51 protein-coding genes (1 of these 51 only partly in view) are annotated in these 55686 nt (G+C 69.3%); 25 read left to right on the forward strand and 26 right to left on the reverse strand.

Annotation, left to right across the window (positions count from 1 at the left end; translation table 11 throughout):
* Positions 1–15 precede the first annotated feature (15 nt).
* Together AHIS1636_RS11925 and AHIS1636_RS11930 are read left to right on the forward strand one after the other, a co-directional pair.
* The gene (locus AHIS1636_RS11925; protein ID WP_264796109.1) at positions 16–1293 is read left to right on the forward strand and encodes an HNH endonuclease signature motif containing protein; all 1278 of its coding nucleotides are present in this window, start codon (positions 16–18) and stop codon (positions 1291–1293) included.
* Positions 1294–1315: 22 nt separating this feature from the next.
* Positions 1316–3010 (forward strand): ribonuclease J, encoded by a 1695-nt coding sequence (locus AHIS1636_RS11930; protein ID WP_264796053.1) that lies wholly within the window; start codon positions 1316–1318, stop codon positions 3008–3010.
* Here AHIS1636_RS11930 and AHIS1636_RS11935 read toward each other — a convergent pair.
* From AHIS1636_RS11935 to AHIS1636_RS11945, 3 genes are all read right to left on the reverse strand, one after another.
* Positions 2994–3440, reverse strand: coding sequence for a pyridoxamine 5'-phosphate oxidase family protein (locus AHIS1636_RS11935; RefSeq protein ID WP_264796054.1), 447 nt, complete (start codon positions 3438–3440; stop codon positions 2994–2996). The genes AHIS1636_RS11930 and AHIS1636_RS11935 overlap by 17 nt on opposite strands.
* 165 nt (positions 3441–3605) lie before the next feature.
* Positions 3606–4805 carry an MFS transporter gene (locus tag AHIS1636_RS11940; RefSeq protein ID WP_264796110.1) on the reverse strand — a complete coding sequence of 400 codons (1200 nt, stop codon included), beginning with the start codon at positions 4803–4805 and terminating at the stop codon, positions 3606–3608.
* Positions 4806–5006: 201 nt separating this feature from the next.
* Complete coding sequence (locus tag AHIS1636_RS11945) at positions 5007–6194, reverse strand: M14 family zinc carboxypeptidase (RefSeq protein WP_309298610.1); 1188 nt, start codon at positions 6192–6194, stop codon at positions 5007–5009.
* 399 nt (positions 6195–6593) lie between these two features.
* Here AHIS1636_RS11945 and AHIS1636_RS11950 point away from each other — a divergent pair, with 399 nt between their 5' ends.
* Positions 6594–8519: an FAD-binding monooxygenase gene (locus AHIS1636_RS11950; RefSeq protein ID WP_264796055.1), complete on the forward strand. Its 1926-nt coding sequence runs from the start codon at positions 6594–6596 to the stop codon at positions 8517–8519.
* 48 nt (positions 8520–8567) lie between these two features.
* Positions 8568–9089, forward strand: a complete 522-nt coding sequence (locus AHIS1636_RS11955) for a DNA alkylation repair protein (RefSeq protein ID WP_264796056.1) — start codon at positions 8568–8570, stop codon at positions 9087–9089.
* Here the strand turns inward: AHIS1636_RS11955 and AHIS1636_RS11960 are convergent.
* Both AHIS1636_RS11960 and AHIS1636_RS11965 read right to left on the reverse strand, forming a co-directional pair.
* The gene (locus tag AHIS1636_RS11960; RefSeq protein WP_264796112.1) at positions 9077–9532 is read right to left on the reverse strand and encodes a dihydrofolate reductase family protein; all 456 of its coding nucleotides are present in this window, start codon (positions 9530–9532) and stop codon (positions 9077–9079) included. The two genes, AHIS1636_RS11955 and AHIS1636_RS11960, sit on opposite strands and share 13 nt — an antisense overlap.
* A 143-nt stretch (positions 9533–9675) precedes the next feature.
* Positions 9676–10281: a TetR/AcrR family transcriptional regulator gene (locus AHIS1636_RS11965; RefSeq protein ID WP_264796057.1), complete on the reverse strand. Its 606-nt coding sequence runs from the start codon at positions 10279–10281 to the stop codon at positions 9676–9678.
* A gap of 133 nt (positions 10282–10414) precedes the next feature.
* Between AHIS1636_RS11965 and AHIS1636_RS11970 the strand changes: the two genes are divergently transcribed.
* The 8 genes from AHIS1636_RS11970 (at position 10415) to AHIS1636_RS12005 (ending at position 20421) form a co-directional block, all read left to right on the forward strand.
* The gene (locus AHIS1636_RS11970; protein WP_264796058.1) at positions 10415–12898 is read left to right on the forward strand and encodes a GcvT family protein; all 2484 of its coding nucleotides are present in this window, start codon (positions 10415–10417) and stop codon (positions 12896–12898) included.
* Between the two features lie 102 nt (positions 12899–13000).
* The gene (locus tag AHIS1636_RS11975) at positions 13001–13594 is read left to right on the forward strand and encodes a helix-turn-helix domain-containing protein (protein WP_264796059.1); all 594 of its coding nucleotides are present in this window, start codon (positions 13001–13003) and stop codon (positions 13592–13594) included.
* A 50-nt stretch (positions 13595–13644) separates the two neighbouring features.
* Positions 13645–14754: an ABC transporter substrate-binding protein gene (locus tag AHIS1636_RS11980; protein WP_264796060.1), complete on the forward strand. Its 1110-nt coding sequence runs from the start codon at positions 13645–13647 to the stop codon at positions 14752–14754.
* A complete protein-coding gene (locus tag AHIS1636_RS11985) occupies positions 14751–15671 on the forward strand; it encodes an ABC transporter permease (protein ID WP_264796061.1) in 921 nt (306 codons plus the stop codon). The genes AHIS1636_RS11980 and AHIS1636_RS11985 overlap by 4 nt, the downstream gene beginning before the upstream one ends.
* The gene (locus tag AHIS1636_RS11990) at positions 15668–16462 is read left to right on the forward strand and encodes an ABC transporter permease (RefSeq protein ID WP_264796062.1); all 795 of its coding nucleotides are present in this window, start codon (positions 15668–15670) and stop codon (positions 16460–16462) included. Before AHIS1636_RS11985 ends, AHIS1636_RS11990 begins: the two co-directional genes overlap by 4 nt.
* Positions 16455–17570: an ABC transporter ATP-binding protein gene (locus tag AHIS1636_RS11995; RefSeq protein WP_264796063.1), complete on the forward strand. Its 1116-nt coding sequence runs from the start codon at positions 16455–16457 to the stop codon at positions 17568–17570. Before AHIS1636_RS11990 ends, AHIS1636_RS11995 begins: the two co-directional genes overlap by 8 nt.
* 72 nt (positions 17571–17642) lie before the next feature.
* A complete protein-coding gene (locus AHIS1636_RS12000) occupies positions 17643–19019 on the forward strand; it encodes an NAD(P)/FAD-dependent oxidoreductase (protein ID WP_264796064.1) in 1377 nt (458 codons plus the stop codon).
* A gap of 196 nt (positions 19020–19215) precedes the next feature.
* Entirely contained in the window at positions 19216–20421 is a 1206-nt protein-coding gene (locus AHIS1636_RS12005) for a cytochrome P450 (protein ID WP_264796065.1), read from the forward strand.
* A gap of 142 nt (positions 20422–20563) precedes the next feature.
* On the opposite strand, the gene AHIS1636_RS12010 is transcribed toward AHIS1636_RS12005, so the two are convergent.
* From AHIS1636_RS12010 to AHIS1636_RS12025, 4 genes are all read right to left on the reverse strand, one after another.
* Complete coding sequence (locus AHIS1636_RS12010) at positions 20564–21979, reverse strand: alkaline phosphatase PhoX (protein ID WP_264796066.1); 1416 nt, start codon at positions 21977–21979, stop codon at positions 20564–20566.
* Positions 21980–22079: 100 nt separating this feature from the next.
* Entirely contained in the window at positions 22080–22928 is an 849-nt protein-coding gene (locus AHIS1636_RS12015; RefSeq protein WP_264796067.1) for an SDR family NAD(P)-dependent oxidoreductase, read from the reverse strand.
* 200 nt (positions 22929–23128) lie between these two features.
* The gene (locus AHIS1636_RS12020; RefSeq protein ID WP_264796068.1) at positions 23129–24292 is read right to left on the reverse strand and encodes an NAD(P)/FAD-dependent oxidoreductase; all 1164 of its coding nucleotides are present in this window, start codon (positions 24290–24292) and stop codon (positions 23129–23131) included.
* A 2-nt stretch (positions 24293–24294) separates the two neighbouring features.
* Complete coding sequence (locus AHIS1636_RS12025) at positions 24295–24480, reverse strand: ferredoxin (protein ID WP_264796069.1); 186 nt, start codon at positions 24478–24480, stop codon at positions 24295–24297.
* A 184-nt stretch (positions 24481–24664) separates the two neighbouring features.
* Between AHIS1636_RS12025 and AHIS1636_RS12030 the strand changes: the two genes are divergently transcribed.
* The 3 genes from AHIS1636_RS12030 (at position 24665) to AHIS1636_RS12040 (ending at position 27461) form a co-directional block, all read left to right on the forward strand.
* Complete coding sequence (locus AHIS1636_RS12030) at positions 24665–25162, forward strand: HtaA domain-containing protein (RefSeq protein ID WP_264796070.1); 498 nt, start codon at positions 24665–24667, stop codon at positions 25160–25162.
* Entirely contained in the window at positions 25149–26105 is a 957-nt protein-coding gene (locus AHIS1636_RS12035; RefSeq protein ID WP_264796071.1) for a LysR family transcriptional regulator, read from the forward strand. Before AHIS1636_RS12030 ends, AHIS1636_RS12035 begins: the two co-directional genes overlap by 14 nt.
* 177 nt (positions 26106–26282) lie before the next feature.
* Positions 26283–27461: a cytochrome P450 gene (locus AHIS1636_RS12040; protein WP_264796072.1), complete on the forward strand. Its 1179-nt coding sequence runs from the start codon at positions 26283–26285 to the stop codon at positions 27459–27461.
* A 188-nt stretch (positions 27462–27649) separates the two neighbouring features.
* On the opposite strand, the gene AHIS1636_RS12045 is transcribed toward AHIS1636_RS12040, so the two are convergent.
* The 3 genes from AHIS1636_RS12045 to AHIS1636_RS12055 form a co-directional block, all read right to left on the reverse strand.
* Complete coding sequence (locus tag AHIS1636_RS12045; RefSeq protein ID WP_264796073.1) at positions 27650–28159, reverse strand: metallophosphoesterase family protein; 510 nt, start codon at positions 28157–28159, stop codon at positions 27650–27652.
* Positions 28160–28194: 35 nt separating this feature from the next.
* Positions 28195–28458, reverse strand: coding sequence for an antibiotic biosynthesis monooxygenase family protein (locus tag AHIS1636_RS12050; RefSeq protein WP_264796074.1), 264 nt, complete (start codon positions 28456–28458; stop codon positions 28195–28197).
* A 109-nt stretch (positions 28459–28567) separates the two neighbouring features.
* Positions 28568–29242 carry a DUF2306 domain-containing protein gene (locus AHIS1636_RS12055; protein WP_309298611.1) on the reverse strand — a complete coding sequence of 225 codons (675 nt, stop codon included), beginning with the start codon at positions 29240–29242 and terminating at the stop codon, positions 28568–28570.
* Between the two features lie 114 nt (positions 29243–29356).
* On the opposite strand from AHIS1636_RS12055, the gene AHIS1636_RS12060 reads away from it, so the two are divergent.
* The 3 genes from AHIS1636_RS12060 (at position 29357) to AHIS1636_RS12070 (ending at position 31776) form a co-directional block, all read left to right on the forward strand.
* Positions 29357–30070 (forward strand): TetR/AcrR family transcriptional regulator, encoded by a 714-nt coding sequence (locus AHIS1636_RS12060; protein WP_264796075.1) that lies wholly within the window; start codon positions 29357–29359, stop codon positions 30068–30070.
* Between the two features lie 82 nt (positions 30071–30152).
* Positions 30153–31034, forward strand: coding sequence for a DNA-formamidopyrimidine glycosylase family protein (locus tag AHIS1636_RS12065; protein ID WP_264796076.1), 882 nt, complete (start codon positions 30153–30155; stop codon positions 31032–31034).
* 73 nt (positions 31035–31107) lie between these two features.
* Positions 31108–31776 carry a DNA alkylation repair protein gene (locus AHIS1636_RS12070; RefSeq protein ID WP_264796077.1) on the forward strand — a complete coding sequence of 223 codons (669 nt, stop codon included), beginning with the start codon at positions 31108–31110 and terminating at the stop codon, positions 31774–31776.
* A gap of 65 nt (positions 31777–31841) precedes the next feature.
* Here AHIS1636_RS12070 and AHIS1636_RS12075 read toward each other — a convergent pair whose 3' ends face one another.
* From AHIS1636_RS12075 to AHIS1636_RS12100, 6 genes are all read right to left on the reverse strand, one after another.
* On the reverse strand, positions 31842–33740 hold the full coding sequence (locus AHIS1636_RS12075) for an FAD-binding monooxygenase (protein WP_264796078.1): 1899 nt from the start codon (positions 33738–33740) through the stop codon (positions 31842–31844).
* A 379-nt stretch (positions 33741–34119) separates the two neighbouring features.
* Positions 34120–35160: a hypothetical protein gene (locus AHIS1636_RS12080; protein WP_264796079.1), complete on the reverse strand. Its 1041-nt coding sequence runs from the start codon at positions 35158–35160 to the stop codon at positions 34120–34122.
* 140 nt (positions 35161–35300) lie between these two features.
* Positions 35301–35786, reverse strand: a complete 486-nt coding sequence (locus AHIS1636_RS12085) for a ribose-5-phosphate isomerase (RefSeq protein ID WP_264796080.1) — start codon at positions 35784–35786, stop codon at positions 35301–35303.
* 9 nt (positions 35787–35795) lie between these two features.
* Positions 35796–37550, reverse strand: a complete 1755-nt coding sequence (locus AHIS1636_RS12090) for a dihydroxyacetone kinase family protein (protein WP_264796081.1) — start codon at positions 37548–37550, stop codon at positions 35796–35798.
* A gap of 33 nt (positions 37551–37583) precedes the next feature.
* Positions 37584–38357 (reverse strand): SDR family NAD(P)-dependent oxidoreductase, encoded by a 774-nt coding sequence (locus AHIS1636_RS12095; protein WP_264796082.1) that lies wholly within the window; start codon positions 38355–38357, stop codon positions 37584–37586.
* A gap of 25 nt (positions 38358–38382) precedes the next feature.
* Positions 38383–39210, reverse strand: a complete 828-nt coding sequence (locus AHIS1636_RS12100) for a sugar phosphate isomerase/epimerase family protein (protein ID WP_264796083.1) — start codon at positions 39208–39210, stop codon at positions 38383–38385.
* A 215-nt stretch (positions 39211–39425) separates the two neighbouring features.
* Between AHIS1636_RS12100 and AHIS1636_RS12105 the strand changes: the two genes are divergently transcribed.
* From AHIS1636_RS12105 to AHIS1636_RS12120, 4 genes are all read left to right on the forward strand, one after another.
* Complete coding sequence (locus AHIS1636_RS12105; protein ID WP_264796084.1) at positions 39426–40766, forward strand: MFS transporter; 1341 nt, start codon at positions 39426–39428, stop codon at positions 40764–40766.
* A 224-nt stretch (positions 40767–40990) separates the two neighbouring features.
* The gene (locus AHIS1636_RS12110) at positions 40991–41815 is read left to right on the forward strand and encodes a transketolase (protein ID WP_264796114.1); all 825 of its coding nucleotides are present in this window, start codon (positions 40991–40993) and stop codon (positions 41813–41815) included.
* Positions 41816–41880: 65 nt separating this feature from the next.
* Positions 41881–42831 (forward strand): transketolase family protein, encoded by a 951-nt coding sequence (locus tag AHIS1636_RS12115; protein ID WP_264796115.1) that lies wholly within the window; start codon positions 41881–41883, stop codon positions 42829–42831.
* Between the two features lie 99 nt (positions 42832–42930).
* On the forward strand, positions 42931–43590 hold the full coding sequence (locus AHIS1636_RS12120) for a GntR family transcriptional regulator (RefSeq protein ID WP_264796085.1): 660 nt from the start codon (positions 42931–42933) through the stop codon (positions 43588–43590).
* Positions 43591–43645: 55 nt separating this feature from the next.
* On the opposite strand, the gene AHIS1636_RS12125 is transcribed toward AHIS1636_RS12120, so the two are convergent.
* The 4 genes from AHIS1636_RS12125 to AHIS1636_RS12140 all read right to left on the reverse strand — a co-directional run bounded on the left by AHIS1636_RS12125 (position 43646) and on the right by AHIS1636_RS12140 (position 48732).
* Positions 43646–44332 carry a GntR family transcriptional regulator gene (locus tag AHIS1636_RS12125; RefSeq protein ID WP_264796086.1) on the reverse strand — a complete coding sequence of 229 codons (687 nt, stop codon included), beginning with the start codon at positions 44330–44332 and terminating at the stop codon, positions 43646–43648.
* A gap of 127 nt (positions 44333–44459) precedes the next feature.
* Positions 44460–46193 carry an acetyl/propionyl/methylcrotonyl-CoA carboxylase subunit alpha gene (locus tag AHIS1636_RS12130; protein ID WP_264796087.1) on the reverse strand — a complete coding sequence of 578 codons (1734 nt, stop codon included), beginning with the start codon at positions 46191–46193 and terminating at the stop codon, positions 44460–44462.
* Positions 46190–47977, reverse strand: a complete 1788-nt coding sequence (locus AHIS1636_RS12135; protein ID WP_264796088.1) for a 5-oxoprolinase subunit B/C family protein — start codon at positions 47975–47977, stop codon at positions 46190–46192. Before AHIS1636_RS12135 ends, AHIS1636_RS12130 begins: the two co-directional genes overlap by 4 nt.
* Positions 47974–48732: a LamB/YcsF family protein gene (locus AHIS1636_RS12140; RefSeq protein ID WP_264796089.1), complete on the reverse strand. Its 759-nt coding sequence runs from the start codon at positions 48730–48732 to the stop codon at positions 47974–47976. Before AHIS1636_RS12140 ends, AHIS1636_RS12135 begins: the two co-directional genes overlap by 4 nt.
* Positions 48733–48927: 195 nt before the next feature.
* Between AHIS1636_RS12140 and AHIS1636_RS12145 the strand changes: the two genes are divergently transcribed.
* Both AHIS1636_RS12145 and AHIS1636_RS12150 read left to right on the forward strand, forming a co-directional pair.
* A complete protein-coding gene (locus tag AHIS1636_RS12145; protein WP_264796090.1) occupies positions 48928–50142 on the forward strand; it encodes an NRAMP family divalent metal transporter in 1215 nt (404 codons plus the stop codon).
* Between the two features lie 3 nt (positions 50143–50145).
* Positions 50146–50967 (forward strand): putative hydro-lyase, encoded by an 822-nt coding sequence (locus AHIS1636_RS12150; protein ID WP_264796091.1) that lies wholly within the window; start codon positions 50146–50148, stop codon positions 50965–50967.
* Positions 50968–50988: 21 nt separating this feature from the next.
* On the opposite strand, the gene AHIS1636_RS12155 is transcribed toward AHIS1636_RS12150, so the two are convergent.
* The 4 genes from AHIS1636_RS12155 to AHIS1636_RS12170 all read right to left on the reverse strand — a co-directional run bounded on the left by AHIS1636_RS12155 (position 50989) and on the right by AHIS1636_RS12170 (position 54889).
* Entirely contained in the window at positions 50989–51642 is a 654-nt protein-coding gene (locus tag AHIS1636_RS12155; protein ID WP_264796092.1) for an HNH endonuclease family protein, read from the reverse strand.
* A 200-nt stretch (positions 51643–51842) separates the two neighbouring features.
* Entirely contained in the window at positions 51843–52625 is a 783-nt protein-coding gene (locus tag AHIS1636_RS12160; RefSeq protein ID WP_264796093.1) for a carbon-nitrogen hydrolase family protein, read from the reverse strand.
* A gap of 26 nt (positions 52626–52651) precedes the next feature.
* Positions 52652–54001, reverse strand: coding sequence for an APC family permease (locus AHIS1636_RS12165; protein WP_264796094.1), 1350 nt, complete (start codon positions 53999–54001; stop codon positions 52652–52654).
* Complete coding sequence (locus AHIS1636_RS12170) at positions 54002–54889, reverse strand: carbon-nitrogen hydrolase family protein (RefSeq protein ID WP_264796095.1); 888 nt, start codon at positions 54887–54889, stop codon at positions 54002–54004.
* A gap of 96 nt (positions 54890–54985) precedes the next feature.
* On the opposite strand from AHIS1636_RS12170, the gene AHIS1636_RS12175 reads away from it, so the two are divergent.
* Positions 54986–55686, forward strand: the 5' portion of a protein-coding gene (locus tag AHIS1636_RS12175) for a FadR/GntR family transcriptional regulator (RefSeq protein ID WP_264796096.1). It continues 76 nt past the right edge of the window; only the first 701 of its 777 coding nucleotides appear in the window; the start codon lies at positions 54986–54988; the stop codon falls past the right edge of the window.

Raw genomic sequence — 55686 nt, forward strand, 5'->3', positions numbered from 1 at the left:
CACCCGGGCTGGCCGATGCCCACCCGGCCGCAGCAGCTGCTCGAAGGCCTGGTCGGCTCCTGCCGCATCGCGCTCTCCACCGACAAGCTGCCCGCCAGCGGGGGCCACCGGCCCCAGGTCATGGTCACCATCGACTACCAAGACCTCGTCCAACAGATCGGCACCGAGACCGGCACCGAGACCGGCACGTCCGGGCAGGCCGTGTTCGGCGGACTCATCACCCCGGCCACGGTCCGCAAAATGGCGTGCGACGCCGACCTGATCCCCATCGTGTTCGGCGGCAAAGGCGAAGTCCTCGACGTCGGACGCGCCCAACGCCTCTTCACCCCCGCCCAGCTCCGCGCCCTCGTCGCCCGCGACAAAGGCTGCGCCTTCCCCGGCTGCACCATGCCCGCGCACTGGACCGAAGCCCACCACATCCGCTACTGGAAAAAACACAAAGGCCGCACCTCCGTCGCCAACGGCGTCCTCCTGTGCTCCTTCCACCACCACCTCATCCACGCCGGCGACTGGACCATCGAAACCATAGACGGCATTCCCTGGTTCATCCCGCCCGCCTACACCGACCCCTCCCAAGTTCCACGACGCAACCACTACCGGCACCCGCCCAACCTCAAACGCGCCCAACAGCCCACCACACCCGCCCCATGGACGGACGGCCGCAGTGGAAACCTTGCAGGCCCGCCCCTGCGGACGGACGCCCGACGCCCAAGTCCCGCTGCATCGCCGCCCGCGGGCACCCCCGCGGATTCCCCCGCACTGGCACGGGCCGCAGGGGCGCCGACCACATCAACCCACGGCTGGAACCGGCCCTCGGTGATGGTCCGCTGCAACCGGACACGCCTCCCTGGTAGGGACCGGCGTTCACTCCGCTGGAATCCTTGCCGGTTCACTCGCCAGATCGCCGGCCGCCACACCACAGCCCGCGAGGGCGGACTTCGTCCTCGCAATGTGCCCTACCCCCTCCCCAACCCACCATCGCGGCCGCAACTTGCTCCCGCGCCTTGCCTCAAAGCAGGTTTGGAGGCGCTTAGGCAGGTAAGGCGCCGCCCGCTTGCCTTGACCGGGACCGAATTCCGCCGGGAGGGAACCCGGGCGCCGCCGTCGTTAGCTGTTCTGCCCGATTGCCGCCGCCGGCCGTGCCGCGGCCCTGCTGCGGTGATAGAGTCGAAGGCGAATTATGCTGTCCCGCTGTCGACGCGCGGGCAGCCGCCGATCCGTCGCAGGGCGTCTCGGCCCCAGGACATTCAGCCGGCCAGCCGGCACAACGGGCCTTGCTGCCCGACCTTGTAAATCGCCATAGAGATCGGATCCCATGACCAGGACTTCACGCCATTCCACCCCCGTTGCGCGGCAGACCCCGCCCCGGCTCGCGAAGGGGGCCATGCGGATCGTCTCGCTTGGCGGCCTCGGCGAGATCGGCCGGAACATGACGGTGTTCGAATACGGCGGCAAGCTGCTGATCGTGGACTGCGGCGTGCTGTTCCCGGAGGAGCACCACCCCGGCGTGGACCTGATCCTGCCGGACTTCTCCTCGCTGCGCGACCGGCTGGACGACATCGTCGGCGTGGTGCTGACGCACGGCCACGAGGACCACATCGGCGGGATCCCGTACCTGCTGAAGGAACGCAGCGACATCCCGCTGATCTCGGCGAAGCTGACGCTGGCCTTCATCAAGACCAAGCTGCAGGAACACCGGATCACCGCCAAGACCGTGCAGGTCAAGGAGGGCGACCGGAAGAAGTTCGGCCCGTTCGACCTGGAGTTCCTGGCCGTCAACCACTCCATTCCGGACGGCCTGGCCGTGGCGATCCGCACCCCCGCGGGCTTGGTGCTGGCCACCGGCGACTTCAAGATGGACCAGTTCCCGCTGGACGGCCGGATCACCGACCTGGCCGGTTTCGCACGGCTCGGCGAGGAGGGCGTGGACCTGTTCCTGCCGGACTCCACCAACGCCGACGTTCCCGGATTCCAGATCTCCGAGCAGGACCTGGCGCCGGCGATCGACGAGGTGTTCCGCACCGCGCCGCGGCGGATCATTGTCTCCAGCTTCGCCAGCCACATCCACCGGATCCAGCAGGTGATCGACGCCGCCGCCCTGTACGGACGCAAGGTCGCCTTCGTGGGGCGGTCCATGGTGCGCAACATGAAGACCGCGGGCGACCTCGGCTACCTGAACATCCCCAAGGGGATGCTGGTGGACTTCAAGGAACTCGAGAAGATGGCCCCGACCAAGGCCGTGCTGATCTGCACCGGTTCGCAGGGCGAGCCGATGGCGGCGCTGGCCCGCATGGCGAACAAGGACCACGTCATCGACCTGACCGAGGGCGACACGGTCCTGCTGGCGAGCTCGCTCATCCCGGGCAACGAGACCTCGATCTACCGCCTCATCAACGACATGACCAAGCTCGGCGCCAACGTGGTGCACAAGGGCAATGCGAAGGTGCACGTTTCCGGGCACGCATCCGCTGGCGAGCTGGTCTACTGCTACAACCTGGTCCGGCCGCGCAACGTCATGCCGGTCCACGGCGAGCACCGGCACCTGAAGGCCAACGCCGAACTCGCCGTCCGCACCGGCGTGGACCCGAAGAGGGCCCTGGTGCTTGAGGACGGCGTCACCGTCGACCTCAAGGGCGGCGTGGCCAGCGTGTCCGGCAGGGTCGCGGCGGACTACGTCTACGTGGAGAACATGGTGGCCGGAGCCGCCACCGAAGAGTCGCTGCAGGACCGGCTCCGGCTGGCCGAGGACGGCGCGGTCACCGTGCTGGCGATCGTCAACCCGGACACCGGGAAGCTCGAGGAAGACCCCGAGTTCTTCCCCGTGGGCTTCGCGCCCAAGGACGGCGAGCTCAACAAGGCGACGTCGATCGTGGAGAAGACGCTGGCCAACTTCAAGGGCGACAAGCTCGGCCCCGACGCCGAACAGGCGATCGCCCGCGACCTGGTGCGCTGGTCCGACCGTCAGCTGCGGCGCAAGCCGGTGGTCACCGTCATCATCGTCGAGGCGTAGCCGCGCCGCCGGCCTGCACCCGGAACCGGCGGCCGGTCACCTCGTCCGGCACGATCCTGACGTAGCGGCTCTTGATGCCGCCTTGCCAGGGGAAGATGGGCAGCTCCAGCGTCTCGACGATGTCCCGGGTGCTTTCCGGCATCCCGGCCTCGCCCTTGACCACGGCGCTCCATGCGCGCTTGGACTCCGGGTCGAGGCCGTCCACTTCGAACACCACCGGGTTGCCGGAGAGGGCGCCGTCCAGCTTGGTGCCCTCACCGGTGCGGAAGACCACGGTCTCGCCGTCCACGGTGTAGTTCACCGGGAAGATCTCCGGGCGCCCGTCGATGATCACGCCGAGCCTGCCCACTTCGGCGCTCCGGATGGCGTCCCAGCATTCGGCCGGAGTGAGGTGCTTGATTCCGTACAGGGCATCGTCCTGGTCAGTCATGGCCCCAGTCTAGGCACGGGCGCGCAAGAGGGGGAGAGCGACGGCGGCATCTTGGGTTCCGCGGGCCACGGAACGCAGGTGCCAGCATCGTTGCTCCCCGTCTGCCGCCGCATCAGCTGCGCAGCCGATGCGGTTGGCTGGGTGCAGCCCGGCAGGCGACCCGGCTTAGTGCCGTTCGGACTGCCGCGCGGCCAGCAGCCCGCCGACGTTGAAGGCCAAGGTCAGCCCGAGGACCATCAGTAGCGGCGCAGACCAGCCGCCGGTGGCACTGTTGAGCCAGCCGGCCAGGGGCGGAGTGCAGGTGGCCGCCAGGTATCCGCCGGCCTGCACGCGCGCCGAGGCCGAAGCCGCCTCCGAGTCGCTCCGGGCCACGCGCGGAATGATGGAGAATATCGCCGTGAAACCGCCGCCCTGCGCGATGCCGCCGATGATGGACCAGAAAACGTAGGCCTCCGGGGCAAGGAGCAGGCCGATCGGCAGGGTGACCCAGAAGAGCCCGATGACCGCCACCGGGACCCATGTGCGGGTTCTCGCGGCCAGCAGCGGCACGCCGAAGGCGCCGACGATGGCGGCGATCTGGAACAGTGAGGCGGTGGCACCCGACGCGGCCGGGGCGAGCCCTCGCATGTCGGCAAGGAGCAGCGGCAGCCAGGCTGTGGTGGCGTAATAGGCACCGGATTGTCCGCAGAACGCGAGGATGAGCAGGGCGACGATCCGCCGGTTCCGGCTCGTCGCTGCCGCCGCCCCGGGGCCGTCAGCGGCGGCCGGATCCGGCCTCGTTTCCCGCACCCGCGCTGCGCCGGCTGCGCCGTCCGCCGGGCCGAACCGCGGGCGCCCCCAGATCAGCCAGTAGGCCAGGCCCGCCGCGGTCACCACCGTCCAGGCCGCGATCGCCCACCGCCAGCCGACCAGCGCGGCGAGCGGCGCGGTTCCGAGCAGGACCGCCATGGAGCCGACATTCATCGTGGCCGAGTAGGCTCCCGTGACCGCCGAGACCTTCCGCCACGGCACGTCGCGGCGGATGATCACCGGCACAACGATGTTGCCCAGCGTCAGCGAGACGCCAATAATCGCAGTCCCGGCCAGCACGACGGCCGCGGGGCCGATCGAACGGATCACGGTGCCCGCCAGCACCCCGGCCAGGCACAGGATGACGGTGGCCTCCGGCCCGAAGCGGCGGATCGTCCGCGTTGCCAGCGGTGTGGCCAGGGCGAAGAGCAGTACCGGCAGCCCGGTGAGCAGGCCGGCGCCCGCGGCAGTGAGGCCGGTGTCCGCCTGGATGTCGCCGATCACCGCCGTTGGCGCGATGATCGGGGCGCGCAGGCTCAGCGCCAGCACGACGATTCCGGCGATGACCCAGGGCAGCGCCTGGCGGGGGCTTGATGGTCCGTGCGTGGGAGGCTCCTTGGAGTAGGCGTCACGGGCACGTTGCCCGGGTCCCTTAGCACCATATGCCACTCGGGCCGTCCGCGCCGTGCGCGCGCAACAGGGGGACAACGACGCCGGCGCCCAAGTCCCGCAACTGCGGAACCCGGGCGCCGGCGTCGTTAGCAGCGAACGCAGCCGCTACGGGAGAGGGATGGTTCCGGCGTAGTCGGTGCTGTAACCGTTGACCGGCTGGTGCGGGATGTCCTCCCAGCGGTCGGCGTCCTCCTTCTGCACTTCGCCGGTGGCGAGGCCGAGCAGCAGTTCCTTCATAGCGAGGATGTTCTGCCGGATGCTCTTGCCGCGGGCCTTCTGGCCGAGACTGCCGTCCGAGGTGTTGCCGGAGGTTTCGAAGAAGACCACGGGATTGGAGTGGCCCTCCGGGTTGAGGCCCTGGTAGTCCAGGCCCAGCATCATGGCGGAGACGACGCCGCCTTTGATGTCGATTTCCAGACCGTTGCCCACCTGGTAGCGGTCCATGTTGATGGACCCGTACTTGGAGAGCTCGTCATACACATGCACGTGCATCTGGCGGGTCAGCTCATCGTAGGCGCCGCCCTTGATGCCCGGCAGGGTCGGACCGCCCGGAGCAAGCGAGATGCCCAGCGACAGGGTGACGTCGTCGCCGGTGCCCCATTCCTTCTTCAGGCCCTGGTGGTGGATGTCGATGCCGTAGGCGGGTTTCACCTTGGTCCAGTACTCGTAGAAGGCCAGCGACTCGTTCGCCGTGAAGCCCTCCGGCGTCCAGTCCCGGTTCAGGTCGACCCGCTGTTCACGTCCGTTGGAGCCAAGCTCCGGCAGGTCGGTGGCCTTGTCCCAGAGGATGGTGTGGCGGATATTGGCCTCGGAGCCGTCCGGGTTGTACATCGGGATGAAGTGGAAGGTGAATTTCTCCCGCAGCAGTTGGTAATCGGCCGAGCCGTTGGTTCCAAGGTCCTTCAGCAGGGACAGGATCGAATCGGTGCCATACGGCTCGTTGCCGTGGATGCGGCCTTGGATCCACACGTGCTCGGCGCCGGTGCCAACCGTGGCCACCCAGAGATCACGGCCCTGTTCCGACTTGTTGACCTGTGTCCCCGCTTCCTCAAGGGTGAAGGCGTCGACGCCGAACCGTCCGTTCTCTTCGAGTCTCTGCAGTTCCTGCACCAGGTCGTCGTAGGTCAGGATGCTGGCGATGCTCGTGTTCCCCTCCGGGGAGGGGAAGTTGGCGTCGGCGAGGACCGGTGCGGCGGCACTAAACGGAATAACGACGGCGAGGGCCGCCGCCGCTGCCAGGCTGCGGTAACGTGCGGGCCGTTGGCCGGTGCTGCTCTTGGGCTGGTGCTTCACTACATGTCCTCCACAGGTTGAGCGATTAATCCCCCGGCGCGGCGAATAGGGGCGGCTGCGGGCCCGGGAGCCGGCAGGGCGAGTGGACTGCCGGTAGGCGTGACGCTAGCCGCGGCCGACGGCTTCCACCAGAGGTCCCGGCCGAAACCAGACGGTCTGCCCGTGGTTTTGCCGCTGCCGGACACATTGTCTGTGCAGTCAGGCCCTGCCGCCGTCGTCGCGACATCTTTCTGTTCTGCAGAATTAGGCGCCCGCCAGCGGAAGGGGCCCTGTGTAATAAAGGGTTCTGATTCTGGCAGGCAGAACTCTTTTGTCCGCGCGTAACCGTGCTCACTACGCTGTGAGGCAAAGCTCCCACGCCGACGGCGCACGGGGCCCCTCACATTTCCAGGAGCATCCTTGCAGTTCTATCTTGACGGCTACCGTCCCGGCGACCCCGAAGACCGTCCCGCAGCCCCGGGCCACGAAGAAGGCCACGGCGGCCGGCTGCCCGAAGAGGTGGACGTGCTGGTGGTCGGCACCGGCCCCGCGGGAGTGGTGCTGGCGGCACAGTTGGCCGAGTTCCCCGGCATCCGGACCATGGTGGCCGAAAGGCGCGAGGGACCGCTGGAACTCGGCCAGGCGGACGGCGTGGCCTGCCGGACGGTGGAGATGTTCAACGCGTTCGGGCTGGCGGAGAAGCTGGTCCGCGAGGCGTACTGGGTCAACGAGACCGTGTTCTGGCGGCCGGACGAGCAGGACCACTCGAAGATCGTCCGCAGCGGCCGCGTGCAGGATGTTGCCGACGGCCTTTCCGAATACCCGCACGTGATCGTCAACCAGGCGCGCATGCAGGCCTACCTGCTCGAGCACATGCGGAAGTCGCCCAGCCGACTGGAACCGGACTACGGGCTGGAGGCGACCGCCGTCGTCGTCCACCCTGACGGTGAGTACCCCGTTGAGGCGACCCTGCGCCGGACCACCGGGCCCGGCGGCAGCGAGGACGTCACCGTGCGCGCCAAGTACGTGGTCGGCTGCGACGGGGCGCGCTCGGCCGTGCGGAAATCGATGGGCGTGGAACTGCGCGGCGACGCACGCAACCATGCGTGGGGGGTCATGGACGTCCTGGCCGTGACCCACTTTCCCGACGTCCGCTTCAAGGCAGCCATCCAGTCCGCCGGCGGCAACATCCTGCTCATCCCGCGCGAGGGCGGCTACCTGGTCCGCTTCTACGTGGACCTGGGTGATTTGGACCCCGCGGACCGCGAAGCGCGCAAGCGGTTCACGGTGGACACGATCATCGAGCACGCGCAGCAGGTCCTGCACCCCTACACGCTTGAGGTCAAGGACGTGGCCTGGTGGTCCGTCTACGAAGTGGGCCAGCGGATCGCGGACCGGTTCGACGACGTGCTGCCGGAGGAGCGCGGCACCCGCAGCCCGCGCGTCTTCATCGCCGGCGACGCGTGCCACACCCATTCGGCCAAGGCCGGCCAGGGCATGAACGTCTCGATGCAGGACGGCTTCAACCTCGGCTGGAAGCTGGCCGCCGTGCTCGAGGGGCGCAGCCCGGAGTCCCTGCTGGACACCTACGCCGAGGAGCGCCGCGCCATTGCCCAGGAGCTGATCGACTTCGACACCCGCTGGTCCAAGACCATGGGCTCCAAGGTGAAGGACCCGAACAACCCCGACGACGAGGGCCTGGACCCGCAGGAAGTGGAGCGGCAGTTCGTGCAGGCCGGCCGCTTCACCGCGGGCTTCGGTACCGACTATGCGCCGAACATGATCACCGGCGAGGACACGCACGAGCACCTGGCCAAGGGCTTCCCGGTGGGCGAACGCTTCTACTCCGCGCCGGTGGTGCGGCTGGCCGACGGCAAGCCGCTGGGCCTGGGGCACGTGGCGCAGGCCGACGGCCGCTGGCGGCTCTACGCCTTCGCCGATTCCGCCCGCCCGGACGCCGACGACTCCCGCCTCGCCGGGCTGCTCGGTTTCCTGGTCGAATCGCCGGATTCTCCGCTGCGCCGCTTCACCCCGGCCGGTGCGGACCCGGACTCCGTCTTCGACCTGCGGGCCGTCTACCAGCAGGGCCACCGCGAGCTCGACGTCAACCAGGTGCCGGAGATCCTGCTGCCGAAGAAGGGACCGTTCGGCCTGACCGACTACGAGAAGGTCTTCACTCCGGACCTCAAGTCCGGCGTCGACATCTTCGACGAACGCGGCATCGACCGCCAGCAGGGCGCCCTCGTGGTGGTCCGCCCGGACCAGTACGTCGCGCACGTCCTGCCGCTCGATGCGCATGAGGAACTCGCCGCCTTCTTCAACGCCGTCCTGGTGCCGCAGGGCTAAGCCCCGGCATTTTGTGACGGAGCGGCGGTCCGGGGCGAGAATGGTCGGGTGAGCGATGCCGGTGACTTCGTGGACGCCGCCCTTCAGCGGGAGGCATCGTGGGAGCGCGCCGCAGATTGGGAGGCGCGGCTCGGCAGCGGCCTGCGGTACTACGGTTCGAGTGTGGGCGCGGTCCGCGGGACGATCCGGGACGCCGGCCGCCGCTACCCGGGGCTGGCCCACGACGAGGTGACCGCGCTGGCGTCGGAGCTGTGGTCGGTGCCGGTGTTCGAGCGGCGCCTCGCGGCCGTGGTGCTGCTGCAGTCCAACCTGCGGCTGCTGGACAACTCGGACCTGACGCGGATCGAGGGGTTCGTGCGCTCGGCCAGGCTGCGTGAACTGGTGGATCCGCTGGCCGGGGACGTAGTGGGGCCCATGATGGAGGGGCTGGCCGGCAGGGCGCGGGAGAAGGCGGATGCCGTGCTCGACCGGTGGGCGCATGAAGCCGACCCCTTGCTCCGCGGCGCTGCCCTGCTGGCCCGCGCCGCCGGGGCCGATGATGCCGGCCTTGACGTCAATCAGCGCCGGTAGGTGTTGATGAGGACGCCGGAGCGGAGGGCGCGGGTCTCGACCAGTTCGAGCCTGCTGAGCGGGAATCCCTCGGAGAAGAGCTTCTTGCCGGCTCCCAGCACGAGCGGGTAGACGGCGAGCCGGTACTCGTCGATCAGGTCATGCTCGGCCAGCGTCCTGGCCAGCCGGGTGCTGCCCCAGACGCGTATTTCGCCGCCCGGCCTGGCACGCAGTTCGGCCACCGCGGCCGGCACGTCGGGGCCGAGGAGCTGCGAGTTCCGCCAGCCGAGTTCGGTCAGCGTCCGCGAGGCCACGTACTTGGGGATGCGGTTGTACCGGCGGGTCAGTTCCCCCTGCAGGCCCTCGGCGTCCTCGTCCCACACGCCCCAGGAGCCGGCGAAGATCTCGTAGGTCTTGCGGCCGAGGAGGAGCGCCTCGGTCCGGCTCTCCCACTCGGCGACGATTTCCCCGCTTTCGCCGCCGTCGCGCTGGTCCTACTCGGCCGTCCAGCCGCCGTGCTTGAAGCCGCCCTCGCGGTCCTCGTCCGGTCCGCCGCCCGCCTGGACGACGCCGTCGAGGGTGATGAATGCCTGCAGCACGATCGTGCTCATAGCCGGTCCTCCTTCATTCCGTTCCGGACCTGGAAGTCGACCCCCACGTGCGGAGCGACGGCATCCAGCAGCAGGCTCGATGCCTGCCGGAGGGTGATGCCGTCGTCGTCCGCTGCCACCGCAAGCATGAGGCCGTCCACCAGGGCGACCAGCATCTTGGCCGTTTCGGCGGGGCTGGCACGAAGCGTGAAGGTGCCGTCCGCCACGCCGCGTTCGATCGTTTCCACCACCCAGCTGCGCCAGGCGTTGTTGGTGTCCGAGACCAGCGGCTGGAGGAACTCGTGCCGGCTGGCCGCGGCACAGCTTTCCGTCCAGACGATGCATCGCTCGCGGCTGCTCAGCGCCCCGGACAGCAGCAGGCGCAGCCGCTCGCGGTTGTCCTCCACGCCGTCCAGCTGGGCGGTCCATTGGCGGATGCGGTCCTCGTTGGCTGCCAGCAGCATTTCGCGCACCACGTCGTCGCGGCTGCCGAAGTGGTGCTGGATCAGGCCGATGGAGACCCCGGCCTCGGCGGCGATGTCCCGGAGCCGGATCCCGTCCACGCCGTACACGGCAAGGAGCCGCTCCGCAGCCTTGAGGACGCGGTCGCGTTTGAGCGGCATCTTCCCCCCGATCCTCGTGTGGAACTGGTCCGAGCCTAGTCCGTCAAAATAAGCGTGCCCGAACCCTTGCCGACAGCAAAACAATAATTCATTATTGGACCCACTGGCTGCCTCGCTCGGAAGGATGTTTCGCATGGACCGGCTCGTCGACAAGACCATTGGTGCCCACCTGTTCCTGACGGAGGACGAGGCCGCTGCCCCGCTCCCCGAACGGGTCGAGAACCTGGTGATCGGCGGCGGCATTGCCGGCGCCAGCATCGCGGCCCACCTCGCCGAGCGCGGCGCGGGCGTCGCGCTGCTGGAAGCCAACGTCCTCGGATCAGGCACCACGTGGCACGCGGCGGGCCTCGTCACGGGCAGCAGGACGACGACGGCGCTCACCAAGCTTGCGAGCTACGGCATCGGTCTCTACTCGGGTCTGGAGTCCCGCACCGGGATCGAAGTGGCGTTCGAGCGGCGGGGTTCGCTGATGGTGGCCCGGACCCCCGGGCGGGCGGACGAGGTGGACTATGCCTACGACGTCGCCGTCCTCAACGGGGTCGATGCCAAACTGCTGGAACCCGAGGACGTGCGCAGCCTGTGGCCGGCGGCCGATCCGTCCGGCATCCTCAAGGCCCTGCTGGTCCCGGGCGACGGCCATATCAATCCGGGCTACGCGGCGATTGCGCTGGCGAAGCTGGCCCGCGGGCACGGCGCCTCGATCCACGAGCACGTCCGGGTGGAGGAGGTCCTCGTCGAAGACGGGCGCGCGATGGGGGTCCGTACCAACCGCGGAGTGGTCCGCGCCGAGCGGGTCGTGCTGGCCTGCGGGCTGTGGACGCGGGAACTGGCCGCCACGGCGGGGGCACCCGTGCCGCTGTATCCCGCCGAGCATGTGCACGTCCGCACGGCGAAGGTCGACGACGACATCGCCCGGCCGCCGGTTTTCCGGGACCTGGACAACCACTACTACATCCGCGGCGAGGACGGGCACCTGCTGGTCGGTGCCTTCGAGCCGGACGGCATTCCCCGCAGCGCCGCAGAGGTCGCCTCCGGCGGCTTCGCCGAGTTCCCCGCGGCGTGGGAACACTTCGGCCCGATCCGCGCGAAGGCCGAGGCCGCCGTTCCGGTCCTCGCCGACACGGGCTTCGAGCGCTTCCTGAATGCGCCGGAGTCCTTCACCCCGGACGGAAACTTCCTGCTGGGCGAGACGGCGGAGGTGGGTTCGCTCTTCGTTGCCGCGGGCTTCAACTCGCAGGGCATCATCTTCGCACCCGGGATCGGCAAGGAGCTCGCCGAATGGATGCTCTCCGGGTCTCCGGCGTTCGACGCCTCCGCCGTCGATGTGCGCCGGTTCTCGCGGCACCAGTCCAATCCGAGCTACCTCCACGAGCGCACCGCGGAGGCGCTGGGCCGGCTGTACGCGATGCACTGGCCGCAGCTCCAGCCGGTGACGGCGCGCAATGTCCGCCGCAGCCCGCTGCACGAACGGGTGGCCGCCCTGGGTGCCTGCTTCGGGGAACAGAACGGCTGGGAACGAGCCAACTGGTACGGCGAGCCCGGCTCGTCGCCGGCCTACGAGTACAGCTACGGGCGCCAGAATTGGTTCGAGCCGGTCCGCCGCGAACATGAGGCGGCCCGCAACGGGGTCGCAATCTTCGACCTCTCCTCCTTCGCGAAGATCGAGATTGCGGGACCGGACGCGCTGGAGGTCCTGCAGCGCACGGTCACGGCCGACGTCGACGTGGCCGCCGGAAAGGCGGTCTACACCCTGGCCCTGACGGCCCGCGGCGGCATCCAGCTGGACGGCACGGTCCTTCGGCTCGAGGCAGACAGGTTCTGGCTGATCACCCCGGCGGCGACCCAGGACCTGGCCCTGGGGCTGCTGCGCACACAGGCGCGGGGGAGGGCAGCGGCGGTCTTCGATGCGACCAGCGGGTGGGCGGTGCTCGGCGTCATGGGGCCGCAGAGCCGGAAGCTGCTGGAGTCGGTCTCGCCCGGCGTCTGGTCCGACGCGGATCTTCCGTACACGCACTCGGCGGAGGTTCCGCTCGGCGGCGGGACCGTGCGGGCGCTGCGGCTGAGTTTCGTGGGGGAGCTCGGCTACGAGCTGTACGTGCCGGCGGAGCTCGCGGTCGCCGTGTTCGACCAGCTCTGGGAGGCGGGAAGCGCCTTCGAGGCCCGTCTGGCCGGGTACCACGCGCTGGATTCGCTGCGCAGCGAGAAGGGCTTCCGCCACCTCGGCCACGACATCGGCCCCGCCGACGACCCCTACACGGCCGGCCTCGGCTTCACGGTCGCCGCTTCCAAGGACTTCGGCTTCACGGGTGGCGCCGCGCTGCGGAACCTGGACCGGAAGGCGCTGGCGGAGCGGACGGTCTACGTGAAGCTGCTCGACCCTGAGCCGCTGCTGCACCATGACGAGGCCGTGCTGGTAGGCGGGGCCCTGGTGGGCCGGATGACCAGTGGCGCCTACGGCCACACAGTAGGTGCCTCGGTGGGGCTTGCCCGCGTCGCCGCCGACGCGGTTTCCGCGGGCGAGGTCGAGGCACAGGTCCGGATCAAGGGCGTGCCGGTGCCGGCCCTGCTCAGCCGCCGCCCGTTCTACGATCCTGCGGGCGAGCGGATGCGCGGATAGGGTAGGCGCACCCAATAACGAATTATTAAATCTGCCTCACAGGCCTAGCCATGGGTGTTGTCTCTTTCGTATGGTGTTACTAAACATTCTGTAATGTGATTCATGTCACTTGGAGGTGTCGTGGCGGTTCAGCAGGTTTCGCCGGATGGCGTGGAGATCGGGGGCCGGATTCGTTCCGCCCGCGCGCTGCGCGGCATTTCGCTCCGCCGGCTGGCTGCCGACGCCGGGGTGAGCGCGGGTTTCATCTCCCACCTCGAGCACGGCCGCTCCGGGGTCAGCATCTCGACCCTGCGCAACATTGCGCAGGTGCTCGGCATGACGATTGCGGAACTTGTCGACGGCGAGCACAGCCAGGGCCGCGGGGTCCTGCGCCGGGAGGACCGGAAGAAGGTGCAGGCGGAGGGCGGCCTGACCAAGTACCTGCTCTCGGCCACGCCGCTTCGCAACCTCGAAGTCTATGCCGGCGAGCTCCTGCCGGGCGGTTCCACCGGCGCGGAACCCTACAGCCACGGGCACGCGCAGGAAATGGTCATCTGCCTCAAGGGCAGCGTCGAGGTCACCGTCGGCGGCCAGTCCTACGTCCTGGCGGAAGGGGACCTCGTGGACCTGCACAGCTCGGTGCCGCACAAACTGCGCAACGCCGGCAGCAGCACGGCCGAAGTGCTGTGGATCATCAGCCCGCCCACCCCCGACTAACCTTCAGCTCCCGCTTAAGAACGCGATAACGCATGTTGAAAGGAAGCACTATGAGGATGACCAAGAACCGCGGCCGCGCAGCACTGGCGCTCGCCGCCGTCGGACTCCTGGGCCTGACGGCCTGCGGGGGAGGCGCCCCGTCCGCCGAGGTGGACCTGGGCAGCGGTCCGGCCGAAGCGGGAACCGTCAAGGCGGACGCGCTCAGCGGACACACGCTGACCTTCGCCTCCTACGGAGGCATCTACCAGGACGGGCAGATGGAGGCCGCCGGCAAGCCGTTCGGTGAGGAATCGGGCGCAACCATCCTCTCCGACGGACCCATGGAGTACGCGAAGATCCAGGCGCAGGTCGAATCGAACAACGTCACTTGGGACGTCGTGGACATGGACTCCACCTGGGCCGCCGGCCAGTGCGGGAAGAACCTGCAGAAGCTGGACTACAGCATCATCGATATCTCCAACGTCCCGGAGGAGCTCACCAGCGACTGCTACGTCCCGGCGATGCAGTACGCCAACGTCGTCATGTACAACACGGAGAAGTACGGGCAGAACGCGCCGAAGACCTGGGCGGACTTCTTCGACGTCGAGAAGTTCCCGGGCAAGCGCGCGATCAACGGCTCCGACGTCGGACCGGTCATCGAGGGCGCGCTGCTCGCCGACGGCGTGGCGGAGAAGGATCTCTACCCGCTCGACGTCGACCGCGCGCTGAAGAAGCTCGACACCATCAAGGACCAGCTCATCTACTGGTCCACCGGCGCCGAGTCGCAGCAGATGCTCGAAACCGGCGAGGCGGACATGGCCGTGGTCTGGTCCGGCCGGGCCTACTCGGCCGTGAAGAACGGCGCGAAGTACGAGCCGGCCTGGGATACCGGGGTGCTGGTCGCGGACGTCCTCGGCGTGCCGACGAACGCCAAGAACCCGAAGGCCTCCATGGCGTTCATCAACTACTACCTGGGCAAGGAACAGCAGGAGAAGCTGACGGAGACGACGTCCTACTCGCCGATCAACACGCAGTCCGAGCCCATGATCGACGACCTCGCCAAGAAGTACCTCGTCTCGGCGCCGGAGATCAAGGACAAGCTCGTGGTCTCGGACTTCACCTGGTGGGGCGAGAACTACCCGGCGGCACTCGAGAAGTACCTGGCCTGGATTAACGGATGACAGCCCTGCTTGAAAGCAGCGTTGGGCCCGCGGCACCCGCGGGCCCAACGCCCGGGACGGCGGCCGGCCGGCGGGGCCGCGGATGGACGGTCTTCCTGCTGCTGCTGCCGGCGGCGCTGCTGGTCGTCGCGATGTTCTCCTATCCGTTGCTGGTGGCGGCCTGGCGCAGTTTCGCCTACCCGGAGCTCGGCACGCAGAACTATGCCTGGTTCTTCGACGGCGCCACCAACATCGGCGTCCTGCTCCGTACGGTCTGGGTGGCTTTCCTGACCACGGTCATCTGCCTCGCGTTCGCCTATCCGTACGCCTACCTGATGGTCATCTCGGGCCGTCGCCTGAAGACGCTGCTGCTCGTCCTGGTGATGGTGCCCTTCTGGACGTCGCTGATGATCCGGACTTTCGCGTGGATCATCCTGCTGCAGGACAACGGCCTGGTCAATGAGGGGCTGGGCCTGTTCGGCATCGGGCCGCTGCCGCTCATGCGCAACACCACCGGCGTACTGATCGGCATGGTGCAGGTGCTGCTGCCGTTCATGGTGCTGCCGCTCTACAACGCGATGGCGGGCGTGGACATGCGGCTCATGCAGGCGGCAACGAGCCTGGGCGCCAGGCCGAGCACGGCCTTCCTCAAGGTCTTCGTCCCGCTGGCCATGCCCGGCGTCCTCTCCGGAAGCCTGCTCGTCTTCATCCAGGCGCTGGGCTTCTACATCACTCCGGCCCTGCTCGGGTCGCCGACCGAGATGCTGGTCTCGCAGTACATCTACGCCCAGGTCAACGGCCAGCTGCAGTGGGGCCGCGGCAGCGTGCTCGGCGTGGTCCTGCTGGTGACCGTCCTGGTGCTGCTGGCGGCCGCGGCGGCGCTCGGCAGGGCGGGCCGGCGCCGGCAAGGTGCCACGGCGAAACGGGAGGCGGCATGAAGCACACCATGGTGACCCGCAGCCTCCTGTGGGCGTTTGCCGCAGTGGTGGCCGCACTGCTGGTGCTGCCGACCGCCGTCGTTATTCCGCTCAGCTTCACGGATAAGGCGTCGTTGGCCTTCCCGCCGGCCGGCTGGTCGACGCGCTGGTACGAAAACTTCTTCACCGACCCCACCTGGATGCGGGCGCTGGGCAACTCCCTGACCGTCGGCCTGCTGGTGGCGGTCGTGGCGACGGTGTTCGGCACGGCCGCCGCAGTGGGACTGCGCCGCTGGGCCAACCGCAGGGCGGCCGGCGTCACGCAGGCCGTGCTGCTGGCCCCGATCGTGGTGCCGGCGATCGTGCTGGCCATCGGCGTCTACGCCACGTTCCTGCAGCTGCAGCTGCTTGGCACCGTGCCCGGCTTCGTCCTGGCGCACAGCGTCCTGGCGCTGCCGTTCGTGGTCATTTCGGTCTCGGCGACGCTGGTCGGCTACGACGACCGGCTGACCCTGGCCGCGCTGAGCCTGGGCGCCTCGCGGTGGGCGGCCTTCCGCCAGGTCCAGCTGCCGCTGATCATGCCCGGCGTGGTCTCCGGCGCACTCTTCGCGTTCGTCACGTCCTTCGACGAGGTCGTCCTGTCCATCTTCATCAAGAGCCCCTACCTGGAAACGCTGCCCGTGAAGATGTACGCGTCCGTCACACGGGACACCGATCCCACCATCGCGGCGGCCGCCACCATGATCATGCTTCTGACCACCGCGATCATCACCATTGGACTTCTCAGCCTGCGCAGGAGGAAACGTGCTTGAGAGCAGCACCATCACCAAGACGGGGACCCGGATCGATATCCGCAACGTCTCCAAGCACTACGCCGGGTCCACGGCCGTCGAGGACATCGACCTGACCATCGAGCCTGGCGAATTCCTGACCCTCCTCGGGCCGTCGGGGTCGGGCAAGACCACGACCCTGAACCTGATCGCGGGGTTCACCGACCTCAGCGCGGGGCACATCGAGATCGACGGCGAACGGGTGGACAACATCCCCTCCCACCGGAGGGGGCTCGGCGTCGTGTTCCAGCACTACGCGCTCTTCCCGCACATGAGCGTCGAAGACAACATTGCGTTCCCGCTCAAGCAGCGCAAGGTTGCCAAGGCGGAGCAGAAGCGCCGCGTGGCCGAGGTCCTCGAGACCGTGGGCCTGGGCGGCTATGAAAACCGCCAGCCGGCCGAGCTCTCCGGCGGCCAGCAGCAGCGGGTCGCCTTCGCCCGGGCCATGGTCTTCGAGCCCCGCGCGCTCCTGATGGACGAGCCGCTCGGCGCGCTGGACAAGAACCTGCGGGAGAAGCTGCAGCTCGAGATCAAGCGGATCCACCAGGACGTGGGACGGACCTTCGTCTTCGTCACGCACGACCAGGAGGAGGCACTGGTCCTCAGCGACAGGATCGCGATCTTCAACAACGGGCGCATCGAACAGGTCGGCGCCAGCCACGAGCTCTACGAGCGGCCGCGCACCCTCTTCGTGGCGACCTTCATGGGCGAATCGACGGTCCTCCGCGGCGAGCCCGAATGGCACGGCACCGAGTGGACCCTCGGCTTCCACGGCGCCGCCCTGCGCGGCACCGCGGAGCCCTTCAGCGGTCCGGCCGCGCTGGTGCTGCGGCCCGAGGACATCCACCTGTCGTCGCGCGAGGATGACATTCCGGCCGGCCACCAGTACTGCCCGGTGACCATCACGCAGAGCATCTACCTGGGCTCCGGCCGCAAGTTCGAGCTGGCCCTGGCCGATGGTTCGACCGGCATCGTGCGCGGCCCGCTGGCCCGGGGAGCCGGGCTGGAGGCCGGGGACCGGGCGTTCGCCTCCTGGCGCCCGGAGCGCGGCTCGCTGCTGCCGGACACCGGCTCCCGCTCCACGACCTAGATCCCTCCCGCAAGCCAAGTTCCTCGCGGGCTCATCCTCCCGAGGTCCGTACTCCTCCGGAAAGGTTCCCCAGTGACAGTCAGTGGCAACGTCTCCTTCTGGTACGCCGCGGGCGGCGTCCCGTCGCCCCGTCCTTCGCTGCCGGGCGACCTCCGGGCCGACGTCGCGATTGTCGGCGCCGGGTACACCGGGCTGTGGACGGCCTACTACCTGAAGAAGGCCGAGCCCTCGCTCAACGTCGTGGTCCTGGAGGCCCGGTTCGCCGGCTTCGGGGCCTCGGGCCGCAACGGGGGATGGCTGGCCAACACCATCACCGGAGGGCGGACCGGCTACGAAAAGTCGCACGGCCGCGCCGTCGTCGGCCGATTCCAGGAACTGCTGAACGAGGCCGTCGACGAGGTGTGCAAAGTAGCCGAGGCCGAAGGGATCGACGCGGACATCGTCAAGGGCGGGGAGCTGCTGGTGGCCCGCAACCGCGCGCAGCTGGCCCGCCTGCACGACCTCGCCGCGGAGGAGCGGCGGTGGCCCGAGGGCGGGGCGCGGCTGCTGACCGCGGAGGAAACCACGGACCGGGTGCACGTCGCCGCCGCGCTCGGCGGCATGCACGTCCCGCACTGTGCCCGCATCCACCCGGCCAAACTCGTGCGGGGGCTGGCCGCCGCCGTCGAACGCCTCGGCGTGCCGATCTACGAGGACACGGAGGTCACGGATATCCTGCCCGGCGCGGCGGTCACGCGGCGCGGGCGGGTCGAGGCGCGGCACGTCCTGCGGGCGACCGAGGGGTTCACCGCGAACCTCAAGGGGCTGCACCGCGAGTGGCTGCCGATGAACTCGTCGATGATTGTCACGGCGCCGCTGCCCGCCGCGGCCTGGGAAGAGATCGGCTGGGAGGGGCGGGAAACCCTGGAGGACCTCGCCCACGCCTACGTCTACCTGCAGCGCACGGCCGACGACCGCATCGCGATCGGCGGCCGCGGCGTGCCCTACCGCTACGGCTCCCGCACGGATACGGACGGGGCCACGCAGCCGGGCACCATCACGATGCTGACCTCCATCCTGCACGACATGTTCCCGGCGGCCCGCGGCCAGGAGATCGAACATGCATGGTCCGGCGTGCTCGGCGTGCCGCGGGACTGGAAAGCGACCGTCGGCTACGACCCGGCCAGCGGCCTCGGCTGGGCCGGAGGCTACGTCGGCACCGGCGTCACCGCGACCAACCTGGCCGGCAGGACGCTGAGCGGCCTGGTGCTGGGCGGCGCCGGCGAGCTGGCCGCCATGCCGTGGGTCAACCGGAAGATCCGGCGGTGGGAGTTCGAGCCGCTGCGCTGGATCGCGGTGCAGGCGATGTACGCGCTGTACCATCGGGCCGACCGCGCCGAGGCGGGCGGCCTGGCGAGGACGTCGAAGCTGGCCCGGTTCGCTGACAAGGTGTCGGGCCGGGGCTACTAGCACCGGGGGGCTGGCCAGTCCGGGGCCCCTAAGCCCCGGTGCTGGCCGGCTCCGTCCGAAAAGGGGCATTCTTTCGCTGGAGCGCAGGCTGGCGCCGGGTATAGGATCGGGCCTCACCGGGCCGTGAGCCCGCCCATCCGGAGGCTTCCGCACAGGCGTTGACCGGAGGCTGCCGGACCGATCAGGAAGGCCGGCCATGGAGAATCTGCGGGACCTCGAGCGGTCGCTGGATCCTTACCCCTTCTACGCGCAGATGCGGGAATCGGCGCCGGTCTTCCGCGGGGAGCGGGCCGGACTGTGGCACGTTTTCCTCTACGACGACGTGCAGCGGGTGCTCTCCGACTACGAGGCGTTCTCCTCGCACCAGCCGCGCGAGGAACAGTCGGTCACGGGGCAGCTGTTCGCGGCGAGCCTGATCAACACGGACCCGCCGCGGCACCGGCAGCTGCGCTCGCTGGTCAGCCAGGCCTTCACGCCGCGTGCGGTGGAGGCGCTGGGCCCGCGGATCGAGGAGATCACCGGGGAGCTGCTGGACCAGGTTGTTCCCGCCGGAGCGGCCGACCTGGTCGAGGCGCTGGCCTACCCCCTGCCGGTGATCGTGATCGCGGAGCTCATGGGCATCCCCGCCGAGGACCGCGACCGCTTCAAGAAGTGGTCCGACGCCGTGGTGCAGGCAGCCGGCCCGGAACGGGTGCGGGAAGGGGGGTCCGACCCCGCTCCGGCCCCCAACCACGGCGAGATGGTGGGCTACTTCCTGGCCATGATCGAACAGCGCCGGCGCGACCCGGGCCCGGACCTGATCAGCGCGCTGCTGGCCGCGGAGATCGACGGGCAGCAGCTCACCGTTCCCGAGCTGATCGGCTTCTGCGCCCTGCTGCTGGTGGCCGGCAACGAGACGACGACCAACCTGATCGGCAACGCCGTGCTGGCCTTCTCCGGCGCAACCGGAAACTCCGGGGACTCCGGAAATCCCGGAGTCATGGAGCGGCTGCGCGCCGAGCCCGACCTGCTGCCGCAGGCGATCGAGGAGGTGCTGCGCTACCGCTCGCCCGTGCACGCCATGTACCGCACGGCCATTGCCGACGTGGAGCTGGGCGGCCAGCGGATCCCCGTCGGCGACTCGCTCGTGGCGTGGATCGGCTCCGCCAACCATGACGCGCTGCACTTCGAGCGGCCGGAGGAGTTCGACGTCGACCGTGGCCACATCCGGCACCTCGCCTTCGGGCAGGGGGTGCATTTCTGCCTCGGCGCGCCGCTGGCCCGGCTCGAGGCCCGGATCGCGCTGCAAGCGGTGCTGGCCCGGCTGCCCGGCCTGGCCGTCGCCCCCGACGCCCGGCTGGAACGGATGGAAAGCCCCATCATCTTCGGAGTCAAGCAGCTTCCGGTCATCTGGCAGAGTTAGCCCCAGGTTCGGCCGGCAGCCGTGCCGGATCCTTGAGGCCGGGGAGCAGCGCGGCGCTGTTCCGCTGCCGCCATGACGCCAACGGCGGAGCCCACCGGAAGGCGGGCCCCGCCGTCGTTGTCCGGCGCGGAACCGGACGAAGCTACGCGGCCGCGTTGCTTGGGCGTCCCCACGGGCCGGTGATGGCCAGGGTGAAACCGGGGGACTGGATGTTGACGAAGAGGGTCTTGCCATCGGCGCTGAAGGCCGGGCCGCAGAACTCGCTGTCGTTGTACTCGTTGCGGGCGAGCGGGTAGGCCTTGCCTTCGGAAGTGACGCCGACCAGGTGCGAGACGCCGTCGCCGTCCTCGGCGAGGATGAGGCCGCCGTGGGCGGAGACGGTGATGTTGTCGGGGCCGTCGAAGTGGCCTTCCGCCTCCGGGTCCGGGTTGACGCCGAAAATGGTCTTGAGCGTGATGCTCTCGGTGGCCGGGTCGTAGAACCAGACCTGGCCGTCATGCTCGTTGGCGCTGCCGTCGGCAAGGCGGGCGAAGCTGGAGACGAAGAAGGCGCCGCCGTCGGCCCACCACTGGCCCTCGAGCTTGCGGGCGCGGGTGATCCGGCCGTCCTCGAACTGCTTGCGGACGGCCGTGTCGACGGCGTCGCGGTCCTGGACGTCGACCCACTCGACCTTCAGGCGGGTACCCACCTCGGTGGCCTCGGACAGGTCCGCGATGTGGTTGCTCCCGAGGAAGCAGTTCATCGCCTGCAGCCGGCCGGCGGTGTCGCCGCCTTCGGACAGGGCGAGCTCGCGCAGGGCGTCCTTGCCGGGGACGAACCCGGCCGGCGGGACCCAGCGGAAGTACAGGCCGTTGGGCTTGCCGGCGTCCTCGGTCAGGTAGATGACGCTGGTCTTGGGATCAACCGCGACGGCCTCGTGCGAGTAGCGGCCCATGAATTTCAGCGGGACCGGGCTCTTGCCGATGTTGGCCTCGCGGCTCGTCGGGTCCACCTCGAAGACATAGCCGTGGTCCTTGGTGTTGCCGCCTTCTCCGGCGCGGCTGTCGGTTTCCTCGCAGGTCAGCCAGGTGCCCCAGGGGGTGATGCCGCCGGCGCAGTTGTTGTCGGTGCCGGCCAGCGAGGTGTACTGCTCCACGCGGTTGCCGGCCTTGTCGACGACGATGGTCGAGGTTCCGCCGATGGCGCCGGGATCGTAGGTCACGCCGTCGATGACGGGGACGCCCCAGGGCTCGCTGCCGCTGTTCTCGTGGTTGATGACGAGGACGGAGCCGCCGTCCTCGGCGGCGAAGACGCCCATACCGTCGGGGTCGCTGGGGTGGACGCCGTCGGCGGTGCGGGTCTCGCCGGAGCGCGCGATCAGCTTGTAGGAGAAGCCTTCCGGCAGGGCCAGGATGCCCTTGGGATCGGAGACGAGGGCCCCGTAGCCCGTGGCGGTGCGGGTGGCGGCGGAGGCCGGGCGGACGAAGGCGTCGAGGCTGCCGGCGCCGGCGAACGCGAAGCCGAGGCCGGCGGCTGCGGAGCCGCCGAGGAAGCCGCGGCGGGAAACGGAAGATGTCATGGAGGAGCCTCCCGGGCTGTTCAGGTGCTGATGGACCGTCCCATCGTGCTGGGCCGCGGTGAGCAGAAACGGGCCGGCGGGTGGCCGGCGGGTGAAGAAATCAGGCAGGAATGCCGAGCATGCCCGCGCTGGCCTGCCAGTGCCGCAGGACCAGGTCGTCGTCGGCGGCCTGGGGGCTGGTGCGGCCGGGCCGGCGGTGGTCGTCATAGTAGCGGCCGGACTGCCAGTCGGTGCCGGGCGTGCCGGCGCAGAAGTGGGCGAGGTTGGCGCCGCCTCGTTCGGACGAGATCAGGAAGCGGCGCAGCCAGGTGTGGTAGAAGGGGCGGAGGTAGCTGGTGCTTTCCGCCGCGAAGTTCGTGGCGACGTTGCCCGGATGGAACGCCACGGAGGAGAGGCCCCGGCCGGCATGGCGGGCGTGCAGCCCGCGGGTGAAGAGGATGTTGGCGAGCTTGCCGTTGCCGTAGGCGCGGTTGGGGGTGAAGCCGCGCCAAGTGTTGAGGTCCTCGATGTCCACGCGGCCGAACAGACGGGCGCCGATGCTCGAGGTGTTGACGATGCTGGCGCGGCTGCCGAGCAGGACGTCGAGGAGTTCATGCGTGAGCAGGAACGGCGCCAGATGGTTGATCTGGAAGGTCTTTTCGAACCCGTCCCTGGTCCGCTCGGGACCGGCGAAGAGGCCGCCGGCGTTGTTCGCGAGGACATCGATACGCGGGTAGGCCGCCTTCAGGTCCCGGGCAAGCGAACGCACCTGGCCGAGGTCGGCAAAATCCGCGGTGTACCAGTCGGCGGCGAGCTGCCGGGCGACGTTCTCGGTCTTGCCCGGCGACCGCCCCACGAGGACCACGCGGTGTCCTTCGGCATGGAGGAGCCGGGCGGCGGCCGCGCCGATCCCGTCGCTGGCGCCCGTCAGGACGATGGTCTTCGGTTCGTTCGTCTTCGGCTCGGTCATCCGCAGTCCCTTCGTCGGCAGGCGCTTGGTGCGCTGCAGGCACAACGTTAGCGCCGCCGTCGTTATTCTGCCGCCCTCCCGTTACCCTCAGCCCCTCCTCGCCTCCTTCGACCCCATCGACTGGGCAGCAGGTGCCCGATTTTCGCGTGGTAAGGGCATCTGCTGCCCGGTCGGCGGGAGGGCGGGAGAGGGTCGGGAGGTCAGGCGGCGGATGGTGCGGCGGCGGGCGCGTGGGCCAGGCGGCGCAGCTTCGGGATCGGGATCCGGTAATTAAGGCCGACGGCGGTGCCCGTGCCGTCCGCGTGCGGCCAGCGCATCAGGGCAGAGCCGGCGTGCGGATCCCCCTCGAGGAGCTCGGGCCGGCCGGTCAGCGGAAGGAAGCCGCTCGCCTTGAGGTTCAGGCCGAACTGCTCGGTCCAGAAGTAGGGCTGGAAGTCCAGCTCCGGGGTCTCGTCGCCCTTGAGCAGCGCGAGGGCCGCCACCTTGCTCTGCTCGATGGCGCTGGTCCAGAGCGGGATCCGGCCGATGCCCCGGGCCGTGGGGAAGGCGGCCACGTCTCCGGCGGCGACGATGTCCGGACGGACGCGGCCGCGGGTGTCGACCTCGAGCCGGCCGTTGGCGAGGAGGCCGCTGGTCGCCAGCCACTCCGTGTTGGGCGCGTCGCCGACGGCGCTGACGACGAGGTCGGGCTCGAGGGCGGAACCGTCGGCGAGGGAGACGCGCGGCCGGCCGCCGTCCTCATGGAGGCCGAGGGCCTGGGAGGGCGCGAGCTTCAGCCCGGCGCGCAGGGCGGCGGTGAGGAAGACCTCGGACAGGTACGGGCCCAGTTGGCTGGTGAGCGGCCGGTCCCGGGACACGAGCGTGACCTCGCAGCCGGCGGACAGGCAGCCGGAGGCGATCTCCATTCCCAGGGCGCCGCCGCCGACCACGACGACGGACGGGCGGCCGGCGAGCCTGCGCCGCAGTGCCAGGGCGTCCTCGAGGGTGCGCAGCGTCAGTTCGTTCCGGTGCGCCGTGCCGCCGGTTCCCAGGCGGCGGGCGCGCGATCCGGTGGCGAGGACGACGCCGTCGTAGGGCAGGCCGGTGCCGTCCTCGAGGAGCACGAGCTTCCGTCCGGCATCCAGCCCGGCCGCGCTGACTCCGAGGATCTCCTGCGCTTCGTGGCTCGCGGCCGGCAGCTCGTGGGACGTCATGTCCTCGGTGTCGAGCAGTGCCGCCTTGGACAGCGCGGGACGGCTGTACGGCGTATGATGCTCATCGCCGACGATGGTCAGCTCGCCGTCGAACCCGGCCGCCCGCAGCGAGTCTGCGGCCGTCAGGCCGGCAATGCCGTTTCCGACGACGACGATCCGTTCCATCGGCATGGTCAGGCCAGCTTCAGGGCGGCAACGGGGCAGACGCGCACGGCCGCTTTGGCGGTTTCGAGGTCGCCATCGACCTGCTCGACGTCCAGGACAAGTTCGCCGTCATCGTCCAGATGCATCAGCTGCGGTGCGACTTCTTCGCACAGGCCGTGCCCTTCGCAACGCGGCCGATCCAGGATGATGTTCATTGCTTCCTCCGCTGGCTTTGGGCTGTGGCTGGTGTCACAGCCGGGGTGTCTGAAAAGCTTGGCAGGCGGTGTTGATGTTCGGCAAATGAATACTTTTCATCGCTTATGTGCACGAAATGAATAGCTTGGTAGGCTGGCCCGGGAGAGCGCCGGGGCAGCCGGCCCCGATGAATGAGGTGTTTCGATGCCACTGCAGCCTGGACTGATCTGGAACGTGAAGGACAGTTTCGTTGCCTACGTGGAGGCCCTCGATGACGGCACCGCGGAGGCGCTTTCGCCGGCCTCCCGCCAGGAGGGCGGGTTCCACTTTCCGTGGGACGAGGCCGCGCCGCTCCAGGACCCCGGCGGCTTTTCCGGTGCTTTGCAGTTCCTGGGCACGGTCCGGTTCGGCGGTCACTGGGGCGCCCTCGATGTCGAACTGCGGGATCCGCGGATCGAATTGGCCGGCGGCTCGGGCACGCTGCTGGTCCGGGAACGGGGCGGGCTGGATGCGGGCAGGATGCTCCCGTTTGCCGGCCTTGAGGCGGGTCCGGGCGTGGAAGGGGCCGACGGCTCCCTCCTGCTGGAACTGACTGCTGCCCTGGCCGGCCACGGACGCCTGCTGCTGGGAGGGCAGTACGCCGTCGGACAGCCGCTGAGCCCGCTCCAGGTCGCCTTCCCCGCCCGCCATGGCCGAGCGTAACGTGGACTCCGCCACGGATGCGGACCTGTCCCGGCTGGCCTCGGTAGACCTCAACCTGCTGGTGCCGCTGCTGGCACTCCTCGAGGAGCGGTCCGTCACCAGGGCGGCCCGCAAGGTGGGGCTGTCGCAGCCCGCCATGAGCCATGGGCTGAACCGGACCCGCCGCCTGCTCAATGACGAACTCCTGGTCCGGCAGGGGCGCGGGATGGTGCTCACGCCCCGGGCCGCCGAGCTCATCGTGCCGCTGCGCCAGGCGCTGCACCAGGCGGCGACGATCGTTACGGGTACCAGCTTCGATCCCGCCGTCGACCGCCGCCTGATCACCGTGGCGATGACCAACAGCACCGCGTTCGTGATCGGCAGCGAGCTGAGCCGGCTCCTGGCGGAGCGGGCGCCAAACACGGTGCTGCGGCTTCGCACCACGAGCGTCACGACCAGCGCGGCGTTCGCCGAGGACGCGGCCGACGTCGTGCTGCTCCCTGAGGCGTTTCCCACGCCGCATCCGCGCGAGCGCCTGTACGACGACCGGTGGGTGGTGGTTGCATCATGGAACGAGCCCAAGGATGCCGATGCGCTGGAGCTGCTGGAGAAGGTGCCGCACGTCTTCCTCGATGAGCCCGCGGAACGCCAGCGGCCCTACGAAATCCTGGACGAGAAGAAGATCCAGTACCGGGTGCGCCAGCGGGTGTCGGACTACCTGTTCATCCCGCACCTGATCGCGCAGTCCGGCGGCGGGGTGGCCATCCACCGCTACCAGGTCGGGCTGGAATTCGAGGGCCGGTTCGACCTGCGGGTAGAGGAGTTTCCGTTTCCCATCGAGGCGCTCGGAATCGACATGGTATGGAATCCGTGGCTGGCCGACGGCCCCTTCAAGACCTGGCTGCGCGAAATGCTCATCGAGGCGGCCGAGCCGCTGCGGGCCCGCTACCTGCCCCCGGGATAGTTCATTCAGATCCTGCATGGAATATATGCGAAATATTCAGTTCCCCTATTGTCCGAACGTGGCTTGAATGTGTGTTGCGGTGCCGTGAGGCAGGTCTCACCACCGGAAGCAGCCAACGATTCGCCGGGGCGGGCCTTCCCGCCGGTGCGGATCCCGAGCCACCATGTGAGGTGCCTGATGACCGTAGAGACACCGGTTTCATCCAAGATCGACCTGTTCTCCGATGAGGTCCTGCTGGACCCGTACCCCTTCTTCGCCGAACTGCGGGAGCAGGCCTCCGTGGTCCGTCTCGAGAAGAACGGTGTCTGGGCCCTGACCCGCTACGACGCCATCCGCGACGCGCTGGCGAACTGGGAAGTCTTTTCCTCCACTGCCGTTGCCTTCAACGACGACATGAATGCCGCCCTCGCCGGGACGAGCCTGGCGACCGATCCGCCGGAACACCAGCGGCTCCGCGCCGCGCTGACCGAGAACCTCACTCCGCGCGCGCTCCGCAAGCTCAAGGGAAGCATCGACGAAAAGGCCGACGCGCTCGTGGCCGAACTGGTGGAGCGCGGCTCCTTCGACGCGATCGACGACCTGGCCCGGGCGCTGCCCATTGCCGTGGTGACGGACCTGATCGGCCTGCAGGGCGTGGCCCGCGAGAACATCCTCCGCTGGGGTGAGGCGGCTTTCAACGTCCTTGGCCCGATGAACGAGCGCACCATCCGGAATTTCCCGGTCGCCGGCGAGCTCTTCCAGTGGTGCTCCGGCGTTCAGGCCAGCGACCTGGCCGAGGGCAGCATGGGCCGCGCCATCTTCGCCGCCGCCGAGCGCGGCGAGATTCCGCTGGAGAGCTGCGGCCACATCATCCACCAGTACCTTGGCGCCGGCGTGGACACCACCATCGCGGCCATCGGCAACGCCATCGCGCAGTTCGCGGCGAACCCCGACCAGTTCGACCTGGTCCGCGAGGACCGGTCCATCATCCCGTCCGCCTTCAACGAAGTCCTGCGTTATGAAGCGCCCGCCCACGCCTTCGCGCGGCTGGTCAAGCAGGACATCGAAATCGACGGCAGGTTTATCCCGGCGGGGGACAAGGTCGCCATCCTCTACGGCTCCGGCAACCGGGACCCGCGCCACTATGAGAACCCCGATGCCTTCCTGGCCAAGCGGAACCCGGTGGACCACCTCTCCTTCGGCTACGGCGTCCATAGCTGCGCCGGGCAGGGCCTGGCCCGGCTCGAGGCCCACGCCGTGATCGATGCCCTGGCCCGGCGGGTGCGCCGCTTCACGGTCGGCGAGGCAGAGCGCTCCATCAACAACATGACCCACAGCCTCAACAAGCTGCCGGTCCTGGAGATCGAGCCGGCCTAGGCTGCCGCCCCGGCCCGCCACGGCCCAGTTGCGGGAGCGGGAAAGATCCTGGCGCGGCCGAAAGGGATGGGTCCCTCCGAAGCCGGAGGGACCCATTCACCGAAGCGCGTGCGGATGGCTGCAGCTGCTAGGGGATGGTGTTGAGGCCGCCGGAAGAGGATCAGCGGACTGATCGGGAACGTCTCGGCTTACAGGGTGCGATCCACCGGCACGAGCCGGATGTCGCGCAGCTTTCCGGCGTCGGCGACGGCGGTCAGGTAGGTGCACGCTGGCTGCCGCCGCCGGTCCGTCGGAGAGCCCGGGTTGAGCAGGCGCAGGCCCGTGGCCGCCGTGCTGTCCCAGGGGATGTGGCTGTGGCCGAAGACCAGCACGTCGGCGTCCGGGAACCGTGCCGCGCAGCGGGCCTCCCGGCCGGCGGCGGCGCCCGTCTCGTGGACCATGGCGAAGCGGAGCCCCTCCAGTTCCACGCGTGCGACCTCCGGCAGCCGCGCGCGCAGCTCGCCGCCGTCGTTATTGCCCCACACACCCACCAGCCGGCGGGCCCGCGACTCCAGGACGTCAAGCGTCGCCGCATCCACCCAGTCCCCGGCGTGGAAGACCACATCGGCGTGGTCGACGGCGGAGAGCACCTGCGCGGGCAGGCCGCGGGCGCGCTTTGGGACGTGAGTGTCGGCGAGGAGCAGGATGCGGGTGGCCATGTACGGCATGGTCCCACACACGCGGGCCTAAGGGTTCAGGCGGTCACCGCATTGATCAGCTCGTGCTTGTGCGGGGTGACCTCCACGGGAAGGTGCGGCCGCACGTTGTTGTCGAACCAGTCGTCATGCTGTTCGGCGCTGTCCCAGATTTCGACGACGTTGATGCCGCTTTCGGATTCCCAGGCGTAGTGGGAAACGAAGCCGGGGGTCGCCTTGAGCTTGTCGATCAGGACGGCCGCGATCTGGTCATACTGCTCTCGCTTCAGGCCGCTCACCGTGCTGTAGGTCAGGGTAGCCATTCCGGCCTCCTCATGAAGGGGTGCCGGCCGGGCGGACGGGCGCCCGCGGACAGAGCCGGCAGGGCCGAATGTACGCTTCTGCGGCCGCCGCCGACAGGGGCGTGCTGCCCTACCTCCGCCGGCGGATGACGTACTCGGCCACCGCGAGGTTGACCAGCCACGCCGCCCCCATGAGGAGGGCCCGCGGCAGTTCCGGCGTGGGGCCGAACAGCAGGACGGCTGGCAGGAGCAGGACCACCTGGGTGCCGGCCCCGAGGCCGAGGGCGTACGCGCGCGTCATCCAGTCGCCGTGCGCCGCGAAGTCGCGGCGCCGGATCGCGAGGACGCCCAGGACGATGCCTGCGGCCATGGCGGTGCCGACCACCAGGCGGATGGCGAGCAGCAGGTCGCCGTCGCCGGGCGGAAGGACGTAGAAGGCTGCCATCCACAGGCCGGACAGGGCCGTGAGCAGGCCGGCCGGTACCAGAATCCGCCCGGCGATGCGGTGCCAGCGGCGCCGGGTGCGCAAGGCCGGGACGAACTGGAAGGCGCCAAGCAGGCAGTAGACGGTCACCGCGACGATGTGCACGACGACCGGGACGGGTGAGGTGAAGAAGCGCTCGTTGGCCGGCGTGACCGGGCCGTCTCCGGCCAGCTCGGCCATCCGCAGCGAGCCCTGGAGCAGCGGAACGAGGCTCAGGAGGATCAGGCCGGCGGGCACGAGCCACTGCGCGCGCTGGCTGGCGATGCCGGGGACAACGGCGGGGACGACGGCGGCGGGCCGGGTTTTGCTGGTGGGATTCACGAGAGGTCCTCTGCTGCCGGAGGTGTACGACGTACACCTTGTGGAAATCAACCTAGGTGTACGGCGTACACTTGTCAAGGGCGGCTAGAGTGCCGTTCCGGATAGGGTGGCTAGATGGTTCAGCAGGGCGAAGGCGGGCAGCGGGTGCGGCTGACCCGGGACCGCGTCCTGGAGGCAGCCGTGGCGCTCGCCGACGAGATCGGCATCGAGGCGGTCAGCATGCGCCGGCTCGCACAGGAAGTCGGCGTGGTGCCGATGGCGCTCTACAAACACGTCGCGAACAAGGAAGAGCTGCTCGACGGCATGGTGGACCTGCTGGTTGCCGAGATCGATCCGCCGGCCCGGGACGTCGGCTGGAAACCGGCGGTCCGGCTGCGGGTCCTCTCGGCGCGGAGGGCGCTGCTGCGGCATCCGTGGGCGCGGCCGGTGCTCGAAACCCGCGTCAACAAGACACCGGCGGTTCTCGATTACATGGACTCGTTCATCGGCATGTTCCTTGCCGGAGGCTTCTCCGTCGACCTCACGCACCACGTCATGCACGCCCTCGGCAGCAGGATGTGGGGCTTCACCCAGGAGCTGTTCCAGGAGCCTGCGCCAGCTGCGGCAGAGCCGCCGCCCGCCCCGCCCCCGGAAGCCATGGCCGCGATGCTCGGGCAGATGGCGGCGCTGTATCCGAACGTAGCGCGGGTTGCGACGGCGTCGGCTCATGACGACGGGTCGGTCGTCGGCCCGGGCTGCGACGACCAGTTCGAGTTCGAGTTCGCCCTGGACCTGCTGCTGGACGGTTTCGAGCGGCTGCACGCGCAGGGCTGGAGTTCAAGGTCCTGATTGGCTTGCGGCGGAGGCGGACGCCGCTGTCGTTCGCCACGGTTTCACTGACCACCGGCGATCCGGCCGCTACAGTTGGGGCATGCCCGAGATGCCTGAAGTGCAGGGACTCGTAGACTTCCTGCGGCTGAAGCTCCTTCCGCCCGATGCTCCGGCGGCCGTGGTCGACGATGTCGAGGTGCTGTCCTTCTCCGTGCTGAAGACGGCGAACGTCCCGCTGGACCTGCTGGCCGCCGGGCCGGTGTCGGGGGTGGAACGCCGAGGCAAGTTCATTGTCATCGCGGCGGGCGGCGCTAACCTGGTGATGCATCTGGCCAAGGCCGGCTGGCTTCGTTGGTCGGACGGGCTGAAGCCGGGGCGGCTGCGGCCCGGCAAGGGGCCGATCGCGCTGCGCGTACGGTTCGCGGCGGATGTTGACGAGAAGCCGGGATTCGACCTGACGGAGGCCGGTACCAAGAAGTCCCTGGCGGCCTACGTCGTCAAGGATCCGCTCGAGGTCCCGGGCATCGCCCGGCTGGGACCGGATGCGCTCGACGTCGACCAGGAGTCTTTCGTGCGGCTGGTCGGGTCGCACTCAAGCCAGATCAAGGGGCTGCTGCGGGACCAGTCGGTGCTCGCCGGGATCGGGAACGCCTACAGCGACGAGATCCTGCATGCGGCGCACCTCTCGCCCTTCGCCATTGCTTCGAAGCTCGGGGACGACGACGTGCAACGGCTGTTCGAGGCAATGCGCGGCACGCTGGAGGCCGCGATCGCGGGGGCGTCGGGCCGGCCGGCGGCGGAGCTGAAGGATTCCAAGCGGAAGGCGATGCGCGTGCACGGCCGCACAGGCCAGGCCTGCCCGGTCTGCGGGGACGAGGTCCGGGAGGTCTCCTTCGCCGACTCGTCGCTGCAGTACTGTCCCACCTGCCAGACCGGCGGCAAGCTGCTGGCGGACCGGAGGACGTCCAAGTTCCTCAAGTGAGCGGGGGGTTGGGCGCCGCTTCCGGGAATGAATAGGCTGGTGCCCGTACAGCTGGCGATGGGGGAGGGGCAGGATGTCGGAGACGACCGCGGCCGAGGTATTGGCAGAGCTGGCCACGCTCGAAGATCCGAAAATGCGCGAGGCGAATGAAAAGCGCGGCGACGACCACGGGGTGAACCTGTCCAAGCTGCGCGCGGTGGCCAAGCGGCTCAAGACGCAGCAGGATCTTGCCCGCGACCTGTGGGCGACCAACGACACCGCCGCGCGGCTGCTGGCCCTGCTGATCTGCCGCCCCAAGGCGTTCGAACGCGGGGAACTGGACGCCATGCTGCGCGAAGCCCGGGCGCCCAAGGTGCATGACTGGCTCGTGAATTACGTGGTCAAGAAGAGCCCGCATGCCGAAGAGCTGCGGGTGGCCTGGTCCGCGGACGCGGACCCCGTTGTTGCCAGCGCCGGCTGGGCCCTGACCACCGAGCGGGTCGCGAAGAAGCCCGAGGGCCTGGACCTCGACGGCCTCCTCGACACGATAGAGGCGGAGATGAAGGATGCGCCGGACCGCCTGCAGTGGGCGATGAACCATACCCTCGCGCAGATCGGCATCGAGCATCCCGGGCACCGCGCCCGCGCCCTTGAAATCGGCGAACGCCTGGGAGTGCTCAAGGACTACCCGACGCCGCCCAACTGCACCTCCCCATACGCACCCGCCTGGATCAACGAGATGGTCAGCCGGCGGGGAGCTTAGAAGCTCATAAAAAGGAGGACGACGGCGGCACGTGCGTGCCGCCGTCGTCCTCCTTGAGCTGTGGATCAGTGCTGGGGCTGGCGGGCCTGCAGCAGCGGCGCGAAGAACGCGCCCAGCTCGTCCTTCGCGGTCAGCGGCAGGACGTTCGCCACGTACTGGTCCGGGCGGACCACCACGACGACGCCGTTGCGGTCCAGGCCGCGGGCATCGAAGATGTCGTCGTCCGGGACGATGCCGTAGACCTTCTGCAGGTCGGTCAGCTTGAACGGGCCCACCTCCGGCTTGAAGACCGTGGGGACGGCGTTGATGTCGATGTCCTCGTGCGGCTGCTGGTAGATGACCTTGACGTCGAACCACGCGTCGTCGTCCCCGCCCTGCGGCTGGGCCGCCAGCGGGGAATCCTGCGAGGTGGAGAGCCACTCGGCGAGCTCGGCAGTGGGGGACTCCGCGCCGGGAGCGGCCGGGTCCGCAAAGACGTAGATGCGCCAGCGGCCGTCGGCAGAGGCCTGGTGTCCCAGGTGCAGCGGGTTCGTGTCGGCTACGCGGCAGGCCATCGCGGACTTGAAGCGCTTGCCGATCGGGAAGCCGGTGGCGAGCGACTGGTGCTTGGCTTCGCCGATGATCAGCGACGGCGTGTACTCGGTCATGAACCCGGCCGGGAACTCGGCGGTGCGCACGTAGAAGTCCTCGAGCTCCGAGGGATCCTCGAACTCCTCGGGCTTCTTGGCCATCATGGTGGACCAGGTCTTGTCGAAGTCGATGAGGTTCTTCGCAACGACCTGGCGCTCGGCCGAGTAGGTGGACAGCAGCGACTCGGGGCTGCGGCCCTCGAGGACGTGCCCCAGCTTCCAGGCGATATTGAAGCCGTCCTGCATGGACACGTTCATGCCCTGGCCGGCCTTCGCGGAGTGGGTGTGGCAGGCGTCGCCGGTGATGAACACGCGCGGGGTGCGGGTGCCCAGCTGCTCCGGGGTGACGTCGTCGAAGCGGTCCGTGAGCCGGTGCCCGACCTCGTAGACGCTGTGCCACGCGACGTCGCGCACCTCGACGGTGTACGGGTGCATGATCTCGTTGGCCTTACGGATGATGGTCTCGATCGAGGTCTTGCGGATGGCTCCATTGTCGTTTTCCGGGACGACCCCGAGGTCGACGTACATGCGGAACAGGTGCCCGCCCTCGCGCGGAATGAGCAGGATGCTGCCGCCGTCGTGGGACTGGATGGCGCACTTGAGGCGGATGTCCGGGAAGTCGGTCTTGGCGACGACGTCCATGACGCCCCACGCGTGGTTGGCCTGGTCGCCGGCCATGGTGCAGCCGATCGAGGCGCGGACCTTGCTGCGCGCGCCGTCGGAGCCGATGACGTACTTGGCGTGCACGATCTTCTCCGTGCCCTCCTCCGGGCCGGCGCTGCGCACGAGGGTGACCTTGACCGGGTACTCGCCCTCGTCGGCGACCTCCAGCGTCTGGAAGTCCCAGCCGTAGTCGGGCTTCAGGCGGGTGGGGGACTGGGCGGCCACGCGGGCGAAGTAGTCGAGGACGCGGGCCTGGTTGACGATCAGGTGCTTGAACTCGCTGATGCCGGCCTCGTCGTCCTTGGCGCGGCCGCCGCGGACGATGTTCTTCGGGTTCTCCGTATCCGGGCGCCAGAACGCCATCTCGGTGATCCAGTACGCCTCGGCGGTGATCTCCTCGGCGAAACCGAAGGCCTGGAACGTCTCGACGCTGCGGGCCTGGATGCCGTCCGCCTGCCCGATCTCCAGCCGGCCCGGGCGGCGCTCGATGATGCGGGTGGTGATGTCCGGGAACTGGGCAAGCTGCGCGGCGGCAAGCATGCCCGCGGGGCCGGAGCCGACAATCAGGACGTCCACCTCGGAGGGCAGTTCCTCGGGACGATTGATACCGACGCCGGCGGCCGGCTGGATGCGCGGGTCACCGGATACGTAACCGTGGTGGTGGAACTGCACGGGCTTTCCTCACTTCGTTCTGCTGTTAGTGGCCATCTGGCGTGTGTTCGTTATCGGAATGCTCGGTTCGATAATCGAATAACGTGTGCTAAGACACTGTACGACAAACATGACGCAGGTAACAACTGTGACTTTTTGGCATTTGGGCCGCGCGGCGATGCGCGCGGCGGGGCGGCGTGAGGAGCCGCCGAAACAGCAGCGGGCGGAGGCGACCTTTCGCCTCCGCCCGCTGGCACCGCCGTCGTTAGCTTTCGGCAACGACGGCGGACGGGGTGCCTCTAGTGCTGTTTGGCGCGGTTGCGCTCGATGGCCGCGCGGACAAGGGTGCCGGGTCGGTGTGCCGGCGGCCCGCGAAGCGCGAGCCGCCGGCAGGCCTGCCCTACTTGGTGCCGGTGTAGGGGACGCGCTCCCAGGTGAGGACCTCGTCCGTGGCGGCCGCGTTGGGGGCGACGGTGAAGCGCATCCACTCGTTGGACGTGGCGGCGCCCTCGACGGTGACGCGGTCCAGATTCCCGAGCGGCTGCTGTCCGTAGACCTCGAGCCAAGGCGAGCCGGCGGCCAGCGGCTGGTCGGCGTTGTAGGAGTGGCTGTCGCCGTTGATCAAGTAGACGGGGCCGCCGAAGGACCGCGCGCCGGCGGCGAGGGCGTCGACGATCGGGCGGAAGCCGGAGACCTGGTCCGGGTTTTCCTCGACGCCGTTGGCCAGCTGGAAGGGATCGAACATGTCCGCCTGGGTCATAACGACGACGGCGCGGGCGTTGGTGCGCCGGGCGTCGGCGAAGGTTTCCTGCAGCTGGGCGACGTCCGCGGCGGTGCGGGTAGCGACCTCATCGAGCTGCTCGTTGGTGGCCTCGGTGAGTCCGAGCCCGCTCCACGGCGCGAGCGAGTTGTTGGAGCCTTGGGTGTTGATGACGGAGAAGGCAGCGCGGTTCTTTCCGAAGGTGACGTTCTCCGGCAGGCCCAGGTGCGCCTGGGAATCCACCGGCATGGTGCCGCCGAGGGTCTTGCCCGGGTCGGCGAAGAACATGCCGCGCAGGGTGTCCAGGCGCTCCAGCGGGTTGTAGGAGCCGTTGTTGGCCCGGTGGCAGTCAACCCACTCGTTGTCGCCCGGCGTGTAGACCAGCGGGGCCTCGAAGCGGTCGAACTGCTCCTTGATGTTGGCGAAGTACTCGTCGGTGCACTGTGCGGAGCCGGCCTTGATGTCGCCAACGTGGGCGATGAAGCCCAGGTCGTCCTGCTGGTTGAGTTCGGAGACCATCTCCGGGAACTGTGCCACCTGGGCTTCGCCGTAGGGGACGTCGCCGATGACGCCGAAGGTGTAGGCATCATCGGCGGAGGCGAGCGCCGGTGCCGCCGCCATCAACGAGGCGGTGGCGGCGACGGCCAGGGCGGAGGCGGCGGCGAGCAAGCGGGACTTCATGGTGTGCTCCTGCGAGTGGTTCGAGGGGAGGGACACCATGAAGTTAGGCGGGCGGGGTGGACGGACGGAGGCGGTGGGGTGGCCGGCGGGTTAACCGTTCCGCCGCCGTCGTTCCCGTGCCGGTGTCCTGGACCGGTGCCTCAGGCGCCGCCCGTGGCCGCGGCCGCCCCTTCGAAGTCCTCAAGCACCTGGACCTTCGCCGCCGAGGCGGAGGACGGGTCGAAGGTGTAGCCGATCCACTCCTTGGCGAGCCGCCGGGCCAGTTCGAGGCCGATGACGCGCTGGCCCATGGTCAGGATCTGGCAGTTGTTCGAGAGCACGGAGCGCTCCACGGAGAAGGAATCGTGCGCGGTGGCCGCGCGGATGCCCTCGACCTTGTTGGCGGAGATGGCCACGCCCAGGCCCGTGCCGCAGAACAGGATGGCGCGGTCGGCGCGGCCGTCCCGGATGAGCTCGCCGGCGGCGATGCCGATGTACGGGTAGGGCTTGTTGAAGTCCTCGTCAGCGCGGTTGACGCCGATGTCGATGATTTCGCCCACGCGCGGGTCCTGCCGCAGGTCGGCCAGGATCTGGTCCTTGTAATCGACGCCGGCTTCGTCCGAGCCGAGGATGAGTCGCAGTGTCATGGGAGGTCCTTACTTCGTTTGCGCGTTGGTAGTGGTGAAGCGGTCGACGACGGCGGCGGCCACCATCGCGAGGGACGTGGCGCCCGGGTCAGGGGTGCCGATGCTCTTTTCCGCCAGCGGCCTGGCGCGGCCCTTCTTCGGGATGAAGGCCGCCGTAGCCTCGGCGGCCGACGCGGCCGCGCGGGCGGCTTCGTGCCAGGCGGCCTGCGGGGCGGCGCCGTTGCCGGTGGCATCAACCAGGGTGCGGACGAGCGGCAGCAGGGCGTCCACGAGGGTCTTGTCGCCGGCTTCGGCCTTGCCCAGGGTGAGGATACGGTTCGTGAAGGCCTGGGCCGCGGCGACGAGCCCGGCCGGTGAGGGGGCCGCCTCGTCGCCGAGGCTTTCCCCGGCGGCCCGCAGGCCACCGCCCCACAGGACGCCGGAGGTGCCGCCTGCCTTGGCCGCCCACGCGTCGCCCGCCGTGGCCAGCATGGTTCCGGCCCCCGCGCCGTTGTCGAGGGCGAGGACGGCGGCGTCGAACGCGGCGTCGATGCCGCGGACCATGCCGCGGCCGTGGTCGCCGTCGCCCGCGATGGCGTCCATGTCCCCGAGCCTGGATTCAGCCTCGTGGAGCGTCAGCCGCGCGGTTTCCAGCGCGGACATGCAATGCTGCGCGAACCGCCGGGATTCCTCGGAGGAGGCGGGGACCGGGGCGGCCGAAGCCTGCGCTTCGTCCGGCGCCGCCTCGGCAGCGTCCGTACTTTCGCCGCCCGCGGCTGCCGCGCCGGCCAGCGAGCCGCGGCGGAAGGCCGGGGTCTCCGCGGGGGCGGCCCAGAGCTGCTCGAGTTCGTCGTCCAGCCAGGTGACCGTGAGCGAGACGCCCGCCATGTCGAGGGAGGTCACGAGCTCGCCGACCTCGGGCAGGACCAGGGTGTGGCCGGCCTCGCGGAGCAGCGCCGAGACGGTCCGCCACAGCACGAAGAGTTCCTCATGCTTGGTGGAGCCTAGGCCGTTGAGGATGACGGCGAGCCGGGAGCCGCCCTCGACGGGTGCCTCGGCCAGCACGCGCCCGACGAGTTCCCGGGCCAGCTCCGCGGCGGAGGGCAGTTCGGTGTCGTGCAGCCCGGGTTCGCCGTGGATCCCGAGCCCGAGGCCCATCTGCCCGTCCGCGACCGTGAACAGCGGGGTGTCCGCGCCGGGGAAGGTGCAGCCGGCGAAGGCGGCGCCCATGGTACGGGTGAGGCTGTTGGCCTTGCGCCCCAGCCGGACCACATCGTCGAAGCCCGCTCCGGCCTCGGCCGCGGCGCCCATGACCTTGAAGACCGTGAAGTCGCCGGCGATGCCGCGGCGCTTGTCGACCTCGCCCGCCGCCGCGGACGCGATGTCGTCCGTGACGATGACGTTCTCCACCCGGATGCCCTCGGCCGCCAGCCGCTCGGTGGCGAGGCCGAAGTTCATTACGTCGCCGGCGTAGTTGCCGTAGGTGAAGACGACGCCGCCGCCGGACTCGGCGGCCCTGGCCACCGAGTAGGCCTGCTGCGCGGACGGCGAGGTGAAGATGTTGCCCACCACGGCGCCGTCGGCAAAGCCCGGCCCGATCAGTCCGGCGAACGCTGGGTAGTGGCCCGAGCCGCCGCCGGGAATGACGGCCACCTTCGGCTGCGCCGGACGGTGCCGGCGGACGGCCCCGCCGTCGACCTGGCGCACCTGGTTCGGGTGGAGCTCGCAGAAGCCCTGCAGGGCCTCTTCGGCGAAGACGGCCGGGTCATTGAAGATTCTGGTCATGGGAGTTCTTTCGGTCTGGGGAGCCGGAACCGGCTAGTGCAGGTGGCTTCCGCCGTTGATGTCGAACGTGGCGCCGGTCAGGTAAGCGGCGTCCTGGCTGGAGAGGAAGGTGATGACGGCGGCGACTTCCTCGGTGGTGGCGGTGCGGCCGAGCGGGACGTCGGCCGCGATGGCTGCCTCCAGTTCGGGGGTGGTGCCGACGCGAATGTTCGTGTCGACGGCGCCGGGCGTCACCGCGTTGACGGTGACGCCGCTGTCGCCCAGCTCGCGGGCCAGGGCCTTGGTGAAGCCGAGGATGGCTGCCTTGGCGGAGGAGTAGGGAACCTTGCCGAACACGCCGCCGCCGCGCTGCGCGGAGACCGAGGACATGTTGACGATGCGGCCCCACTTGTTCTCCAGCATCGCGGGCAGGAAGGCCTTCGTGACCAGGTAGGTGCCGGTGGCGTTGACGGCCATGACCTTGTTCCAGAGGTCGAGCGTGGTCTCCAGGAACGGCACGGGCGAGGTGATGCCGGCGATGTTGGCCAGCGCCCCCACGGGAGGCAGGTTGCCGGCCCGGACTTCGGCGTCGACCGCGGCCTGGGCGGCGGCCACGGACGCTTCGCTGGTGACGTCGATTTCGTGGCCGAAGGCCGGGACGTTCAGCTCGTTGCCGATCGCGCGGGCAACCTTCGCGGACTTCTCGCCGTCGAGGTCGAGGATGACGATGGCCCAGCCCTCGCGGGCATAGCGGCGGGCGGTGGCCTCGCCGATGCCGCGCTCGGACGTGGCGCCGGTGACGACGGCGGTGCGCTGGATGGTGGTCATGGTGTCTCCTTGGGTTGTTGCGTTGCTAGATGAGGTCCGAGATGAAGGCGGCCGCCGCTGCGGCTGCCGCCGGGCGTTCGTCGTGGTCGACGTCGCGGGTTTCGAGTTCCAGGGAAAAGCGGCCGGTGTAGCCCTTGTCCGCCAGCGACTTCAGGCCGGCCGCGAAGTCCGCCTGGCCGTTGCCGATGCTGAGGTTGATGTTTCCGGGGACGGCATCGCGCAGGTGGACGTGCGCGATGCGCCCATGGAAGCGCTCCACGAAGTCCTCGGGGCTGCCGCCGGAGGCGACGATGTGGCTGAAATCCATGACGACCTGCACGTCCGTGCCGGCGAGCCGGTCGGTCAGCCGCTGCGCGCGTTCGGTGTCGTGGCAGAGGCGGAAGAAGTGCAGGGATTCGGTCCAGAGTCCGACGCCGGTCTCCGCCGCGCGCTCGCCGGCTACGGCGAGTTCGGCGGCGACGAGGTCGAGGTCCTGGTCCAGGGTGCCGAGGGGGTTGTTGTCCAGCGCGCCGCACGGCAGTACCAGCGCCTCCGCGGCGGTCTGCCCCGCGAGGGCGAGCAGCATGTCCAGGTGCCGGGAGCGCTGCGCCCGCTCTTCCGCGGAGAGCGGGCGGTTCAGGTCGCCGATGTCGCCGTTGATGGAGCGCACGCGCAGTCCGGAGGCGGCGACGATCCCTGCGACGGCGGTGACCGCCTGCTCGTCGAGGACGTAGGGCACGTGGTCGCACACGCCCGGCAGGGCACCCAGATCGATCTCGGTGAAGCCGAGGCCGGCGATGGTGGCCAGCGCCGTGGCGAGGTCCTGGTGCCGAAAGCTGATGGTGGAGCAGCCCAGCCGCGAATGGAAGGTCATGGGGTCCCTTTTAGGAAGTCGGAACGGGTGGAGCAGTGTTGTGACGCGAACCACGTTAGAGCAGTCGACTGTTGACAGTCAACGGTTGAAGAAATTTTCTGTCGACTGTTGACAGATGCGAGTGGCGCGGCTCACACTGTTTGGCATATCCTGTTGACTGTCAACAGTGACGGAGGTTTCCTCCAGCCTCCGCCATCGCTTCGAAAGGTAATTCGATGAGCAACGAAGCCCTGACAATGCGCGGCCCCGTTCACGGCACAAAGGACGCCAAGCGCGTCGCCATCGGCTCCGGAGTTGGCGCCGTTATCGAAACGTACGACTTCATTGGCTTCGGCACCGCCGCGGCCCTGTACTTCGGCACCGCCTTCTTCCCGGGCGGCGACCCCCTCACCGGCACCCTGGCGGCGTTCGCGACCCTCGGCGTCGGCTTCGCGGCCCGCCCGCTGGGCGGCATCATCGGCGGGCACCTCGGCGACCGGATCGGACGCAAGCCGGTGCTGGTCTCCTCGCTGATCCTCATGGGTTTGGCCACCTTCGCCATCGGCCTGCTGCCGACCTACGCGCAGGTCGGCCTCCTGGCTCCGGCGCTGCTGGTCACCGTCCGAGTCATCCAGGGCCTGGCCTTCGGCGCCGAGTGGGGCGGGGCCATCCTGATGAGCTACGAGCACGCGCCCTGGAAGCAGAAGGGCAAGTACACCGGCATCGTGCAGGCCGGCTTCCCGGTGGGCCTGCTCCTGGCCAATCTCGTCTTCCTCTTCAGCGTGCATCTGGGCAACGAGTGGGCCTGGCGCGTGCCGTTCCTGGCCAGCATCATCCTGGTCGCGGTGGGCCTGATCATCCGCTCCAAGGTGCCCGAGTCCCCGGTCTTCGAGGACGTCAAGGAACACGGCGACATCGTGAAGTCCCCGATCGTCGAGGTCATCCGCGACGACTGGCGCAACATCGTGCGCGGCATCGGCCTGCGCATCGCGGAGACCGCCGGCTACGCCGTGTCCGTCACTTACATGATTTCCTACCTGCACAACTCCGGGCTGGCCGACAAGACCCAGACCCTGGTCGCGCTGTGCATCGCCTCCGGCATCGGCATCTTCGCCACCATGGCCTGGGGCCGCCTGACGGACAAGGTGGGCCGCCGCCCGGTCTACATCGCCTCCACCGCGTTCGCCGTCCTCTTCGGCGTCCCGATGTTCCTGCTGGTCAACACGGGCCTGTTCCTCTTCATCATCGCCACCATCGTGATCTCCTACGCGGTCTGCCAGAACTCGCTGGCCGGTGCCCAGGGCGCCTGGTTCCCCGAGCTGTTCCAGGCCAAGACCCGCTCGACGGGCGCCTCGCTGGCCTACCAGATCTCGGCGATGGTCTCCGGCTTCACCCCCTTCATCACCACCCTGCTGTTCGTGGCCCTGGGCTGGGTCGGACCGGCGCTGCTGTTCAGCCTCTACGGCGCCATCGGCCTGTGGGCCGCGCTGGCAACCCGCGAAACCTGGGGCCCCCGGGAGCGCCGCCTGGCCGCGGAGGCCGCGGCGACCACCAAGCCGGCCAAAGTGACCGCCTGAATCCGGACCCGAGCAGGCGCAACCGCCACGTCCTCCAGGACCGGTAAGCGCCCGATCTTCCTCAACCCGAGCCGCGCCGGGGCGGGACCTACCGCCCGCCCCGGCGCCACGCCGTCGTACTTTTCCCGAAAGGAAATCCTGTGACCATCACCGAAACCGTCCGCGCTCCCGAGACTGCGTCATTGCAGGAACGGGTGGCACGCGTCGAAGCCGCGGCCTACCGGATGCGCCACCACGTGCTGAACATGGGCGAGGCGCAGGGGCAGGGCTACGTGGGCCAGGCGCTCGACGCGGCCGACGTCCTCGCCGCGGTCTACGCCGACCAGCTGCGCTACCGGGCCGAGGACCCGGAGTGGGAGGGGCGGGACCGCTTCCTGCTCTCCACCGGACACTACGCGATCGGCCACTACGCCGCGCTGGCCGAGGCCGGGATCGTCCCGGTCGACGAGCTGGAGACGTACGGCTCGGACGATTCGCGGCTGCCGATGTCCGGCATGTCCACCTACACCCCCGGGATGGAAATTTCCGGCGGCTCGCTCGGGCACGGCCTGACCATCGCCGTGGGCACCGCGCTGGGCCTGCGCCTGCAGGGCTCCGGCGCCCGCGTGTTCAACTTCCTCTCCGACGGGGAACTGGACGAGGGTTCCACCTGGGAAGCCGCGATGGGCGCGCACCACCACCAGCTGGGCAACCTGACCGCGATCGTGGACATCAACGCCCTGCAGGCCGACGGCAAGACCGACACGGTGCTGCGGACCGAGCCGGTGCTGGACAAGTGGGCGGCGTGCGGCTGGTTCGTGCAGCGCGTGGACGGCAACGACGTCGGGGCCCTGCTGGCCGCCTTCGACTCGGCCGCCGCCAAGGCCGAGGCCGAGGGCAAGCCGTCAGTCATCCTGTGCGACACCAAGGTCGGCCGCGGCGTGCCGCTGCTCGAAGACCGGGAGAAGGCGCACTTCATGCGCATCGATGAACACGAATGGCAGATCTGCCGCGAGCAGCTGACCGCCGGGTACGAAGCCCGCACCGCATCCGAAGGAGAATCCAAGTGACCGCGACTACTGCAGCCGGACCCACCGTGAAGACCGCGCCGAAGCCGAAGCTGAAGACCTCGGCCATGATCGCTTCCTTCGCCGACCCCGGCCAGAAGACCACACCGGCTCCGTTCGGCCACGCCCTGGTCAAGGCCGCGCAGGAGAACGAGAAGATCGTCGGGCTGACCGCCGACCTGGGCAAGTACACGGACATGCACATCTTCGCCAAGGCCTTCCCGGAGCGGTTCTTCCAGATGGGCATGGCCGAGCAGCTGCTCTTCGGCGCGGCCGCCGGCATGGCGCAGACCGGTGTGGTCCCGTTCGCCTCGACCTACTCGGTGTTCGCCGCGCGCCGGGCCTACGACTTCCTTTGCCTGGACGCCGCGGAGCCGAACCTGAACGTGAACATCGTCGGCGGGCTGCCCGGCCTGACCACCGGCTACGGGCCGTCCCACCAGGCCACCGAGGACATGGCCATTTTCCGCGGCATGCCGAACCTGACCATCGTGGACCCCTGCGACTCGGTGGACATTGAACAGGCGGTGCCGCAGCTCGCCGCGAGCGAGGGGCCGACCTACCTGCGCCTGCTGCGCGGCAACGTGCCCACCGTGCTGGACGAGTACGACTACACGTTCGAACTGGGCAAGGCCAAGGTGCTGCGCGGCGGCAACGACGTGGTCTTCGTCTCCAGCGGGCTCATGACCATGCGGGCACTGCAGGCAGCCAAGGAACTCGCCGCGCACAACGTCGATGTCGCCGTGGTCCACACGCCGACCATCAAGCCGTTCGACGCCGAGACCGTCCTGGGCGAAATCAACACCGACCGGCTGGTGGTGACCCTGGAGAACCACACCGTGGTCGGCGGCCTGTTCGAAACCGTCGCCGCGGCCGCCGCCCGCGCCGGGGTCGCCAAGCGCATCCTGCCCGTGGCCCTGCCCGACGAGTTCCTGCATGCCGGCGCCCTGCCGACCCTGCACGAACGCTACGGACTCTCCGTCGACCGCATCGTCGCGGCCGTCCTCGGCGCACTCTAGCGGGGCGGCATGGAGCTCGCACCGGCGACAGCCGTCCGACCGACTGTTAACATGGCAACTGTCAACAGTCTTGCTTCCAAGCGCCCGAGGATGAAAACGATGGCTACAGAATCGATGTCGCTGCTGGGACTGGAAAAGACCAGCCTCCGGCAGCAGGCCCTGGCCGCCCTGCGCCGAGCCATCACCACCGGCGAGATCGCTCCCGGGACCCACTTGGTGGAAACCGAACTGTCCGAAACCCTGCAGATCAGCCGCGGCACCCTGCGGGAGGCCATGCGGCAGCTGCAGCAGGAAGGTCTGATTTCCGCCGGGCCGCGGGGCCGGCTGTCGGTCCGCCATCTGGATGCCAAGGAAATCTGCGACATCTTCGCCGTCCGGGCCGCGCTCGAGTCCCTGGCCGCGCGGGAGCTCTGCGCCCTGGAGGACCGCGCCCAGGTCATCAAGGAGCTGCGCCGGGCGCTGGAGGAGATGGACCGGGCCAGCAAGGACGGGCTGGAGGAGCGGATCGAGGCGGACCTGAACTTCCACCGGACGCTCTGCGGCCTCACCGGCAATGAGACGCTGCTGCACTCGTGGGGCTCGCTGGAAGGCAATATCCGCATGTCCATCATGTTTGCCGGCTTCGAACGCGCGGCCCAGAACATGAGCGTCAAGCGGCACGGCGAGATCGTGGACGCGATCGAAACCGGCGACGCGGCCAAGGCCAGCGAGGCGATCACCGAGCACATGGACGGTGCGGCCAAGGTCCTCGTCGGCTAGGAACGCCCAAGCGAGGGAAGTTTGGCCCAGCCGGCGCCGTGCCGACCGTGCCCGCCTACTTCGCCGGGGCGGAATCCGCGCTGAGGTGTTCCAGCAGTTCGGCCTCGGCCTGGTCCATGTAGCCGCGCAGCGTGTCGGCCGCCTCTTCCCGGCGCCCGGCCGCGAGCAGCGCCACAAGCCGGGCGTTCTGCTCCACGTAGTGGCTATGGAAATCCGGGGTCCGGCTCATGGTGTGGAAGACCAGGCGCATCTGGGCCAGCACCCGGGTCATCAGTTCCTGCAGCAGCTTGCTGCCGGTGCCGCGGATCAGGGTTTCATGGAAGCGCTGGTTGGCGCCGGCCATCTCGGCGATGTCGCCCCGTTCCCGGGCGTCCCGGGCATCCGCGACAATCGCCGCCAGCGCATCCACGTCCACGTCCTCGCCCCAGCGGACCGCGGCAGGCTCGAGGATCCGCCGCACGCTGTAGATCTCGCGTACGCCCTCGGGGCCGGGCGAGGTCACGATGACGCCGCGGTTGGGGATGCGCGTGACAACGTGTTCGCCGGCGAGGACGGTGAAGGCCTCGCGCAGCGTGTTGCGGGAGACCCCGAAGGACGTGGCCAGCGCCTGCTCGGACAGCTTGGAGCCGGGCAGCAGCTGGCCCTCCGCGATGCGGATGCGCAGCGACTCGGCCACCCAGGCCGCGGTGTGCGCATGCGTCGCCTCGCTCCGGGCGGCGATCCCCGTCAGCGGTGCGTTCATCCGTTCGTCCCATCCCTCGCCGGTCGAACCGGGCCTGCAATTGCGGATCTGTTGGCCCGTAATGGCTGGATAGGGCGGCCTATCGAGCCATTACGGGCCAATCGTTTGAGGCGCGGCCAGGGGCCGGCTACCCGATGCTACCAAGTGCGTCACCGCGCACGACGGCGGTGCCGGGCTGCTGCTCTCCGCGCACCAGGGTGCCGGGCCGGTGGGCGGCGATGGTGGTTTCCATCTTCATCGCCTCGACGACGGCCACCGGGTCGCCCGCGGCGAGCGCGGCGCCGTCCTCCGCGACCCACTTGACCAGGTTGCCGTTCATCGGCGCGCGCAGGATCTCCGGCTCGTGCGTCTCCTCCGCTGCGGCCTGCACCGGGGCGCTGCCGCCGCCGTGCACCAGCGACTCGAGCAGGCGGGCGGGCAGGCCGAGGCGCAGCGCCTTGCCGTCGACTTCGACCGTCAGTTCCGTGCGCTCGCTGTCTGGCTCGGCCGCCGCGATCTCCGGGGACGCTGCCAGCGGCTCGGCGAACTCGGACTCGATCCAGGTGGTGTAGACGCCGAAGGCCTCGGTTTTGGTGAACGCCGCGTCCCGGACCACCGCCCGGTGGAAGGGCAGTACGGTGGGCAGTCCGGCGATGACCATCTCGTCCAGCGCCACCCGGGCCCGGTTCAGCGCCTGCGCGCGGTCGGCGCCGTGCACTATGAGCTTGGCCATCAGCGAGTCATAGTCGCCGGGCACCGTGGATCCGCTGCGGACGCCGGAATCCACGCGGATGCCGGAGCCGGTGGGCGGTTCGAAGGCGGCGATGGTGCCGGGGCCGGGCAGGAAGCCGCGGGCAGGATCCTCCGCGTTGAGCCTGAACTCGAAGGCGTGGCCCTGCGGCCGGGGGTCCTCCGTCAGGGTCAGCGGTTCGCCGTCGGCAATGCGGAACTGTTCGCGCACCAGATCGACGCCGGTGGTCTCCTCGGTGACGGGGTGTTCCACCTGCAGGCGCGTGTTCACCTCGAGGAAGGAGATGGTGCCGTCGCTGGCGACCAGGTATTCGACGGTGCCGGCGCCGTGGTACCCGGCCTCGCGGCAGATGGCCTTGGCCGAGTCGTGGATGAGCCGGCGCTGCTCCTCGGCCAGGAACGGGGCCGGGGCTTCTTCGACGAGTTTCTGGTTGCGGCGCTGCAGCGAGCAGTCGCGCGTCCCGACCACGACCACGTTGCCGTGCATGTCGGCCAGGACCTGGGCTTCCACGTGCCGGGGCTTGTCGAGGAAGCGTTCCACGAAGCATTCGCCCCGGCCGAAAGCCACCGTGGCTTCGCGGACGGCGGAGTCGAAGGCGTCCTCGATGTCCTCCATCCGGCGGGCGATCTTCAGGCCGCGGCCGCCACCGCCGAACGCCGCCTTGATGGCCACCGGAAGGCCGTGTTCCTCCGCGAAAGCCATCACCTCGGCGCCGCTCCCGACCGGACCGTCGCTGCCGGGCACCAGCGGCGCTCCGGCCCGCACGGCGATCTCGCGGGCGGTGACCTTGTTGCCCAGGTCGCGGATGGATTGCGGGGAGGGGCCGATCCAGGTCAGGCCGGCCTCGTTGACCGCCTCGGCAAAGTCGGCGTTTTCCGAGAGGAAGCCGTAGCCGGGGTGGACCGCGTCGGCACCGGAGCGGCGGGCCGCCTCGATCAGCTTGCCGATGTCGAGGTAGGTTTCCTGCCCGCTGCGCCCGCCCAGTGCGTACGCTTCGTCGGCGCGGCGGACGTGGAGTGCATCGGCGTCGGGGTCGGAGTACACGGCCACGGACGCGAGCCCGGCGTCGGCGCAGGCGCGCGCCACTCGTACGGCGATCTCGCCGCGGTTGGCGATCAGGACCTTCTTCATGCGCGGTACCTTTCCGGCGGGTTCGAAGTGCCGGCACTGCCGGCGGGAAGCAGGGTGTCCGGGTCGACCAGGACGAAGCGGACGGTGCTGCCGGGCGGCAGCTGGGCCACCACCGGCAGGTCCTCGGGAACCACGGCGGCAATAACGGGGTAGCCGCCCGTGACGGGATGGTCGGCCAGGAACAGCACGGGCAGCCCGGACGGCGGGACCTGCAGGGCTCCGGCCACGGTGCCCTCGCTTTGGAGCTCGCCGTCCCGGATGCGCTCCAGCGGCGCGGGCGTTTCCGCAGGGGCGCCGCCCGTCGGCGTTCCGTTGCTGCCGCCGGCCGGAGCCCCGCCGCCCGGCAGTTCCAGGCGTACGCCGATCCGGTCCGAGGCCGAGCCGGATACCCAGTCCTGTCCGGTGAGCCGGTCGAGCCCGGCCTGGCCGAACCAGTCGTCGCGGGGGCCGGGCGTGATGCGCAGCAGCGCGGTTTCGCCGGGGCAGACCCGCAGGACGGGCGGTTCCGGTGTGCCGACCACGTGCCCGCTGCCGGCGTGGCCCACCGGCAGGATGAAGCCGGCCTCCATCGGCGCGGGTCCCAGTCCGGACAACGTGTCGGTGGAGCGGCTCCCCAGCTCCGCGGCGAGTTCGATCCCGCCGCGGACGGCGACATATGCCCGGAGCCCGGCGGTCGCCGGTCCGAGGGACAGGGTCTCGCCGTCGAGCAGGGCGAAGGGCGCGTCCTGCGCCGGACGACGTCCGGACGGCGCGATGTCCAGCTGCACGCGTGCACCGGTGACCGCTAGGACCTGGTCACCGCAGGCCCGCAGGGCCAGCGAGCCGAAGAGATTCTCGACGACGGCGTCCCCGGGGGAGTTGCCGGCCAGCCGGTTCGCCTGGCGTGCGGCCGGCACGTCGAGCGCACCGGAGCTGCCGACGCCGAGGTTGCCCATGCCCGGCCGGCCCAGGTCCTGCACCAGCGACTGCAGGCCGGTGGAAACCACCTCGAGCGAGCCGGCGGTGTGCGGCTGCGGGGGAGCCGGCTCCTCCTCGACGGGGCCGGCGGGGACCGGGCGGGACCCGGCCAGGATGGCATCGGCAGGCCGGGCCGGTCCTGCAGGTTCGGCTGACCCGGCAGAGCCTGCTGGTTCCGCGGAACCAGCCGACACCGCCAGGCCGAGCGACTCCCGCACGGCCGTGAAGCGGACCAGGTCCTGCGGCCGGATCAGCGCCGGATCCGGCCGGGCGACGTCCCACAGCACGCTCTCGGTGCGTCCGATCAGCTGCCAGCCGCCCGGCGACTTGCGCGGATAGACGGCGGAGTATCCGCCGGCCAGGGCCACCGCGCCGGCCGGGACGGCGGTCCGCGGCGTGGCGCGCCGCGGCACCTCGAGCGAGCCGTCCTCGCCCGTGAGGTAGGCAAAGCCGGGGGCGAAACCGCCGAAGGCGGCGGTCCAGACCTGCCCGGTGTGGGCGTTGACCACACCCTCGGGGCTGAGGCCGGTGAGACGCGCCACCTCGGCGAGGTCCTCGCCGTCGTACGTCACGGGAATTTCAACGGTTTTCCCCGTCCCGGCGGGGGCGTGCTCCAGTTCCAGCCGTTCGACGGCGGTCCTCGCCGCGACCGCGTGGGCGCGGGTGTCGCACTGGACCAGCACGGTGGAGGCCGCGGCCAGCACATCGAGCTGGCCGGGCAGCGGGTCGGCGGTCAGCCGGGCATGCAGGGCGAGCACGGAGTCCAGGCCGGAGAGCTCGACCAGCAGCGCGCGCGGCCCGGCAAACCGGACGGCGGTCACGCTCACGCAAAACTCCGGACCGTCACGCCGGCGGACTCGAGCCCGGCCCGCACGGCCGCCGCCATTGCGACCGAGCCCGGGGTGTCGCCGTGGACGCAGATGCTCTCGGCGTCCACCCTGATGATGGAGCCGTCGATGGCCGTAATCTTGCCGGTCTGGGCCAGCCGCACCATGTTGGCGACGACGAGGTCCGGATCGTGGAGGACGGCCCCCGGCTCGCGGCGCGAGACCAGCGTGCCGTCCGGGTTGTAGGCGCGGTCGGCGAAGGCCTCGGCAACGCCGCGAAGTCCGGCGGCCGCGGCCCTCGCCAGCGCCACCGAGCCCGGGAGCAGGAGCAGCGGCAGGTCCCCGCCGAAGGCACGCACGGCATCGACTACGGCCTGGGCATGTGCCTCGTGGTGGACGATCGTGTTGTAGAGGGCGCCGTGCGGCTTGACGTAGCGGATCCGCGCTCCGGCGGCCTGGGCCAGCGCCTGCAGGGCACCGAGCTGGTAGAGCACGTCATCCGCCAGTTCCGTGGGGGAGCAGTCGAGGAAACGCCGCCCGAAGCCCGCGAGGTCCCGGTAGCCCACGTGGGCGCCGATGGTCACTCCGGCGGCCACCGCGTCGCGGCAGGTTCCGGCGATCGTGCTCGGGTCCCCGGCATGGAAACCGCAGGCCACGTTGGCGCTGGAGACGGAGCGGAAGATTGCCGCGTCGTCGCCCATTTCCCAGTTGCCGAAGGATTCTCCGACGTCGCTGTTGAGGTCGATAATAGCCATGTGTGACACCCGTCTCGTTGGTTTCCTGTTTCCAGCATGCACCACATTCCAGGATTGTTCAACAATCGCTAGCGGCCGGGGCTGACGCCCGGCACCCCTCTTTGTTGAACAATTTCTTGCCAGCATTGTTCAACAACATGTAAGGTCGCTCCAATGTCCGTGTGACAGCAGTCACCGATGCAGATGGGAAACCCAATGGACAAGACCACGCCAACCAAGGTGCGCCCGAACTTCCAGCGCACCGCGATGCTCGGTGCCATGTTCCTGATGGCCACCAGCGCGATCGGCCCCGGCTTCATCACCCAGACCACGGTCTTCACCGTGCAGCTCGGCGCGGCCTTCGCGTTCGCCATCCTGCTCTCGGTCCTCGTGGATATCGCCGTCCAGCTCAATGTCTGGCGGATTATCGGCATCTCCGGCATGCGCGCGCACGAACTGGGCAACAAGGTGCTGCCGGGGGCCGGCTGGATCCTGGCCGCGCTGGTGTTCCTGGGCGGCGTGGTCTTCAACATCGGCAACATCGCCGGCACCGGGCTCGGCGTCAACGCGATGATGGGGCTTGATCCGAAGATCGGCGGCGCGGCTTCGGCGCTCGTCGCCATCCTGATCTTCCTCTCCAAGAAGGCGGGCATGGCCCTGGACCGGATCGTCGTGCTGCTCGGCGCGGTGATGATCCTGCTGATGCTCTACGTGGCGATCGTCGCGGCTCCGCCGCTCGGCGAGGCGCTGAAGAACACCGTCCTGCCGGAGGAGGTCGACTTCCTCGTCATCACCACCCTGATCGGCGGCACTGTCGGCGGCTACATCACCTACGCCGGCGCCCACCGCATGCTCGATTCCGGCGCCCACGGCGTCGAAAACGTCAAGGCCATCTCCCGCAGCTCCATCCTGGGCATTATCGTCACCGGCATCATGCGCGTCCTGCTCTTCCTCGCGATCCTCGGCGTGGTGTCCGGCGGAGTGGCGCTGACCAGCGACAACATGGCGGCCGAGGCGTTCGGCGCCGCGGCGGGCGAGATCGGCATGCGGATGTTCGGCGTGGTGCTCTGGGCCGCCGCCCTGACCTCGGTCATCGGCGCCGCCTACACGTCCGTTTCCTTCATTACCCGGACGACCACGTCCGAACGCAAGCGCAACCTGATCATCGTGGCCTTCATTGCCGTCTGCGCCGTGATCTACCTGCTCCTGGGGCAGGCCCCGCAGCAGCTGCTCATCTTCGCCGGCGCGTTCAACGGCCTGATCCTCCCGTTCGGCCTCGCGGTCCTGCTCTGGGCCGCCTGGCGCCGCCGCGACCTCCTGCACGGCTACGCCTATCCGAAGTGGCTGCTGGTCCTGGGGGCGGCCGCCTGGCTGCTGACCCTGTACCTCGGCTGGAATTCGCTGGCCGGGCTCGCCGAGATGTGGGGCTAGCCGATGGATACCCAACAGGCGGCCGGCACCTCCGTCCTCCCGGCCGACCCGGGCGCCCTCACTCCGGCCGAGGCGCGCGCCGCCTTCCGCTCCGGGCTGGCCGTCCCCACCGCCGGCTGGTCGCGCGGCTTTGCCCAGGCCAACCTCATCATCGTGCCGCGGGACCTGGCGTTCGACGTGCTGCTCTTCGCGCAGCGCAACCCGAAGCCGTGCCCGGTCCTCGGCGTGCTCGACGCGGGCGAAACCAGCGGGCCGCTGCTGGCCGGCGGGGACATCCGCACCGACGTGCCGCGCTACACCGTCTACCGGGACGGGCAGAAGGTCGACGAACCGACGGACATCAGGCAGTACTGGCGGGACGACCTCGTCACCTTCATCGTCGGCTGCTCATTCACCTTCGAGTCCGCGCTGCGCGAGGGCGGCATCTCCATTGCGCACATCGACCAGAACGTGAACGTGCCGATGTACCGGACCGAAGTGCGGTGCGAACCGGCCGGATCGATGGCGGGCCCGCTCGTGGTCTCGATGCGCCCGGTCCCCGCGTCCCAGGTGGCCGACGCCGTCCGCATCACCTCCCGCTACCCGGCGGTCCACGGCGCGCCGGTACATGTGGGCAACCCGCACGAACTGGGCATTGCGGACCTGGCCAGGCCGGACTTCGGCGACCCGGTGGACATGCCCGAGGGCCATGTGCCGGTGTTCTGGGCCTGCGGCGTCACCCCGCAGGCGGCCGTGATGGAGTCCCGTCCCGCGCTGGCCATCGGCCACGCGCCCGGGCACATGCTCATCACGGATGCCCGGGACAGCCAGTACCTGGTCCCTTAATCCGCGAACGACGGGCGGGACTCAGGCCCGGGTGACCTTGACGGTCGCCGCGGGGCAGGAGTCGGCATAGCGGATCAGGGCCGCGCGCTCCCGGCTGTCCGCCTTCAGGCCCCAGCGGATCTTCATGGCGACCCAGTCCGCCACGTACTTGCAGCGGTTCCTGGCCGGCATCCAGTCCTCGGGGCCCTTCGCCTGCTTGGCCGAATTCAGCCTGGACGTCTGCGCGTTCAGGAGGCGGCCGTCGCCCAGGTCGTTGTAGAACGCGACGCGGCGGGCCTGCGACCAGGAACGGGCCCCGGAACCCCAGGCCTCGTGGACCGGGACGAGGTGGTCGATCTGCACGGCCGACGCCGAATAGTGCGTGCGGTTGTCCCAGTTCGTGACCCACTTGCCGCTCCGGACCGTGCAGCCCCTGGAGGTCGTGTAGGTCGTGCGGACCTTGGATTCCTGGATCAGCACCTCCGCCCGGGTGTTCTGGCAGTCCCGGTTGGTGTCCTTCCAGTCGCCGAAGTAGCGGTCCCGGTCGTAGCCGGTGTTTTTCTCCGCCGCGACCGGAAGCGAGCGGGCGGCGGTGCGCAGCGACGCCTTGTAGGTGCCGGCCGCTTCAGCCGGTGCGGCCAGCCCGCCCAGCAGCAGGGCAGCCGTGAAGACGGCAGCGATGATTTTCCCCAACATTGAAGGTCCCCCAACCTTGTCTTTCCCCATGCTGCCGAACAAATAAACCCCAACGGTTCCAGGCAGCGGTTATACGATACATGATGGTTCATCCTGCGGCCATCCCCGGGAGGCGGCGCAGTTGGGTGGGGCGGCTCCTCGGCGGCGCGTTGTCCGCACAGGCCCTGCCCGCCCAGGCCCTGCCCGCACAGGGCGCAAGGTCAGCGCAGCCGGCGCTGGCGGTGCATGGGGAAAGCTGCACGGGTGGTGTCGACGGCCTCCACCGGGACGTCGACGACGGCGAGACCCGGCTCGGTGCCGAGCTGCTGCAGGGACGCACCCATCGGGCTCACGACGACGCTGTGTCCGATGGAGTTGGGCGGGGACTGGCAGGCGCCGGCAAGGTAGAGACCGTTCTCGATGGCGCGGGCGGCGGTGAGACTGAGCCACTGGTTCGTTTTGTGCTCTCCGGGAACCCACGCCGCACAGACGAGCAGGACCTGGGCTCCGGCGTCGGACAGTGCCCGTGAAAGCTCGGGGAAGCGGAGGTCGTAGCAGGTCATCAGGCCGAAGCGGACCCCGCCCAGGTCGAACAGGACGGGGTCCGCGGTGGGCGCGGGTTTGATGAACCGGGACTCGGTGTAGCCCTGGGCGTCGAAGAGGTGGATCTTCCGGTACCGGGCGAGCCGGGAGCCGTCCGCGGCGAAGGCGGCGAGGGTGTTGTAGGCACGGCCGGGTTCGTCGCTGGATTCGACGACCCCGGCCACGAGGGCGATGCCGTACCGCCGGGCGGTCTCCGCGAGGGCCGCACAGACGGGACCGTCCAGCGGCTCGGCAACCTCCGGAAACGAAGCGTCCAGTACCTTCTTGTCGTAGGTGGCGTATTCGGGCAGGACCAGCAGCTGTGCCCCGCCTTCCGCCGCGGCACCCGCGAACGCGTCGATGGCAGCAAGGTTCGCACCGACGTCGTGCCCTGACGCAAGCTGTCCCAGTGCAACACGCATAGTGCGGTCCTTCCTCGCTGCCGCTGCTAGGCGGCGACTTCCTCGGTGGCCTTCATCTCCGGCGGGGCGGTCCGGAAGCCTCTGGTGATGATGGCCAGCAGGATTGTTCCGGCCACCAGCCAGATCAGTCCGAGCGTAATCGCGTTGACGTCCAGCCGCGAGAGCAGGTACGCACAGACGACGGCTCCGACAACGGGAGCGACCAGGTAACCGAAGGGGTTCAGCGCGATGCCTTCGCGCCGCCGCCGGAAGAAGTGGAAGATGACGGAGATGTTGACCAGTGTGAAGGCGGTGAACGCCCCGAAGTTGATGAACGACGTCGAGGTCGCGACATCGAGGAAGATGGCGATCAGCCCGACTGCACCCGTAATCGCCAGGTTGACCACCGGCGTGTGGAAGCGGGGATTGAGCCGGCCGAAGACGGCCTTGGGCAGCACGGCATCGCGTCCCATCGCGTAGAGCAGGCGCGAGGCACTGGCCTGGGCGGCGAGGCCGGAGGCGAACTGCGCCGCCACCAGCCCGGCGAGGAAGACCGCGCCGAAGAGCTGTCCGCCGATCTGCAGTGCGATCTCGCTCGCGGCGGAGGCGGAATCCTCGAAGGCACCGCCGGGGTGTACGAGCTGGGTGAAGTAGGAAACGGTGATGAAGATGCCGCCGCCGATCAGCGCGATGAGCATGATGGCCCGCGGCATGTTCTTCCGCGGCTCGATGGTCTCCTCGGTGAGCGTGGTGACGGCATCGAAGCCGAGGAAGGAATAGGCGGCGATGGCCGCGCCGGCCGTGATGGCGCCGAAACCCGATTCCGGATTGATGAACGGCTGGGAGCTGATGAGTCCGGCGGCCCCCGAGCTGGAGACGATATGTCCGATGGACAGCCCGACGAAGAACACGATGACCAGCAGCTGGAATGACATCAGGAGGTAGTTGGCCTTGTCCGCGACCTTGATGCCCAGGATGTTCAGCAAAGTGGTGACGGCGATGAAGCCGATGATCCAGGCCGCGATCGGCACTCCGGGGAACTGCGCAGTCAGGTAGGAGCCGCCGATCAGCCAGATCACCATGGGCAGGAAGAGGTAGTCCAGCAGGATGGCCCAGCCAACCAGGAAACCGACGCGCGGGTCGATGGACTTGCGCACGTACGTGTAGGCGGAGCCGGCCACCGGGTAGGCGATGGCCATGCGGCCGTAGCTGTGCGCGGTGAAGAGCATGGCAATCAAGGCGACGAGGTAGGCCGAGGGGGAGGCGCCGGCCGTGGTTTCCGCGATAACGCCGAAGATGCCGAGGACGATCAGCGGCGTCAGGTAGGCCAGGCCGAAGAGCACCAGCGACGGCAGTTTCAGCGTGCGGGTCAGCGCAGGGGAAATGGGTGTGCTCACTTAGATGTTCCTCATGTCCGGGACCTTCGGGGTCCAGTTGGCCGGGTCGATCCGGCCTTGGTAGATGGGCAGCTCGATGGGTGGTTCCCCCGGGTGGAATTGGGACCACGGGCGGTTCACGTTTTCGGTTCCGTGCGTCCGGACGCGGTCGACGACGGCGAGATCGAGTTCCGCGGCGAGCAGTGCCGGAGCATCGTCCCCGGCTTCCGCAATGACGTTTCCCTCCGGATCGACGATCAGGCTGCGGCCCTGGCCGGTGGGGCCGGCACAGTTGACGCTGACCATGAAGACCTGGTTGACGATCGCGTTGGCTTGCGCGAGCACCAGTTCCTGCCGGCGGTCGGGGGTGGTGGTTTTGACGACATTGAGGATTACCTCGGCGCCCATCCAGGCCAGTTGGCGGGTGACTTCCGGGTACCAGGCGTCGTAGCAAATGTGCAGTCCCACCCGGCCCATGCCGTCCAGGTCGACGACGCTGAAGCTGTCGCCCGGATCGTAAGGCTCGTGCGGCCGCCACGGGAAGATCTTGCGGTAGTAGCCGGCGAGTTCCCCGGCAGGCGAGAGCACCAGCTGCGTGTTGAAGAGCTGGCCTTCCGGGCCGCGCTCGCAGACACTGCCGGGCACGAGCCATACGCCGAGGTCTCCGGCGAGCTGCCTGAGGTCCCGGACACGGGGGCCGTCGAGCGGCTCGGCGCTGTCCTGCAGGGCCTCGGTGCGCTGCAGGTCCGGGGAGCCGTCGGCAAACAGATGCAGCTCCGGAAAGACCAACAGCTTGGCCGAAGGGTAGCTGGACAACGCGCTGCGGACCTCGTCCGCGAAGGCCGAGACCGGTTCGCCGATAAGGCGCGGCCGGGCCTGCGCTGCAACGAGGGGGAGGGGTCTTTGCATGGGTAGCTTCCAGTCGATCGTGAGTGACTTGTGACATAATAGATCAAGTTGAACCAATAAAGGAAGGGGCTGGATGAGGCCCGTATGGTTGTTCCTATGACCACCGGCACCGCACCCTCGGAGCGAGCCCTGACCGAAGCGGCGGGCTCCGCGATCGACGAGGGCGTGCTGGCCGGCATCGACCGCCGCAGCGCCATCGATGCGGTGCGGCTTCGGATCAGCACCGCGATCCTGCTCGGCCTGCTGCGGCCGGGGGAGCGGTTGCCCGACCAGAAAGAGCTTGCCCTCGGGCTCTCCGTCAGTCCGATTACCGCGCGGCGGGCGCTCACGAACCTGGCCGAGCAGGGCATTGTGGTGCGTCGGCGCGGCCGCGGCGGCGGCACGTTCGTCGCGGACGAACCGCCCCGGCAGCTGCTGCAGGAACTCACGGCCGGGCCGGAAGAGTTCACGGCCATCCACCGGTTGGTGGACCGCCGCCTGCTCTTTGAATGCACCGTCACGCACTATGCCGCGCTGAATGCCTCCGAGGAGCAGTTGGAGGAGCTGGATCGGCTCACCCGGCGGATGGCCGGCGCGACCGGCTGGTCGGAGTACCACCAGGCCGACGACGAGTTCCACCGGCTGGTGGCGCGCTGCTCAGGGATGGGTACTGCTGTCGACGAATACAACCATGCGCTTGCCGACTTGTACGCCTACTTCCTGCCGTACCCGATCGAGCACCTGCACAATTCCAACCGGGACCACGTCCGGCTGGTCGAGGCCTTGCGCGCACGGGACGTGCTTGCCGCGGTCGACGT

The organism is Arthrobacter mangrovi, assembly GCF_026011795.1.
Lineage (GTDB): Bacteria > Actinomycetota > Actinomycetes > Actinomycetales > Micrococcaceae > Crystallibacter > Crystallibacter mangrovi.

Excerpts from the sequence above, each read along its gene's own strand:
- AHIS1636_RS11925 (WP_264796109.1), top strand. The coding sequence starts at position 16 with ATGCCCACCCGGCCGCAGCAGCTGCTCGAAGGCCTGGTCGGCTCCTGC.
- AHIS1636_RS11930 (WP_264796053.1), top strand. The coding sequence starts at position 1,316 with ATGACCAGGACTTCACGCCATTCCACCCCCGTTGCGCGGCAGACCCCG.
- AHIS1636_RS11935 (WP_264796054.1), bottom strand. The coding sequence starts at position 3,440 with ATGACTGACCAGGACGATGCCCTGTACGGAATCAAGCACCTCACTCCG.
- AHIS1636_RS11965 (WP_264796057.1), bottom strand. The coding sequence starts at position 10,281 with ATGCCGCTCAAACGCGACCGCGTCCTCAAGGCTGCGGAGCGGCTCCTT.
- AHIS1636_RS11970 (WP_264796058.1), top strand. The coding sequence starts at position 10,415 with ATGGACCGGCTCGTCGACAAGACCATTGGTGCCCACCTGTTCCTGACG.
- AHIS1636_RS11975 (WP_264796059.1), top strand. The coding sequence starts at position 13,001 with ATGTCACTTGGAGGTGTCGTGGCGGTTCAGCAGGTTTCGCCGGATGGC.
- AHIS1636_RS11980 (WP_264796060.1), top strand. The coding sequence starts at position 13,645 with ATGAGGATGACCAAGAACCGCGGCCGCGCAGCACTGGCGCTCGCCGCC.
- AHIS1636_RS11985 (WP_264796061.1), top strand. The coding sequence starts at position 14,751 with ATGACAGCCCTGCTTGAAAGCAGCGTTGGGCCCGCGGCACCCGCGGGC.
- AHIS1636_RS11990 (WP_264796062.1), top strand. The coding sequence starts at position 15,668 with ATGAAGCACACCATGGTGACCCGCAGCCTCCTGTGGGCGTTTGCCGCA.
- AHIS1636_RS12005 (WP_264796065.1), top strand. The coding sequence starts at position 19,216 with ATGGAGAATCTGCGGGACCTCGAGCGGTCGCTGGATCCTTACCCCTTC.
- AHIS1636_RS12010 (WP_264796066.1), bottom strand. The coding sequence starts at position 21,979 with ATGACATCTTCCGTTTCCCGCCGCGGCTTCCTCGGCGGCTCCGCAGCC.
- AHIS1636_RS12015 (WP_264796067.1), bottom strand. The coding sequence starts at position 22,928 with ATGACCGAGCCGAAGACGAACGAACCGAAGACCATCGTCCTGACGGGC.
- AHIS1636_RS12020 (WP_264796068.1), bottom strand. The coding sequence starts at position 24,292 with ATGCCGATGGAACGGATCGTCGTCGTCGGAAACGGCATTGCCGGCCTG.
- AHIS1636_RS12025 (WP_264796069.1), bottom strand. The coding sequence starts at position 24,480 with ATGAACATCATCCTGGATCGGCCGCGTTGCGAAGGGCACGGCCTGTGC.
- AHIS1636_RS12030 (WP_264796070.1), top strand. The coding sequence starts at position 24,665 with ATGCCACTGCAGCCTGGACTGATCTGGAACGTGAAGGACAGTTTCGTT.
- AHIS1636_RS12035 (WP_264796071.1), top strand. The coding sequence starts at position 25,149 with ATGGCCGAGCGTAACGTGGACTCCGCCACGGATGCGGACCTGTCCCGG.
- AHIS1636_RS12040 (WP_264796072.1), top strand. The coding sequence starts at position 26,283 with ATGACCGTAGAGACACCGGTTTCATCCAAGATCGACCTGTTCTCCGAT.
- AHIS1636_RS12045 (WP_264796073.1), bottom strand. The coding sequence starts at position 28,159 with ATGGCCACCCGCATCCTGCTCCTCGCCGACACTCACGTCCCAAAGCGC.
- AHIS1636_RS12050 (WP_264796074.1), bottom strand. The coding sequence starts at position 28,458 with ATGGCTACCCTGACCTACAGCACGGTGAGCGGCCTGAAGCGAGAGCAG.
- AHIS1636_RS12060 (WP_264796075.1), top strand. The coding sequence starts at position 29,357 with ATGGTTCAGCAGGGCGAAGGCGGGCAGCGGGTGCGGCTGACCCGGGAC.
- AHIS1636_RS12065 (WP_264796076.1), top strand. The coding sequence starts at position 30,153 with ATGCCCGAGATGCCTGAAGTGCAGGGACTCGTAGACTTCCTGCGGCTG.
- AHIS1636_RS12070 (WP_264796077.1), top strand. The coding sequence starts at position 31,108 with ATGTCGGAGACGACCGCGGCCGAGGTATTGGCAGAGCTGGCCACGCTC.
- AHIS1636_RS12080 (WP_264796079.1), bottom strand. The coding sequence starts at position 35,160 with ATGAAGTCCCGCTTGCTCGCCGCCGCCTCCGCCCTGGCCGTCGCCGCC.
- AHIS1636_RS12085 (WP_264796080.1), bottom strand. The coding sequence starts at position 35,786 with ATGACACTGCGACTCATCCTCGGCTCGGACGAAGCCGGCGTCGATTAC.
- AHIS1636_RS12090 (WP_264796081.1), bottom strand. The coding sequence starts at position 37,550 with ATGACCAGAATCTTCAATGACCCGGCCGTCTTCGCCGAAGAGGCCCTG.
- AHIS1636_RS12095 (WP_264796082.1), bottom strand. The coding sequence starts at position 38,357 with ATGACCACCATCCAGCGCACCGCCGTCGTCACCGGCGCCACGTCCGAG.
- AHIS1636_RS12100 (WP_264796083.1), bottom strand. The coding sequence starts at position 39,210 with ATGACCTTCCATTCGCGGCTGGGCTGCTCCACCATCAGCTTTCGGCAC.
- AHIS1636_RS12105 (WP_264796084.1), top strand. The coding sequence starts at position 39,426 with ATGAGCAACGAAGCCCTGACAATGCGCGGCCCCGTTCACGGCACAAAG.
- AHIS1636_RS12110 (WP_264796114.1), top strand. The coding sequence starts at position 40,991 with ATGCGCCACCACGTGCTGAACATGGGCGAGGCGCAGGGGCAGGGCTAC.
- AHIS1636_RS12115 (WP_264796115.1), top strand. The coding sequence starts at position 41,881 with ATGATCGCTTCCTTCGCCGACCCCGGCCAGAAGACCACACCGGCTCCG.
- AHIS1636_RS12120 (WP_264796085.1), top strand. The coding sequence starts at position 42,931 with ATGGCTACAGAATCGATGTCGCTGCTGGGACTGGAAAAGACCAGCCTC.
- AHIS1636_RS12125 (WP_264796086.1), bottom strand. The coding sequence starts at position 44,332 with ATGAACGCACCGCTGACGGGGATCGCCGCCCGGAGCGAGGCGACGCAT.
- AHIS1636_RS12130 (WP_264796087.1), bottom strand. The coding sequence starts at position 46,193 with ATGAAGAAGGTCCTGATCGCCAACCGCGGCGAGATCGCCGTACGAGTG.
- AHIS1636_RS12140 (WP_264796089.1), bottom strand. The coding sequence starts at position 48,732 with ATGGCTATTATCGACCTCAACAGCGACGTCGGAGAATCCTTCGGCAAC.
- AHIS1636_RS12145 (WP_264796090.1), top strand. The coding sequence starts at position 48,928 with ATGGACAAGACCACGCCAACCAAGGTGCGCCCGAACTTCCAGCGCACC.
- AHIS1636_RS12150 (WP_264796091.1), top strand. The coding sequence starts at position 50,146 with ATGGATACCCAACAGGCGGCCGGCACCTCCGTCCTCCCGGCCGACCCG.
- AHIS1636_RS12155 (WP_264796092.1), bottom strand. The coding sequence starts at position 51,642 with ATGTTGGGGAAAATCATCGCTGCCGTCTTCACGGCTGCCCTGCTGCTG.
- AHIS1636_RS12160 (WP_264796093.1), bottom strand. The coding sequence starts at position 52,625 with ATGCGTGTTGCACTGGGACAGCTTGCGTCAGGGCACGACGTCGGTGCG.
- AHIS1636_RS12170 (WP_264796095.1), bottom strand. The coding sequence starts at position 54,889 with ATGCAAAGACCCCTCCCCCTCGTTGCAGCGCAGGCCCGGCCGCGCCTT.